General features: G+C 46.2%; 49 protein-coding genes and 1 other annotated feature (1 of these 50 running past the window's edge). Of the genes, 38 read left to right on the top strand and 11 right to left on the bottom strand.

Annotated elements, in window-relative coordinates; genetic code table 11:
- From A3KS_RS0111785 to A3KS_RS0111755, 7 genes are all read left to right on the top strand, one after another.
- On the top strand, window positions 1-1,651 hold the 3' portion of the coding sequence (locus A3KS_RS0111785; protein WP_035356115.1) for a heavy metal translocating P-type ATPase. Its footprint begins 563 nt before the window's first position; only the last 1,651 of its 2,214 coding nucleotides appear in the window; its start codon lies off the left edge, out of view; it ends in the stop codon at window positions 1,649-1,651.
- Between the two features lie 178 nt (window positions 1,652-1,829).
- Window positions 1,830-2,459 (top strand): cobalamin B12-binding domain-containing protein, encoded by a 630-nt coding sequence (locus tag A3KS_RS0111780; RefSeq protein ID WP_026395098.1) that lies wholly within the window; start codon window positions 1,830-1,832, stop codon window positions 2,457-2,459.
- 262 nt (window positions 2,460-2,721) lie between these two features.
- Entirely contained in the window at window positions 2,722-3,495 is a 774-nt protein-coding gene (locus A3KS_RS0111775; protein WP_026395097.1) for a formate/nitrite transporter family protein, read from the top strand.
- 255 nt (window positions 3,496-3,750) lie between these two features.
- Window positions 3,751-4,410, top strand: coding sequence for a cobalamin B12-binding domain-containing protein (locus A3KS_RS0111770; protein WP_026395096.1), 660 nt, complete (start codon window positions 3,751-3,753; stop codon window positions 4,408-4,410).
- 17 nt (window positions 4,411-4,427) lie between these two features.
- The gene (locus A3KS_RS0111765; protein WP_026395095.1) at window positions 4,428-5,132 is read left to right on the top strand and encodes a GntR family transcriptional regulator; all 705 of its coding nucleotides are present in this window, start codon (window positions 4,428-4,430) and stop codon (window positions 5,130-5,132) included.
- 22 nt (window positions 5,133-5,154) lie between these two features.
- Window positions 5,155-5,850, top strand: coding sequence for a DUF1638 domain-containing protein (locus A3KS_RS21040; protein ID WP_051355831.1), 696 nt, complete (start codon window positions 5,155-5,157; stop codon window positions 5,848-5,850).
- Window positions 5,851-6,026: 176 nt separating this feature from the next.
- Window positions 6,027-7,514 (top strand): UDP-N-acetylmuramoyl-L-alanyl-D-glutamate--2,6-diaminopimelate ligase, encoded by a 1,488-nt coding sequence (locus tag A3KS_RS0111755; protein ID WP_026395094.1) that lies wholly within the window; start codon window positions 6,027-6,029, stop codon window positions 7,512-7,514.
- Between the two features lie 37 nt (window positions 7,515-7,551).
- Here A3KS_RS0111755 and A3KS_RS0111750 read toward each other — a convergent pair whose 3' ends face one another.
- Window positions 7,552-8,313 carry an exodeoxyribonuclease III gene (locus tag A3KS_RS0111750; protein ID WP_026395093.1) on the bottom strand — a complete coding sequence of 254 codons (762 nt, stop codon included), beginning with the start codon at window positions 8,311-8,313 and terminating at the stop codon, window positions 7,552-7,554.
- A gap of 70 nt (window positions 8,314-8,383) precedes the next feature.
- Window positions 8,384-10,288, bottom strand: coding sequence for an ABC-F family ATP-binding cassette domain-containing protein (locus A3KS_RS0111745; protein ID WP_026395092.1), 1,905 nt, complete (start codon window positions 10,286-10,288; stop codon window positions 8,384-8,386).
- A gap of 140 nt (window positions 10,289-10,428) precedes the next feature.
- Here A3KS_RS0111745 and A3KS_RS0111740 point away from each other — a divergent pair, with 140 nt between their 5' ends.
- Complete coding sequence (locus A3KS_RS0111740; protein WP_084504983.1) at window positions 10,429-10,902, top strand: gamma carbonic anhydrase family protein; 474 nt, start codon at window positions 10,429-10,431, stop codon at window positions 10,900-10,902.
- 57 nt (window positions 10,903-10,959) lie between these two features.
- Here A3KS_RS0111740 and A3KS_RS0111735 read toward each other — a convergent pair whose 3' ends face one another.
- Together A3KS_RS0111735 and A3KS_RS0111730 are read right to left on the bottom strand one after the other, a co-directional pair.
- Window positions 10,960-11,454, bottom strand: coding sequence for an ECF transporter S component (locus A3KS_RS0111735; protein ID WP_026395090.1), 495 nt, complete (start codon window positions 11,452-11,454; stop codon window positions 10,960-10,962).
- Between the two features lie 130 nt (window positions 11,455-11,584).
- The gene (locus tag A3KS_RS0111730; RefSeq protein ID WP_156913251.1) at window positions 11,585-12,178 is read right to left on the bottom strand and encodes a hypothetical protein; all 594 of its coding nucleotides are present in this window, start codon (window positions 12,176-12,178) and stop codon (window positions 11,585-11,587) included.
- 239 nt (window positions 12,179-12,417) lie between these two features.
- Window positions 12,418-12,645, top strand: a binding site (T-box leader).
- Between the two features lie 207 nt (window positions 12,646-12,852).
- Between A3KS_RS0111730 and ileS the strand changes: the two genes are divergently transcribed.
- The gene (gene ileS, locus A3KS_RS0111725; protein WP_026395088.1) at window positions 12,853-15,951 is read left to right on the top strand and encodes an isoleucine--tRNA ligase; all 3,099 of its coding nucleotides are present in this window, start codon (window positions 12,853-12,855) and stop codon (window positions 15,949-15,951) included.
- A gap of 74 nt (window positions 15,952-16,025) precedes the next feature.
- Here ileS and pheA read toward each other — a convergent pair whose 3' ends face one another.
- On the bottom strand, window positions 16,026-16,934 hold the full coding sequence (gene pheA, locus A3KS_RS0111720; protein WP_242834762.1) for a prephenate dehydratase: 909 nt from the start codon (window positions 16,932-16,934) through the stop codon (window positions 16,026-16,028).
- Entirely contained in the window at window positions 16,924-17,559 is a 636-nt protein-coding gene (locus tag A3KS_RS0111715; protein ID WP_026395086.1) for a lactate utilization protein, read from the bottom strand. The genes pheA and A3KS_RS0111715 overlap by 11 nt, the downstream gene beginning before the upstream one ends.
- A gap of 121 nt (window positions 17,560-17,680) precedes the next feature.
- Here A3KS_RS0111715 and A3KS_RS0111710 point away from each other — a divergent pair, with 121 nt between their 5' ends.
- From A3KS_RS0111710 to A3KS_RS0111690, 5 genes are all read left to right on the top strand, one after another.
- Window positions 17,681-18,412: an HAD family hydrolase gene (locus A3KS_RS0111710; RefSeq protein WP_026395085.1), complete on the top strand. Its 732-nt coding sequence runs from the start codon at window positions 17,681-17,683 to the stop codon at window positions 18,410-18,412.
- A 192-nt stretch (window positions 18,413-18,604) separates the two neighbouring features.
- On the top strand, window positions 18,605-18,877 hold the full coding sequence (locus A3KS_RS0111705) for a Veg family protein (RefSeq protein WP_026395084.1): 273 nt from the start codon (window positions 18,605-18,607) through the stop codon (window positions 18,875-18,877).
- 141 nt (window positions 18,878-19,018) lie between these two features.
- Window positions 19,019-20,251: an arginine deiminase gene (locus A3KS_RS0111700; protein WP_026395083.1), complete on the top strand. Its 1,233-nt coding sequence runs from the start codon at window positions 19,019-19,021 to the stop codon at window positions 20,249-20,251.
- A 116-nt stretch (window positions 20,252-20,367) separates the two neighbouring features.
- Window positions 20,368-21,351, top strand: a complete 984-nt coding sequence (gene argF, locus A3KS_RS0111695; protein WP_026395082.1) for an ornithine carbamoyltransferase — start codon at window positions 20,368-20,370, stop codon at window positions 21,349-21,351.
- A 173-nt stretch (window positions 21,352-21,524) separates the two neighbouring features.
- Complete coding sequence (locus tag A3KS_RS0111690) at window positions 21,525-23,009, top strand: phosphohexomutase domain-containing protein (RefSeq protein WP_026395081.1); 1,485 nt, start codon at window positions 21,525-21,527, stop codon at window positions 23,007-23,009.
- Window positions 23,010-23,110: 101 nt separating this feature from the next.
- Here the strand turns inward: A3KS_RS0111690 and A3KS_RS0111685 are convergent, their stop codons facing one another.
- Both A3KS_RS0111685 and A3KS_RS0111680 read right to left on the bottom strand, forming a co-directional pair.
- On the bottom strand, window positions 23,111-23,494 hold the full coding sequence (locus A3KS_RS0111685; RefSeq protein ID WP_026395080.1) for a YbaN family protein: 384 nt from the start codon (window positions 23,492-23,494) through the stop codon (window positions 23,111-23,113).
- Window positions 23,484-24,194, bottom strand: a complete 711-nt coding sequence (locus tag A3KS_RS0111680) for a FadR/GntR family transcriptional regulator (RefSeq protein WP_026395079.1) — start codon at window positions 24,192-24,194, stop codon at window positions 23,484-23,486. The genes A3KS_RS0111685 and A3KS_RS0111680 overlap by 11 nt, the downstream gene beginning before the upstream one ends.
- Before the next feature lie 460 nt (window positions 24,195-24,654).
- Here A3KS_RS0111680 and lctB point away from each other — a divergent pair, with 460 nt between their 5' ends.
- The 5 genes from lctB to larA all read left to right on the top strand — a co-directional run bounded on the left by lctB (window position 24,655) and on the right by larA (window position 31,018).
- Window positions 24,655-25,449: a lactate dehydrogenase subunit LctB gene (gene lctB / locus A3KS_RS0111670; protein ID WP_026395078.1), complete on the top strand. Its 795-nt coding sequence runs from the start codon at window positions 24,655-24,657 to the stop codon at window positions 25,447-25,449.
- Window positions 25,450-25,462: 13 nt separating this feature from the next.
- Window positions 25,463-26,719, top strand: coding sequence for a lactate dehydrogenase subunit LctC (gene lctC, locus A3KS_RS0111665; RefSeq protein ID WP_026395077.1), 1,257 nt, complete (start codon window positions 25,463-25,465; stop codon window positions 26,717-26,719).
- Between the two features lies 1 nt (window position 26,720).
- On the top strand, window positions 26,721-28,121 hold the full coding sequence (gene lctD / locus A3KS_RS0111660) for a lactate dehydrogenase subunit LctD (RefSeq protein WP_026395076.1): 1,401 nt from the start codon (window positions 26,721-26,723) through the stop codon (window positions 28,119-28,121).
- Between the two features lie 8 nt (window positions 28,122-28,129).
- Window positions 28,130-29,671: an L-lactate permease gene (locus tag A3KS_RS0111655; RefSeq protein ID WP_026395075.1), complete on the top strand. Its 1,542-nt coding sequence runs from the start codon at window positions 28,130-28,132 to the stop codon at window positions 29,669-29,671.
- Window positions 29,672-29,746: 75 nt separating this feature from the next.
- Complete coding sequence (larA, locus tag A3KS_RS0111650) at window positions 29,747-31,018, top strand: nickel-dependent lactate racemase (RefSeq protein ID WP_026395074.1); 1,272 nt, start codon at window positions 29,747-29,749, stop codon at window positions 31,016-31,018.
- A 120-nt stretch (window positions 31,019-31,138) separates the two neighbouring features.
- Here larA and A3KS_RS0111645 read toward each other — a convergent pair whose 3' ends face one another.
- Window positions 31,139-31,570, bottom strand: a complete 432-nt coding sequence (locus A3KS_RS0111645; protein ID WP_026395073.1) for a pyridoxamine 5'-phosphate oxidase family protein — start codon at window positions 31,568-31,570, stop codon at window positions 31,139-31,141.
- 550 nt (window positions 31,571-32,120) lie between these two features.
- On the opposite strand from A3KS_RS0111645, the gene A3KS_RS0111640 reads away from it, so the two are divergent.
- The 5 genes from A3KS_RS0111640 to A3KS_RS0111620 all read left to right on the top strand — a co-directional run bounded on the left by A3KS_RS0111640 (window position 32,121) and on the right by A3KS_RS0111620 (window position 37,035).
- Window positions 32,121-32,720, top strand: a complete 600-nt coding sequence (locus A3KS_RS0111640) for an N-acetyltransferase (RefSeq protein WP_026395072.1) — start codon at window positions 32,121-32,123, stop codon at window positions 32,718-32,720.
- A 307-nt stretch (window positions 32,721-33,027) separates the two neighbouring features.
- Window positions 33,028-34,047 carry a DUF3089 domain-containing protein gene (locus A3KS_RS21035; RefSeq protein ID WP_035356110.1) on the top strand — a complete coding sequence of 340 codons (1,020 nt, stop codon included), beginning with the start codon at window positions 33,028-33,030 and terminating at the stop codon, window positions 34,045-34,047.
- A gap of 193 nt (window positions 34,048-34,240) precedes the next feature.
- Window positions 34,241-34,843 (top strand): hypothetical protein, encoded by a 603-nt coding sequence (locus A3KS_RS0111630; protein ID WP_026395071.1) that lies wholly within the window; start codon window positions 34,241-34,243, stop codon window positions 34,841-34,843.
- Window positions 34,844-34,993: 150 nt separating this feature from the next.
- Window positions 34,994-35,551 carry a 3'-5' exonuclease family protein gene (locus A3KS_RS0111625; RefSeq protein WP_026395070.1) on the top strand — a complete coding sequence of 186 codons (558 nt, stop codon included), beginning with the start codon at window positions 34,994-34,996 and terminating at the stop codon, window positions 35,549-35,551.
- Between the two features lie 98 nt (window positions 35,552-35,649).
- A complete protein-coding gene (locus A3KS_RS0111620) occupies window positions 35,650-37,035 on the top strand; it encodes a uridine kinase family protein (protein ID WP_026395069.1) in 1,386 nt (461 codons plus the stop codon).
- Window positions 37,036-37,110: 75 nt separating this feature from the next.
- Here the strand turns inward: A3KS_RS0111620 and A3KS_RS0111615 are convergent, their stop codons facing one another.
- Together A3KS_RS0111615 and A3KS_RS0111610 are read right to left on the bottom strand one after the other, a co-directional pair.
- Complete coding sequence (locus A3KS_RS0111615) at window positions 37,111-37,884, bottom strand: triose-phosphate isomerase (RefSeq protein ID WP_026395068.1); 774 nt, start codon at window positions 37,882-37,884, stop codon at window positions 37,111-37,113.
- A gap of 7 nt (window positions 37,885-37,891) precedes the next feature.
- Window positions 37,892-38,341, bottom strand: a complete 450-nt coding sequence (locus tag A3KS_RS0111610; RefSeq protein ID WP_207637755.1) for an RpiB/LacA/LacB family sugar-phosphate isomerase — start codon at window positions 38,339-38,341, stop codon at window positions 37,892-37,894.
- 211 nt (window positions 38,342-38,552) lie between these two features.
- Between A3KS_RS0111610 and A3KS_RS0111605 the strand changes: the two genes are divergently transcribed.
- From A3KS_RS0111605 to A3KS_RS0111540, 14 genes are all read left to right on the top strand, one after another.
- The gene (locus A3KS_RS0111605) at window positions 38,553-40,577 is read left to right on the top strand and encodes a sigma 54-interacting transcriptional regulator (protein ID WP_026395066.1); all 2,025 of its coding nucleotides are present in this window, start codon (window positions 38,553-38,555) and stop codon (window positions 40,575-40,577) included.
- A gap of 68 nt (window positions 40,578-40,645) precedes the next feature.
- Window positions 40,646-41,044: a dihydroxyacetone kinase phosphoryl donor subunit DhaM gene (gene dhaM, locus A3KS_RS0111600; RefSeq protein WP_026395065.1), complete on the top strand. Its 399-nt coding sequence runs from the start codon at window positions 40,646-40,648 to the stop codon at window positions 41,042-41,044.
- A 167-nt stretch (window positions 41,045-41,211) separates the two neighbouring features.
- Window positions 41,212-42,219: a dihydroxyacetone kinase subunit DhaK gene (locus A3KS_RS0111595; RefSeq protein ID WP_026395064.1), complete on the top strand. Its 1,008-nt coding sequence runs from the start codon at window positions 41,212-41,214 to the stop codon at window positions 42,217-42,219.
- A 73-nt stretch (window positions 42,220-42,292) separates the two neighbouring features.
- Window positions 42,293-42,934: a dihydroxyacetone kinase subunit DhaL gene (gene dhaL, locus A3KS_RS0111590; RefSeq protein WP_026395063.1), complete on the top strand. Its 642-nt coding sequence runs from the start codon at window positions 42,293-42,295 to the stop codon at window positions 42,932-42,934.
- Window positions 42,935-43,166: 232 nt separating this feature from the next.
- Window positions 43,167-43,970: an amino acid ABC transporter substrate-binding protein gene (locus A3KS_RS0111585; protein WP_026395062.1), complete on the top strand. Its 804-nt coding sequence runs from the start codon at window positions 43,167-43,169 to the stop codon at window positions 43,968-43,970.
- A 95-nt stretch (window positions 43,971-44,065) separates the two neighbouring features.
- Window positions 44,066-44,728, top strand: a complete 663-nt coding sequence (locus A3KS_RS0111580; RefSeq protein ID WP_026395061.1) for an amino acid ABC transporter permease — start codon at window positions 44,066-44,068, stop codon at window positions 44,726-44,728.
- Between the two features lie 9 nt (window positions 44,729-44,737).
- Window positions 44,738-45,529 carry an amino acid ABC transporter ATP-binding protein gene (locus A3KS_RS0111575; RefSeq protein WP_026395060.1) on the top strand — a complete coding sequence of 264 codons (792 nt, stop codon included), beginning with the start codon at window positions 44,738-44,740 and terminating at the stop codon, window positions 45,527-45,529.
- 410 nt (window positions 45,530-45,939) lie between these two features.
- Complete coding sequence (rpoB, locus tag A3KS_RS0111570) at window positions 45,940-49,599, top strand: DNA-directed RNA polymerase subunit beta (protein ID WP_051355834.1); 3,660 nt, start codon at window positions 45,940-45,942, stop codon at window positions 49,597-49,599.
- A gap of 36 nt (window positions 49,600-49,635) precedes the next feature.
- Window positions 49,636-53,307, top strand: a complete 3,672-nt coding sequence (gene rpoC / locus A3KS_RS0111565; RefSeq protein ID WP_051355833.1) for a DNA-directed RNA polymerase subunit beta' — start codon at window positions 49,636-49,638, stop codon at window positions 53,305-53,307.
- Window positions 53,308-53,387: 80 nt separating this feature from the next.
- On the top strand, window positions 53,388-53,627 hold the full coding sequence (locus A3KS_RS0111560) for a L7Ae/L30e/S12e/Gadd45 family ribosomal protein (protein ID WP_026395057.1): 240 nt from the start codon (window positions 53,388-53,390) through the stop codon (window positions 53,625-53,627).
- A 103-nt stretch (window positions 53,628-53,730) separates the two neighbouring features.
- Window positions 53,731-54,105, top strand: a complete 375-nt coding sequence (gene rpsL / locus A3KS_RS0111555) for a 30S ribosomal protein S12 (protein WP_026395056.1) — start codon at window positions 53,731-53,733, stop codon at window positions 54,103-54,105.
- 141 nt (window positions 54,106-54,246) lie between these two features.
- The gene (rpsG, locus tag A3KS_RS0111550) at window positions 54,247-54,717 is read left to right on the top strand and encodes a 30S ribosomal protein S7 (protein WP_026395055.1); all 471 of its coding nucleotides are present in this window, start codon (window positions 54,247-54,249) and stop codon (window positions 54,715-54,717) included.
- 38 nt (window positions 54,718-54,755) lie between these two features.
- The gene (gene fusA, locus A3KS_RS0111545) at window positions 54,756-56,828 is read left to right on the top strand and encodes an elongation factor G (RefSeq protein ID WP_026395054.1); all 2,073 of its coding nucleotides are present in this window, start codon (window positions 54,756-54,758) and stop codon (window positions 56,826-56,828) included.
- Between the two features lie 38 nt (window positions 56,829-56,866).
- Window positions 56,867-57,671 (top strand): elongation factor Tu (locus A3KS_RS0111540; RefSeq protein ID WP_026395053.1); only part of this gene is annotated, 805 nt, incomplete at its 3' end.

Genomic DNA, 57,671 nt, shown 5'->3' with positions numbered 1-57,671 from the left:
TGCCCTGGTTTTAACCGAATGGCCGGAAGCAGCTGGAGTCATGATCTTTTTCGGCATAGGTGAATATTTCCAGGACCGGGCCGTCGACAATGCCCGCCGATCGATTGCCGAAACCATCAGTTTTAATGCCATCACCGCCAACCGGATTGGCCCCGAGGGTGAGAGGCTTATCGATGCTAAGCAAGTTAAGGTGGGCGATGTGCTGGTGATCAAGCCCGGCGAAAAAATCCCCGCTGACGGGGTCATCCTACAAGGGGTTTCCCATTTGGATACCTCCCCGCTGACCGGGGAATCCTACCCCCGCAAAGTTGAAAAGGGCGATGAAATCCTTAGTGGAATGATTAATGGCAATGCGGTTCTGAAGGTGTTGGTTACTAAAGACTATGAGAATTCCACCGCCATGAAAATTATGCATCTGATTGAGGAAGCCAGTGATAAAAAAGGCAAAACGGAAAAGTTCATCACCAAGTTTTCGCACTACTATACCCCCATTGTGGTCTTTTCAGCTATTGCCATGGCCATCATTCCACCGTTACTGATCCCGGGGGCGTCCTGGGAAACCTGGTTTTACCAGAGTCTGATCTTTCTGGTAGTCTCCTGTCCCTGTGCCCTTGTTTTATCGATACCGATCAGTTATTTTGGTGGTATTGGCCGGGCCTCCAAGGAAGGGGTACTGATTAAAGGCGGAAATTATCTGGATGTCCTTTATCAAAGTAATGTCTTTGTTTTTGACAAAACCGGAACCCTGACCCAGGGTGAATTCAAGGTCATTAAAACCGCACCGGCAGCCGGGTTTACCGAAGCCGAGCTGTTGGCGGCTGCGGCCGCTGGGGAACACTATTCGAACCATCCTATCGGCAAAGCGATCACTGCTTATGCCCAGCAGGATGTGAATGAAACCCAGCTTAAAAATTACGCTGAAATTCCTGGCAAAGGCACCCGGGTCGAAGTTGATGATCAGGTGATCTTGGCTGGAAACAAGAGTCTGCTGACGGATCATCAGGTTGATCTGGCTGAAAATAACGAAGCGGGTACCATTGTGTATATCGCCATCGATAATCAATTGGCCGGATATCTGGTGCTGGGGGATATGGTCAAAGAAAATGCTTTTGCCGCTCTGCAGCAATTAAAGAAACTGGGCGTCAAAAAAACAGTGATGCTTAGTGGCGATAATTCACAAGTCGCCAACCAGATCGGCAAGCAGCTGCAGCTGGATGAAGTAGTGGGAGATTGTCTGCCGCAGGATAAGGTGGCCGCCTTTGAAAGAATCAAAGCGGATAATAAGGATGGTAAAACCATCTTTGTCGGCGATGGCATGAACGATGCCCCGGTTCTGGCTATGGCCGATGCTGGCATCGCCATGGGCGCTCTGGGTTCAGACGCTGCCATTGAAGCCGCCGATATCATTCTGATGAAAGATGATCCGATGGATATTGTTAAGTCGGTGGATATTGCTAAATATACCCGCCGGATCATGATTCAGAACATTGTTCTGGCATTGGGGATTAAGATCACGGTACTGACTATGACCTTCTTTGGCATGGGTGAAATGTACCTGGCTATTTTTGCCGATGTCGGCGCCGCCATCCTGACAATCTTAAACACCACCCGGATCCTCCGATACCGGGGCTTCTGGCAGAAAATCAAATAGAGATGAAAAAAGATCGCCTTTTTAGGTGATCTTTTTTTAGAGGGAAAATTTACCCGTTAAAATTGGAAGCGTTTACTTGACAATAAGCCACTAAAGGTGTATCATACGACTAAACATGTACACACATGTCACACAAGTTTTTATGAGATGATTTTTTTTCAAAAGGAAGGGTATTAAAATGCTGGATTTAAAGGTTTTGACGCAGGCAGTTGGAGATTTAGAAGAAGAAGATGTAATGGACCTACTCAATGATTTTGTTGCGACTAATCCCTCAGAAGCAGAAGCACAGGAAGCGGTAGCTGCCTGTCAGGGCGGGATGGCGATTGTTGGTGATCTTTTCGAAAAAGGTGAATATTTTGTGGGCGATCTGATCTTCGCCGGGGAATTGTTAACAGAAGCAATTAATGTCTTAAAACCTGTTTTAGGCAGCGAAGACTCGGCTGTTGCTGGAACCATCATTATCGGAACTGTCCATGGTGATTTACATGATATCGGCAAAAATATCTTTAAAAGTATGTCGGAAGCCGCTGGTTTTGAAGTGGTTGATTTGGGAATCGACGTGGCGCCAGAAATCTTTGTAGAAAAAGCGAAAGATTGCAAACCGGCAATTATCGGCATGAGCGGGGTCTTAACACTGGCGATCGACTCCATGAAAGAAACCGTGGATGCACTAAAAGCGGCTGGCATCGATGCCAAGGTGATCATCGGCGGAAATCCGGTAACCAAAGAATCCTGTGAGTATGTGGGTGCTGACCAGTTTACCACCAATGCGGCTGAAGGCGTAAAAATCTGCCAGAGCTGGGTATAAGCGACGGCATTGTCAATAATCCAATAATAGCCCCAGATAAAATAAAAAAGGATAAAAGGAAGCGTAAACGCTCATCTTTTTATCCTTTTTTTTGTTGTAAAGGTACAGAAAAGGTTAAACGCTATTGCTAAAAAAGACGTCTTTTTTAGCCCTAAAATTATAAGATTTGTAGATATTTGTATATACAGGTCGATATAAGTATGGTATAATTTCGACAAACGATTTCATGAAAATCGGAAAACTTTATTCTAAGGAGGAGAGGGTGAATAATTTTTTTAGTCCCGCGGAAATTTGCGAGAACATGGTGAATGGATGTAATAACAAAGCCAAGTTACCAATAAGTAAAATGCTCATACTGGGTATTTTTGCAGGTGTGTTTATTGGATTTGGTGCTTATGGTTTTACTGTTATTACTTCTGGAGCAGGCACTGGCTTTGAAGCCACGTTTGCCAAATACATCGGTGCTGGTGTTTTCCCGGTTGGTCTGATGCTTGTTGTGTTGTGCGGTGCGGAGTTATTTACAGGTAATAACCTGATGACCTTATCGGTCTTCAAAAAGGAAATTACTGTCGGTGCGATGCTACGTAATTGGGGTGTGGTTTGGGTTGCCAACTTAATCGGTTCGGTCTTATTGGCCTGGTTAATGTCACAAAGCGGTCTCTATGGCGAAGCCATGACAGCCAAAGCAATTGGTATTGCTGAAGCTAAGGTTGCGATTCCATTATTTCCTGTTATCATTCGTGCTATTTTCTGTAACATTCTAGTTGTTTTGGCAGTATGGATGCAATCTGGTGCTAAAGACGTCATCGGCAAGATTTTCGCAATCTGGTTCCCGATTATGCTCTTTGTATTATCTGGATTTGAACATAGTGTGGCCAATATGTTCTTCATCCCCATGGGAATTTTATGTGGCGCTGATATAACCTGGGCGCAAGCTTTCCTGAATAATATTATTCCGGTAACACTGGGAAATATAATTGGCGGTGCCATTATTATTCCGGTTTGTTATCATTTCTCTTATGCGAAAAAAGCATAGACATAAAAATTGACAGTTTAGTAACTTTTGCTCTTCTCTTTATGAAGAGCAAAGGCCTCTAAACTCAAAGATGTTAAAATTTGTAAGATTTATATCAATTATACCATTATCAAAAAAAATAATTTAGGTTATAATTAAGAGGATTTTGAAAATAATAAACTAGAAATTCCAGGTGTGATCATTTAAATAAAGCCAGGTCGCTAAAACATGGCAGTGGTATTCAATTTACACCTTTAAGGGAGTGGAACTTAAATTATGAAACATAGCATTGTAAGATCCATCGAAGGATTATATGAAGATCGAACCCTTGAGCTCGTGCGAATTGCTATTCGAAAAGGGTTTAAACCAATTGATATCTTCAATTGGCTGCAAACTGGAATGGAGCGGGTTGGTAAATTATACGAAACCAGCGATTATTTTATTGCGGATTTAATTTTTGCCGGGATCATTTTTCAGGAAGTGATGGAACTCGAAGAACTGAAGGAAGTTACTAAGGTAACTCCGAAAAACAAAATTGGCAGATTACTGCTTTTTTCGGTATTTGGTGATTGTCATGATATTGGTAAAAATATTTTTGGCTCATTTGCCAGAACCGCTGGTTTTGAACTGATAGATTTAGGAACAGACGTTTCTCTTTATCAGGTCATTGAAGCCATTGAAACTGTCAAACCAGATATTATTGGAATGAGCGGCATGCAGCAGGAAACCATTTATGAAATGCGGGCGGTTGTCTGCGAACTGGTTAACCGGGGAATCCGGGATGATTATCGGGTTATTATCGGTGGTGCTGTCATTGATGAAAAAGCGGCTCAGATTGTTGGTGCGGATTTTGCGACCAAAGATGTGATGACCGGTGTCGAAAAATGCAAATTATGGATGATCGAAAAAACCGGCAAAAAAAATAATGATAAATAGACCAAGGTGGTAGAAAAATGGGATCCCCCGAATATTTAAAAATAGTTGATGCAATAAAAAATAGAATAACCAGTGAAGAAATCAAACCGGGTGATGCCATACAGTCAGAAAACCTACTCTGTGAAGAATTTAATGTCAGTCGCATGACGGTCAGAAAAGGTTTGGCAGTACTTGTCAATGAGGGATACATTTATTCCATTCCGGGCAAAGGCAACTATGTTTGCGAGCCTAATCTTGACTCCTATACGCTTCACTTTGATGAAATGATGACAACGGAAAAAAAGGGTGAAGAAATTCGGTTGATTGAGGTCAATGTGGTGAAACCCAGCTATGAAGTTGGTTTTAATCTGGAAATCCCTGAAAATAAACATGTTATTGTAGTGAAACGAGTTTTTGTCAGTGATGGTATCGTCAAGGCTTTTGACGTCAAATATATTCCCTATTATCGCGGTATTCCGATTGTGGAAAAAGAGATTCGCTACGCCACCTTTCCGGAAATGGTGGCAAAAAAGAACTCTATTTTTGCGATGACCAAAAAGCTCAAAATCCGGGCTATGGCGGCAAAAGGGGAAGTAAGTCAGGTGCTGGATATTATGGAAGGCGATCCTGTTCTGGTTGTGGAGCAGAAGCTGATGGATGAAAAAGATCACCCCATTGGATGGGGTCTTATGTACTTTACCGGTGAGGATTCTGGGTTGGAGGCAATTGCTTCCTTCGATTAGTTATGAATAACTGAGGTATGGGATGAAAGAAAGTATCTTACTGATTGCGTGTGGAATGATTCAAGATGAGATGAGCTTAGCGATGAAGAATACCGGCATCAATTATGATACCATTTGGATGAGTGCAGAACTTCATAACAACCCGGACATGTTAAACCAGGAACTACAAAAAGAGATTGATAATCACCAGGAATATGACACGATTCTTTTGGGTTACGGTAACTGCGGAAAAGCATTGATCGGATTACGAAGTGATTATTCCAGACTGGCCCTGTTGCGTTCTGAAGATTGTATTCAGATCCTGCTTCATAATAAAGAGAAACTTAAATCCATCCGGGGTGAAACCTATTTTATTACCAAAGGTTGGATGTTGGGGAAGAAGTCCTTAAAAGAAGAATATCACTATGCCATTAATAAATATGGTCCCAAACGAGCAGAGATGATTATGGGGATTATGTTTAAAAATTACAAGTCCCTGATGATGATTGATTCTGGTGCTTATAATCTGGAAGATTGGATTCATTGTGCCCGGCATCTGAGCCAGGTTCTTAAATTGGATTTTATTATCACCCAGGGAGATGTGGAACTGCTGGAAATGTTTCTTTCACTGGAATGGGATCACCGGGTGGTGGTGATTGAACCGGGAACGGTAGTCACCAAGGATGATTTCGGGGTGGAATGTTTAGTAGCATCCTGTGCCAATATGTTTAAAATGTGATGAAAAATCAAGAGATGCTAAAAAGTGTCTCTTTTTTTATTATGGCAAGATAGTGTATAATGAACTGCGTCACATTTGGATTATGGCAGCTAAAGAGAGAGATAGACAGACAATTTGGAAAACAGTATAATAATAAAAGAGTTATATTGGAAGATGAACAAGTGAGAGGAAAACCTATGAAACTGGAAAAATTATTAGACGAATTAAAAATAATTGAAATCAGAAACAATCAGCCTGATTGTGATATAAAAAAGATTTGCTACAATTCTCGTGAAGTGGTGCCGGGCAGCTTGTTTGTGGCCATCCCCGGCTATGTTACTGATGGTCATCAATACATCGGCAAGGCTATCAGCCAGGGCGCTGCTGCCGTGGTTCATCAGGATGACCTGTCCGACTATCAAGCGGAGGTAGTCTATATCAAAGTCGCAGATTCTCGCTATGGCCTGGGGATATTGGGGAGTTGTTTTTACGGAAAACCCTCAGAGTCGATGTTGGTGACAGGGATTACCGGAACCAACGGTAAAACCTCGTTGACCTATATGCTTAAACATATTTTTGAAACTGAAGGCCAAAAATGTGGCCTGATTGGCACGATCCATAATCTGATTGGTGATCAGGTGGTTGATAATCGTGGCCGCACTACCCCGGAATCCTTGGAAGTCCAGGAGATTATCAAAGAAATGAAGGAGCGGGCCTGTTCCCACTTATTTATGGAAGTTTCCTCTCACGGATTGGCTCTGGATCGGGTCAATGGGGTGGATTTTGATTATGGTATCTTCACTAATCTGACCCAGGATCATCTGGATTATCACAAAACCTTTGAAAATTACTTTGACGCCAAAGCCAAGCTCTTTTTCCAGGTGAAAAAAGCCAGTATTGTTAATGGGGATGGCCCCTGGGGCCGGAGGCTGTGCGATATGCTAAGTGAAAAATCAAGCGTACCAGTGATCACCTATGGCTTAAAAGCGGGTCGTGACTATTGGGCTAAGGATCTGGTCTTTGGTGCTAGAGGAACGGAATTTACCTTAGTTACGGCTGAGCGGGAAGAAAGGCTATTCTTAAATATTCCTGGTGAGTTTATGGTTTATAATGCCATCGCTGCGATCATTGCTGCGCTGACCGAAAGGGTGCCGATGGCGGTGATCCGGGAGGCTCTGGCGACGATGCCGGGGGTTGAAGGGCGGATGGAAATTCTGGAGGTGGAGGCGCCTTTTGATGTGGTCATCGATTATGCCCATTCTCCGGATTCTCTGGAAAAGCTGCTCCAGTCAGTGCGAAAAATATTTACCGGCCGGATTATCCTGGTCTTTGGCTGCAATGGAGACCGCGATAAGGAAAAACGGCCGATCATGGGCCGGATCGCGGGAGAGTATGCCGATCTGGTGGTGGTGACATCGGACAATCCCGCCAGTGAAAACCCACTCGATATCATCAAAGCGGTGGCGGCCGGTGTTCGCGAGAAAACCGATCAGGTTGCTACGGTGGAACTTCGTCAGGAAGGCATCTATTATGGCGCCACCCTGTGCCGCCCGGGTGATGTGCTGGTGCTGGCCGGAAAAGGCCACGAAAAACAGGAAATCATGAAAGACGAAACCCTCTATTATAATGAATGGGACACGGCCCGAGAAGCCGTCGCCCGGCTAGAACTGAAGTCCGAGAATTAGAAAATAATAAGAAAAAAGCACCCGTCGGGTGCTTTTTTTATTTCAGGGTTAAGACAATCGGGCAATGATCCGAGCCCATCACCTCATCTAAGATATCAGTGCTGTCAACCTGGGACATGAAGTTTTCAGACACAAAGAAGGAGTCGATCCGCCACCCGGCGTTGTTGGCCCGGGCGTTGAAGCGGTAAGACCACCAGCTGTATTTGATTGCTTCGGGATGTTGCACCCGCCAGCTGTCGACCATGCCGATGCTGAGGAAATCATCAACCCAGGCTCGTTCTTCCGGCAAAAAACCGGAACGTTTGGCGTTTTCCTTGGGGTTTTTCAAATCAATTTCGCGATGAGCGATGTTGATATCTCCGCAGACAATCACGTTTTTACCAGCCGTCAGCAGTTCCTGGACATCATTTTGAATGCAGCGATTGAAGTCCATCTTGAAAGCAAGCCGTTCATCGTCTTTCTGGCCGTTGGGGAAATAGACATTGTAAAGGATAAAATCAGGGTATTCCATGATAATGGTGCGGCCCTCGTTATTGAATACCGGATTGGATAAACCGGTGCGGATAGCCAGGGGCTCGGTTTTATAATAAACGGCGGTACCGCTATAACCCTTTTTTTCGCCGGAGTGAAAATAGGCCGAATAGCCGGGGATGTTGAGTAAAGCATCTTCCAGCTGATGATCATGGGCCTTGGTTTCCTGAATGCAGAGAATATCCGGAGTGGCTGCTTCAATAAAGGGCAGAAAGCCTTTTTGGGAGGCCGCCCGAATGCCGTTGACGTTCCACGAGATAATTTTCATTGTACCTTCCTTATAATCAAATTTTATTAGGTTAATCGGTTCGTTTTGGGTCAGACTTAAATCGGCCAGATTAGTCGCCTTTTTCCAGGTTTTCCAGCTTTTCCAGGCGATCCATAATCTCCAGCAGTTCTTCTTCGAGAACTGCCTTTTCTTCAGCCAATTCCTGTAAGACGGTGTAGTCTTTGGTGATTTCCGTCAGTTTCTTAGTGACAAAATCCAGCCGCTGATCCTTGGCTTCCAGATCCAGCAGCAGGGCTTCCTGCTCCCGTTTTTCCTTGTAGGTCAGACCGGGCTTGCGGGTTTTGGGTTTTTCAATGGGTGGGGATGCGACTTTTTTTACCGGTTGCTCCGGGGTGTCCTCGCGGTGGCCCAGGCCGGTCAGCGGGTGTTTCTTGATATAATCCGAATAATTGCCGGTTTGGGTGGTGATCTGGCCCTTGCCGTTGAAGGAAAAAATCTGTTCACAGGTGCGGTCCAGAAAATAGCGGTCGTGGGAAACGGTCAGCACCGAACCCTGAAACTCGTCCAGGTAGGCTTCCAGAATGGTCAGGGTGTCAATGTCCAGATCGTTGGTGGGTTCATCAAACAGCAGCACGTTGGGGGCCATCATCAGGATTCCCAGTAGATAGAGCCGCCGCCGTTCGCCACCGGAGAGTTCGGAGATATAAACCCATTGGCTATTTTTGTCAAACAGAAACAGTTCCATCATCTGGGCGGCAGTGACCGTTTCGCCCCGGGAATTCTCCATCACTTCGGCTTTTTCGCGGATATAATCAATGGCCCGGAGGCTCAAATCCATATCCTCAGATTCCTGGGAAAAATAACCAAGTTTAACGGTATCACCCAGGGTGATGGTGCCACCATCCGGAGATAGTTTTCCGGCCAGCAGGTTCAGTAGGGTCGACTTGCCATAACCGTTTTTTCCGATGATCCCAATCCGTTCGCTGGGGCCGAGAATCATACTAAAATCGGCGATGATTTTCTGGGGACCGAAAGACTTACTTAAATGCTCAATTTCAATGACTTTTTTACCCAGCCGGGAAAAGCCTACTGAAATTTCCATCTGGTTTTCAGATAGATCAGTGGCCCGTTCTTTGATCTCGTCAAACCGCTGAATCCGGGCTTTCTGTTTGGTGGTCCGGGCCCGGGCGCCCCGGCGGATCCAGGCCAGCTCTCGGCGATAGAGGTTTTGACGCTTGGCTTCGATGGCGGTTTGGGCTTCCCGGCGATTGGCTTTCTGCTCTAAAAAGTCTGAATAATTGCCGGTATACTCATAGAGGTTACCCTTATCCAATTCGATCGTTTTGGTGACGACCCGATCCAGAAAATAGCGGTCATGGGTAACCATCAACAGGGCTCCTTTACGGTTTAGCAGGTAGTTTTCCAGCCAGGCAATGGTGTCATTGTCGAGGTGATTGGTCGGCTCATCGAGAATCAGCAGATCACAGGGGGTCAGCAGGGCCGAGGCCATCGCCACCCGTTTGCGCTGGCCCCCGGAAAGCTGACCAATCTGTTTATGATAGTCGTGAATGCCCAGCTGCGATAAGATCGTTTCCACCTGGGATTTCAGGTTCCAGAGGTTTTCATCATCGATGCGCTGAGACAGTGACATCAGTCGCTTTTGCAGGGTGGGATCCTCCGGGGAACCTTCCAGGGCGGCCAGGGTGGACTCATAATCCCGGACCAGGTTCATTTCTGGTGAGTTGGCCGAAAAGACCTGAGAAAGTACCGTGGTATTGGGGTCAAGATCGGGGTCCTGAGACAGAATTTCCACCCGTTTGGTACCGAAAAACTTAACCTCGCCAGCATCCGGGCTATCGAGGTTGCCAATAATCCGCAGCAGCGAGGTTTTTCCCGATCCATTAATGCCAATCACCCCGATCTTGTCCGTATCGGCGATGGAAAATGAGAGTTGATTAAAAAGAGTTTTCACCCCATAAGTTTTTTTAAGATTTTCAATACTGGCAATATTCATTGACTACGTCCTTTGTGTTTTCATTTTGCTGATATTTTACCATAAATGGGTGGGATCATGGAATAACTTTACAAAAAGTCCTGAAAATAGTATGATGTAGTCACGAATGATCAAAACGAAAAAAAGGTGGGGTGAACAAAATGATGTTGGGTAAAACCATTTTTATTGCAAAAAGTGCTGATGTGGTGGGAAAGGTAAAACTGGGTAATTTTATCTCAGTGTGGTTCCAGGCGGTCATCCGCGGAGATGTGGACAGCATCACCATTGGTGATCGCACCAATATTCAGGATGGGACGGTGGTACACGTGGCTCCGGGTTATCCGACGGTGATCGGTGCCGGGGTGAGTATCGGTCACAATGCCATTATTCATGGCTGTGAAATCGGCGATAATGTCCTGATCGGGATGGGGGCCATTATTCTCAACGGTGCCAAAATCGGTGACAACTCGATTGTTGGAGCCGGCTCGCTGGTGACCCAGGGAAAGGTCTTTCCGCCCAACTCATTGATCATGGGCAGCCCGGCCAAAGTTGCCCGAGAGTTGAAACCGGAAGAGATTCAGAGCATCCGGGACAATGCCGAAGAATATCTGGATACCATGAAGGGTTACATGTAAACCATCAGCGAAAGACGGGGCAAATAAAAAAAGACCCATGGGGTCTTTTTTTGATTCCTAAAACTTGACCGGTTTCAGGCGAAAGCGTTCCAGCGGTTTGTGCAGGATGGTTACCAGGACGATCCCGACCAGACCCTGAAGGGCACTGAAGGGGACGTTCACCAAAGGACCGGCAACGTTGCCGTACATGATCACTTCAGAAACGAAATAAACGGCGGTCATCGCAATGACGGCGGGGAAAGCAAAGTACAGCAGATTCTTTTCGGGAAAGCGCTTCATCAGATAGCCGAAAATAAAGGCCATCGAGCCTTTGGCGATGAAGGTGGGCAGCATATAAGCACTGTAGCCACCGAAGTAGTCGGCACTGGCCGAACCGATCCCGGCGGCAATCAGACCGCCCCAGGGTCCTAAAATATAAGCGGATAGCAGCACCGCTCCATCACCGGGATGAATATAACCCGTCGGCAGCGGGATCTTCACCAGCGATGTCATCACAAAGGTCAGGGCCATCAATAACGCCGTATAGGTGATTTTTTTGGTTTGATCATTCATTATAAGTCCTCGATTCTAAAAAAATACTAAGCCGACAATGAACTGTTGGCTTAGTATAAGATTAGCGCATATTTCTTTTCAAAACAAGGTCTTGAATTGAGTTATTTTTCTAAAAATCTGAACCCATCGATCAGACCTGTTCGATAAAAATACTGACAGCAGAGTTGCCTGGCAGGTCGGTTTTATCGGGGTTATTGGGAGAAATCGTGATGCTGATCGTATAGCCACTAACGGTTCCCTTCAGGCTGGTTGATTCAGAAACAGGTTCCTCACTATAATCAGGGGCACTGGCCAGCAGGTTCTGATAGAAAACCAGAATCTCATCGGTACTATAATCAGAAACATAGGTGGCTTTCCAGCCTGGTTTTCCCGAGGCATTGGTAATCTGGTTGGATTCGGAAACACTGGTTACCCCATAAAGTGGTACCAGTTGGCTGGGATAATTACCGGCCAACAGACCAGGTTCGTCGACATAGATTTCGGCAGTGTTTTCCTCGATCACCGTCTGCATTTCTGAGGGAACGACAATGGCAGTGGTGGCCGTTGTATCCGGGAGATTGTTTTTTATGGTTTCCGGCTCTTTGGTGACGGCAGTGGTAGTGCTGTTGCTGGCTTCATCGGTGGTGGTTGCTTCATCGCTGATCAGCTTGGGCATCACCAGGACGGCGCCGACAATAAGAACCCCAATGAGTACGATCGAAAGAACGACATAACGTATTTTCATAATAACTCCTTTGGATGCAATCAGCAGGTAATTGAGAAACGGCAGCTGCAATGCACAGTCACCTCCAATGAACTGAGCTGATCACGAATTGGGTGGTTAGTCTATTATAACCGAGATTCTTAATTATTTGAATAAAGATTTCAAAAAACTTGATTTTATTAAGGATATTGGATAGAATATAGAACAGACCTTTTTACTTTTAAATCGTTATAAATTATCGTCGTAACTCAACTAAAAATATAAATGTCAGGACAAGGACGCTGTGGGGAAGGCTTTAACAGAGAGATAATCATTTTGGTGAAAGATTGTCAAAAGACGCCTCAGAGAGATCACCTTTGAACAGGATTTCTGAAGACTGGATTAAGTCATCGCTTAAACCAGATTAGGAAACCCCGGGGAATCGTTAACTTCGTAGAGTGGGCAGTTTTCTGCCAACTTGGGTGGTACCGCGATTTTTCGTCCCTTGGATTTTTTCAGGGGGCGTTTTTTTGTTGATGCGGTTTTGTTCGGCGGCATCGTGTCGTACATTTATTTGGGAACAGTTCTGTAAAGCATTTAATTTATCCATGCGCGATGAGCGCATTCGGATCGTGCAATTAATTCAGCGCATTTACTTCAAACATTTAATTTAACTAAGAAAATTTAACTCAGAGAGACTTAATGGAGGTAGAAAATTGGCACAATTTAAAACATTAATAGAAGGAAAAATCGGCGACCGCGAAGATGCGATCTCACAACAATGGGAAGCCATGAATCTGTTGCAGCAGACCATCGACAATCGGGCGGGACAAGAAAACTTTGTCTTTTATGAAGGCCCTCCCACTGCCAACGGCCGTCCCGGGATCCATCATGTACTGGCCCGAACCTTGAAGGATACGGTCTGCAAGTACAAAGTTATGGACGGTTACCGGGTCCTTCGTAAAGGCGGCTGGGATACCCATGGACTGCCGGTCGAAATCGAAGTTGAAAAACAGCTGGGTCTGTCCAGTAAACCGGAAATTGAAGCCTATGGCATCGATAAGTTCAACGAAAAATGCAAGGAATCGGTCTTCAATTATGAAGGACAGTGGAAGGAAATGAGCCGCAAAATGGGTTATTTCATCGATATGGAAGATCCCTACATCACGTTGGATAATAATTATATTGAAACCGTCTGGTGGATTCTCGATAAGTTTAATAAAGAAGGCTTTCTATATGAAGGTCACAAGATCATGCCCTATTGCCCCCGCTGTGGCACCGGTCTGGCCTCCCATGAGGTGGCCCAGGGCTATCAGGAAATCAAAAGCAATACCGTCGTCGCCGCCTTTAAACGCCAGGATGCCGATGAATACTTTTTAGTCTGGACCACCACCCCATGGACTCTGGCCGCCAATGTGGCCCTGGCCGTTCATCCCGATGCCGATTACATCAAAGCCCGCAGCAACGATGAAGTCTATATCTGTGCCAAGGTGCTGGCACCCAAACTGCTGGGCGAAGACTATGAAATTCTCGAAGAAATGAAGGGGTCAGCCCTGGAATATGTTGAGTATGAACAGCTGATGCCGTTTGTGAAGCCGGATAAGAAAGCCTTTTTTGTCACTTGTGCCGATTACGTTACCACCGAAGACGGCACCGGGATTGTTCATATCGCTCCCGCTTTTGGGGAAGATGACTACAAGGTTGGCCGTCAGTACAATCTGCCGGTGTTGCAGCCAGTCGCCGAGGATGGAAAATATACCGACACCCCCTGGAAGGGACAGTTTGTTATCGATGCCGATCTCGATATCATCAAATGGTTAAAAGCTGAAGGCAAACTGTTCAAAAAAGAAAAGGTACTTCATAATTATCCCCATTGCTGGCGCTGTAAAACCCCGCTTCTATATTATGCCAAACCAAGCTGGTATCTGGAAATGACCAAGATCAAAGACACCCTGATCGAAAATAATAACGGCGTCGAATGGTACCCGGATTTTGTCGGCGAAAAACGCTTCGGCAACTGGCTGGAAAATTTGAATGATTGGGCAATCTCGCGCAGCCGCTACTGGGGAACACCACTGCCGGTGTGGCGCTGTGACGATTGCGGCAAGCTGGAAACCGTCGGTTCCCGTAAAGAACTGGTGGAACGCGCGATTGAGGATATCGATGAAAGCATTGAGCTGCATCGTCCTTATGTTGATGATGTCCATTTCACCTGTCCGGATTGCGGCAAAACGATGACCCGGGTTAAAGACGTTATCGACTGTTGGTTTGATTCCGGTTCGATGCCCTTTGCTCAACATCACTACCCGTTTGAAAATAAAGAACTGTGGGAAGAACAATTCCCGGCTGATTTCATCTGTGAAGGTATCGATCAGACCCGCGGCTGGTTCTATTCATTGCTGGCGATTTCTTCCTTTGTGACTGGCAAAGCACCGTACAAAAAGGTGTTGGTCAATGACCTGATTCTGGATGCCGATGGACAGAAAATGTCTAAAACCAAAGGTAACACCGTTAATCCGTTTGAAATGTTTGAAGAATATGGGGCCGATGCCCTGCGCTGGTATCTGCTCTATGTCTCACCAGCCTGGACCCCCACCCGTTTTGATGTCAAGGGGATCAAAGAAGTACAAAGTAAATTCTTTAACACCTTGAAGAACACCTATCATTTCTTTGCTCTTTATGCCAATACCGATAGCATCGATCCCCGGGAATTCTTTGTGCCCTATACCAAGCGGCCGGAAATCGATGCCTGGATCTTGTCTAAATACAACCGCCTGGTCAAAGATGTTAGAGAAGAAATGGAAGTTTTTGACTTAACTAAAGCGGTCAAGAAAATCCAGAACTTTGTCAACGAAGATTTATCCAACTGGTATATCCGCCGGAACCGTCGCCGTTTCTGGGGAACCGAGCTGACGGAAGATAAAAAAGCGGTTTACAACACCACCTGGGAAGTTTTGGAAGGGGTGGTCCGTCTGTGTGCTCCTTTTGCCCCTTACATCACCGAAGAACTGTATCAAAAACTGACCGACGGTGTTTCGGTCCATCTGGCCGATTATCCGATTGCCAATGAAGAATTGATTCAGGATGCCATCGAGGAACCGATGGATCTGGTCCGGGAACTGGTCAGTCTCGGCCGCGGGGCCCGGGAAGAAGCGCAGATCAAGGTTCGACAGCCACTGTCAAAGATTATTGTCGATGGTAAATACCGGGAAACCCTGGGCGATCTCTGTGTCCTGATTGAAGAAGAACTGAATATTAAAAAAGTCGTTTTTGAAGACAATCTTGGTGACTTTATGAACTATGCTCTGAAACCGGACTTCAAGGTGGCAGGACCGGTGCTGGGTAAAAACGTCAAACTGCTGGGCAAGGCCCTGGCCTCGGTTGAAGCCAGTGAAGTAGTGGCCAAGCTCGAAGATGGTGGCAGCTTTGTGATTGAATTGGATGGCGAAAGCCTCGAACTCCGCAAAGATTTCATCGACATCCGGATTTCGGCTAAAGAAGGCTTCAATGTCCAGATGTTTAATAACAAGTTTATCATCCTCGATACCAGCCTAAATCAGGATCTATTGGATGAAGGCTGTGCCCGGGAATTTGTTTCGCGGATTCAGCAGCTGCGAAAAGCCAACGGCTACGAAGTCATGGATCGCATTGATATCAGCTACAGCAGTGACGAAGCGATGGATCGGGCGATTGAAATCTATACCGATTTTATTAAAACCGAAACCCTGGCTGACACGATCACGATTAAAGCCGGTGTCGGCGAAATGTTTAATTTGAATGGTCATGATACCGGGATTGAACTGATGAAAAAATAGTAAAAAAATACACCGAAATAAAAACCCCTGATTAAGCAGGCATGCTTTATCAGGGGTTGCTTATGGTGAAGGATTTATTCGGCTTCAAACTGCGGATAATACCCCAGAAACTGAAAATACTCAGCCTTTTCCTGAATAATCGGCAGCAGGTTGACCAGGGTATTCTGGGAAATATTGCCGGTGAAGTCGATGAAAAACAGGTATTCCCAATTCTCTTTTAACAGCGGCCGGGATTCGATCTTGCATAAGTTGAGTGAAAAAACTGAAAAGATCCCGATGATTTCATACAGCGCCCCGGGACGATGAGGCAGACGAAAGGCAATACTGACCCGGGTGGGATTTTCAAATAATTCAATCTCCCGGGAAATAATCACAAATCGAGTCACATTGGTTTGCGAAAAGTTGATATTTTCAGCCAACACTTCCAGGTCATAGATTTCGCCGGCCCGCTTGCTGGCAATGGCAGCCATAGTCGGGTCATTTTGCTCAGCCACATATTCGGCGGCGATGGCGGTATTGAAGTAAGGAATACATTTCCAGTCTGGATAGTCATTTAGGAATTCCTCGGACTGGGAAAATCCCTGGGGATGTGAATAAACCTCGGTGATCGTCTCAATGCTGGCGCCTTTGGGTGCCAGCAGGCAGTGTCGGGCTTTGATCTCCTCTTCGCCGACAATATAGTACTGATACCGCGACAGTAGGTCATAAACGGCGGCAATGGACCCGGTGGATGAGTTTTCTATGGGAAGCACCCCATAATCAATAAAGCCCTGACTCAGGGCCACAAAAACATCCTCAAAGGTTTTATAAGCAAACAACTCACAATCCTGCTTGAAAAAAGCCAGGCTGGCGGCTTCGCCATAAGAACCCCGGGTGCCGGCATAAGCCACCCGAGGTTCTTTTTTGATCGTTTGAGGATAGGCCGAAAAGGCCTGATTTAACGCATTCAGGGTACTCGCTTCAGTGTTCATCTCAATAGCCAATATTTTCCCCCACCAGAATCACTTTGATCCGGCCAGGCGTGCGGCTGTGTCGGGTGACCACAATGTTTGCACACATACAGTCTTCCGAATGACACTGCGCACAGTTGCCGGTGTCATAGCAGGGGGTTTTAGCATTTAAGCGAATGGCATTAACTGGTGCCGCAATATTCTGGGCCCGATAAACCCCAGCATCGGCATTGGCAACTACCTTATTAATCCCGGCGATGACAATCACCTGCTCTGGACCAAAACACATCAGCGCCACCCGATTGCTCATTCCATCGACATTGACCAGCTCGCCATCCATGGTGATGGCATTGGTTCCGGTCAGAAAGGTGTGGGCCAGTACGCCCTGGGCAACCACTTCTCTTTTTTCCTGCTGGGTTTTAGCCAGACTGCGGTCAATATATTGATAATCACCATTTTTAACGGCATCAAGTAAGCCAATTTCCTTGATCGATTCAGAACCGCCATGGGTCACGCTGGCCCCGGCGGGAATCAGTGACAAGGCCAGTTCCAGCGCCTCCTGAGTGGTTTTACAAAAATAGCCCTTAAAATTTCGTTTTTCAAGTTTTTTTATTAAAGATTTACTGAGATTCAGATAATTATCTTCCTTATAACCCAAAATATTACCTCCAGAGAAAAGAATAATCTTATTATAATCCAAAGTAGTTAAAAAAACAAAATTTATTCAAAAAATGGGGTATAATAATAAAAAACATGCAATCGCAAAAGAGGAGGATGACATGCATAAATATAAGGGGATTATCTTTGATTTAGATGGCACATTGGTCAATTCACTGGAAGATCTGATCGATTCGGTCAATGGGATTATGAAATATCATCAATTTCCAATCCATTCCTATGAAGAGGGAAAAAAATTGATTGGCAGAGGACTGAGAAATCTGACCCGTGATGCACTACCGGAAAAATATCGGGAGGATGAAGCGTTTGTGGATCGATTGACGGAAATGGTTTCGGCCGAGTATGCCATTAATTATCGCAAGAAAACTAAACCCTATCCGGGGATAACAAAATTACTGGATTATTTAAAGGCCCACGATATTCCCTGGAGTGTCTGTACCAACAAACCGGATATTGCTGCAAAATCGCTGGTAAGTGCTTTGTTCAGCGATTATGATTATGTTGACGTGCGTGGCTTTACCAGCGATGAGTTGAGAAAACCAAATCCGGTCGTGACCCTGGAACTGGCTGCAGAAATGGGTGTAAAACCCCAGCAGTGTCTATATGTAGGGGATTCGACTGTTGATTATGAAACCGCTCTGAGAGCCGGAATGCTGCCGGTTTTATGCACCTGGGGATTTGAATCCTTTGAAGTACTGACCAAGCTGGATGATGCCATCTGGTTGCATAACCCGATGCGGATTGTGGAAGCGTTGCGCTATGGCATGGAAATGTATTCGCTGTTTAACGAGACACCGAATCCGGATCCCAATGCCCAAAAGAAAAAACACTGATTAGCGATGGCAAACAAGACTAAAGGAATCAAAAAGATAAATACTTAAGAAATGTAAACGTTAAACAAGATGTAAACGAAAATCAAAATTACATATTGACAAAAAAAGCAGGTCTTGTTATAATAAAAAATTTTACTTTTCCGCAAATCTGTGTTATACTAACCTAGAGAAAACCACAGAGAGGTGAAGTTCATGCCAAAAGCAACCATTATGGACATTAGACGCGAGGTGGAAAATTATTTGGGCAGACGAGTCAAACTTGAAGCACATAAAAGCAAGAAAAAACTCTACCAAAAAGAAGGGGTAATTGAAAGCACTTATCCCAGTATTTTTACTGTACGAGTTCAAGAGGATCAAAGAAAAGAACAGAAATTGTCTTTTAGTTATTCCGATCTCTTAACTCAAAGCGTAAAAATTGTATTACTAGATGAGAATGAAGCTGATGGTGCACTGTTAGTTTCATAACGACAAGATAAAAAGTTCCACATTAGGAGAAGAACTCGGGTTCTTCTTTTTTTGTTGCCTTAAATTGTTATCTTAATTATAGTAGGATTTTTATTAAACCGATGGTATAATAACCGGGTATTACAAAATTGGAGATAAAATATGAATGATAAGAACTTAAAAATAGAATCTGAAATTGGAACCTTGAAAAAGGTCCTGGTCCACCGGCCAGGCAAAGAACTGGAGCGGATTGTTCCGGATTCGCTTAAGGAATTATTGTTTGAGGATATTCCCTGGCTGGCTCGGATGCAGGAGGAGCACGATGCCTTTGCTGCGATCCTCAGAAAACGGGGGGCCGAGGTGCTGTACGTGGAGGATTTATTAAAAGACATTTTAAAAAATACGGCCGTCCGGGAGAGCATTATTGCTGAAGTCATCGACAAGAATCCCTCATCGGGCAACTACATCGATGGCTTCCTAAATGAGTATTTGATGTCGTTGGACAGCAATGCTCTGGGTGAGGCCTTGATTGCAGGGGTGTTGCAAAAAGAGTTAGGTCATATGGAACGACATCTGGTCCTGACCGATTATTTAAAAGGCCCGGAACCCTATGCTTTTTATTTAAACCCGTTGCCGAATTTATACTTTATGCGAGATCCAGCGGTAACCATTCATGACGGGATGTGTATTTCCGCCATGGCTACCCGCACCAGAAAACGGGAAAGTCGTTATATGTCCGCGATTTATGAACATCATCCGTTGTTTGCCAGTTGCAGCAATAAAACCTTTTACCAGGATACCAACTTCTTTTCAGTTGAAGGCGGCGATATCCTGATTTTAAGCCCCACCGTGGTGGCCGTGGGCTGCAGCGAACGGACCGAGGTTCAGGGGGTTGAGGAACTGGCTAAAAACCTCTTTAATGCCGAGTTGGGCATCGAAAAGGTACTGGCGGTAAAAATACCCAGCAACCGGGCCTTTATGCATCTGGATACCGTCTTTACAATGGTCGATGTGGATAAATTTATTGTCTACCCGGGGATTCTGGAACAAGTGGAAACCGTGATAATGACTCCTGGAAAAAAAGACTATCTACATTATGAACGTAAGGACAGTCTTAAAGAAGCCCTGAAATCAGTTCTCGGTTTGCCGGCCATTAACCTGATTGAAAGTGGTGGTGGTAACCCGGTTGCCGCGGCCCGGGAACAATGGAACGACAGCACCAACACCCTGGCGATTGCCCCGGGGGTTATCGTCGCCTATGCCCGAAATGAGAAGTCCAATGAGGTGCTTAGTCAAAACGGCATCGAAGTCATCGGCATCGAAGCATCCGAACTGGTTCGGGGTCGGGGTGGCCCCCGTTGCATGACCATGCCTCTGTATCGGGACGGATTTTAGATTGGATCATTTCGGTAATCACAGCAGATGATTATAATCAAAGAATATTTGCCTTGTGAAAGGTTAGGATAATCAGTTAAAATAAGCTTATAGAAGCAATAAACGGAGGAAGCATTATGAATTTAAAAGGACGTCATTTATTGACACTAAAGGATTTTACCCCAGAGGAAATACAGTATCTGATCGACTACGCAGCCGAACTGAAAGCCAAGAAAAAATCAGGGGTGGTGGGCGATCTGCTCAAAGGCAAGAACATTGTGCTGATTTTTGAAAAATCATCAACCCGAACCCGCTGTGCCTTTGAAGTAGCCGCTTTTGATGAAGGGGCCAACGTCACCTTTTTAACCAACAGTCAGATGGGCAAAAAAGAATCGATTGAGGATACCGCCATCGTTCTGGGGCGTTTTTATGACGGCATTGAGTTTCGCGGCTTTGAACAAACAACCGTTCAGATGCTGGCAGATTATTCCGGGGTACCGGTCTGGAATGGCTTAACTGATTTAGACCACCCCACCCAGGTATTGGCCGACATGCTGACGATTCAGGAAAATTTCGGCGCAGTTAAAGGTAAACGACTGGTTTATGTGGGGGATGCCCGTAACAATATGGGCAATGCCCTGATGATTGGCTGTGCCAAACTGGGGATGCATTTTGTGGCGGTAGCCCCGGAATCACTGTTCCCGGAAGAGGCCCTGGTGGCCGAAATGAAAGCCCTCTGTGAAACAACTGGGGGAACCATTACTCTGACCGCTGACATCAAAGCCGGGGTTAAAGGCGCCGATGCCATCTATACCGATGTCTGGGTATCGATGGGCGAAGAAGATCAGATGGCCGAGCGGATCAAGCTGTTGTCGCCATACCAGGTTAATATGGAAATGATTAAGGCCACCGGCAATGATGCGGTGATCTTCCTTCATTGTTTACCAGCCTTCCATGATCAGGAAACATCGGTAGCCCGGGAAGTCAAGGCGAAATTTGGGCTGGACGAAATGGAAGTTACCGACGAGGTTTTCCGTAGCAAACATTCCAAGGTCTTTGATGAGGCCGAGAATCGGATGCATACCATCAAAGCCGTAATGTGCTCATCTCTGGTTGGCTAAAATGCCCGATTACGTCGTTGGATCAATTTATTCAAATCCTTGTGTATTATTGATACGCGGCGGCCTTGAATAAATTAATCCGCCTAGTACTCGAGGTTTCGCTCAACCAGAACAGAATAGCCTAAATGGCCCGGATCTTAGTACGTGATTCATTACCAGGAGATTAACAATAAATGGAAATTAAAGATATCAGAAAATTACAAAATGGTTCCGACGTCCGGGGAGTTGCCCTGGCGGGGATTCCCGGTGAAGATGTCAATTTCACCCAGGATATGGCCATGAAAATTGCCTTTGCTTTTGCCACGTGGTTGGAGGAAAAGCTGGAGAAGACGCCGCTGACCTTTGCCATCGGCCAAGACAGCCGGCTGTCCGGACCCCATCTGGCGCAGGCGGTGGCTTTGGGTCTGGTCAGTAAAGGCAACCAGGTCTATCAATGCGGCATCAGTACCACCCCGGCGATGTTTATGACCACCATCGATCCGGTGCTGCAAGCAGATGGGGCGGTGATGGTAACCGCTAGTCATTTACCTTTTAACCGTAATGGGCTGAAATTTTTTACTAAAGACGGCGGTCTTAATAAAGAGGATATCAGCGCGATTCTGGAAATGGCCGAGACCATTGAAACCGGCTTTACCCCCGGAGGGCAGGCCCTGGACTATGATTTTTTGCCCAGCTATTCCCAGAACATTTTAAATATTATTCGCTCTAAAACTGGCACTGATCAGCCGCTGGCTGGCGCAAAAATTGTGGTAGATGCCGGTAACGGAGCCGGGGGCTTTTTTGTAGACCAGGTGTTGAGGCCGTTAGGAGCTGAAACAACCGGGAGTCAATATCTGGACCCCGACGGCAATTTTCCCAACCACGTGCCAAATCCGGAAGATGCAGTGGCCATTGAACATGTCACTAAAGCGGTGCGGGATAACCAGGCTGATCTGGGGATCATCTTTGATACCGATGTGGATCGGGCCGCGATTATCGACGAAAAAGGTAACGCCATCAATCGTAATGGCTTTATCGCCTTTATTGCCAGCATGCTGCTGGTCGAGTATCCCGGCTCGACGATTGTCACTGATTCGATTACGTCCACCGGGTTAACCGAGTATATTGAGAGCCGGGGCGGGAAACATCATCGCTTTAAACGGGGCTATAAAAACGTCATTAATGAGGCCATCCGTTTAAATAACGCGGGTATCGAAACCCACCTGGCCATGGAAACCAGCGGCCACGGGGCCATTAAAGCTAACTATTTTCTGGATGATGGCGCTTATCTGGTGACTATGGCGCTGATCAAATTCGCTGAACTGCATAAGGCCGGCAAGCCGATCAGTTCGTTTCTTGAAGGACTCAAGGAACCGGTCGAAGCCAAAGAAATCCGGTTAAAGATTGCCGCTGAGGACTTTAAGTCGTACGGTGAAAAGGTTTTGGCTGAATTTGAACAATTCGCCGCCAGTCAACCGGGCTGGACTGTCGTACGTCCCAACTATGAAGGCGTCAGGGTGAGCTGTGATGCCACCGCCGGAAACGGCTGGTGCCTGTTGCGGATGTCTCTCCATGACCCGATTATGCCACTGAATATCGAATCTGATACAGTGGGGGGTGGCGTAATCATCGAGACTGTATTAAAGCAATTTCTGACTCAATATCAGGGCCTTGAATAAATCGTTTATAATTTTTTCTGAAAAGATGAAATAAATTATTGGGTAAATAAAAAAGTCAGCCGCTTGTGAATTAAATCACAGTGGCTGGCTTTTTTTATCGTCTAAAGATCGTTTGCGGCAAGGGTTTTGACACCAAACACAAAGTAAAGCAGATGGCAGATCCAGATAATGCTTAAAACCACTCGCCCAATTGTCGTTGCCCGCATCATAATAAAACCTAACAGCATCGTAATGGTCACAATTGAGATGATTCGTAATTTGGCCTTTTTGGTCATTCCTCGGCCTTTAACCAGGGATTCCAGATTACTCTGATACAGCTTTGTTTGAATGAACCAGGTATGAAGGCGGTCAGAACTCTTAGTAAAGCAAAAGGTTGCTAGCAGTAAAAAGGGCGCGCAGGGCAGCATTGGCAAAAAGGTGCCAATTGTGCCAAGTGCCAGACTGATACATCCCAATATTAGATAAAAAATTTTTTTAGTGTTCATCAATTTCCAGCCCGGCCACAAATCCGTCAATCAGATCCATATGCTGGGACATGGCAAAGGCGGCGTTGAGGGGCTCTTTTGCTTTCAGGGCGTTTAAGATCTTGCGGTGCTGTTTGTCAATCACCGGTCCCCGTTGAGTATCATCGAGAATAGCAATCCGGATATCCTTGATCAGCGCTTCAATCAGGGTTGCCGACGATAGCAGGACGTTATGGATCATCTTGTTTTCCGAGGCCATGGCAATTTCATAGTGGAAGCGCTTGTCCAGTTCGGCCCGGACTGACTCGTCAGTTTCAGTTTCAATGGCATCACAGATTTTTTCCAGACTGGCAAACCGTTCCGGCGTCATTTTTTTGGCCGCCAGTTTAGCGGCTTCAGTTTCCAGCGCCCGCCGCAGTTCCTGAACCTCACTGAGCTGCCCATTGCTGAGCCAGAACATAATTGTCAGCGGCTGGGTCAGGGTATTTTCAAAATTTTCAGCAATAAAATTACCTTCGCCCTGCTGACAGACCACCAGGCCAATCATCTCCAGGGCCCGGATCGCCTCCCGGATCGTCGCTCGGGAAACCCCCAGCTGTTCCGCCCATTGCCGTTCCGAGGGCAGCCGGTCGCCGCTTTTTAAATTTCCCTTGATAATATTTTCTTTAATCTGCTCGAGGATCAGCAAATATATTTTTGTGTGCGTAATTTCTTTAAACATCTAAACACTTCACTTCATTTCATTCAATTTTTTATAAAAGTCATAATAAATCATTGTACCACAGCCGCTTTTAAAATTCAAAAAGATAAAATATCAGGAAATAAATAATTTCTGAAAACGTTATTTTACCACTTGACAAATATTTACGAAACACATATAATGGCAACAGGTTAGTGGTCTGACCACCAGACCAATAGTAGAATTTTATCAGAAATTTGTCAAGTGGTTTATGAATGGGTTTAAGAGGGTTTAACAGTTTTCGTCGATTGACCAGCTCAGTCGACAGCGGAATTTATGATGAAAGAACATTTTCCTTGCTGTCTGTTGCTGAAATGGACAGCAAAAGAAATTTCGCTCAGGTCTTAACCAAATGATTTGCATCGTTCGGCATTTGTGAAACGGAGCATAACGCTCATGGTAACTCGAAATGTCAATTTAATTTATTTTATGGAGGGTAAGTATGAAAATACTGGTATGTATCAAACAGGTTCCGGGAACGTCCAACGTGGAAGTGGATCCGGAAACAGGTGTCCTGATTCGGGATGGGGTTGAATCAAAATTGAATCCCTATGATTTATTTGGTCTGGAAACCGCATTTCGTTTAAAAGAACAATTAGGCGGCACCATTACCACCTTGTCGATGGGTCCGATGCAAAGTAAAGAAGTGCTGTTCGAATCTTTCTATATGGGCGCTGACGAGGGCTGTTTATTATCTGACCGAAAATTTGGCGGGGCTGATGTGGTCGCCACCAGTTATACGCTGGCCCAGGGGGCTAAAAGACTAGGTCATTTTGATCTGATCATCTGTGGCAAGCAGACCACCGATGGCGATACCGCCCAGGTTGGTCCGGAAATGGCTGAATTTTTGGGAATTCCCCACGTTACCAACGTCATCAAAATTCTGATGGCTGATGAAAAGGGTCTGACCTTGCAAATGAACATGGAAGAGTCGCTGGAAATCCAACGGGTGCCATACCCTTGCCTGATCACTGTCGATAAGGACATTTACACCCCGCGCTTACCTTCCTATAAACGAAAACTGGAAATTTCCGAAAATCCCGAAATTAAAGTTTTGACCCTGAAAGATATGTACGACACCGATGAAAAAAAATATGGCCTCAGCGGCTCGCCAACCCAGGTGGAACGAATCTTCCCGCCGGAAAGCAACGTCGAAAAAACCAGCTTTGAGGGCGATGGACCAGCTCTGGCACAGGCCCTGATGGGAATTTTAACTGAAAAAAAATATTTAGGCTAGGAAGGAAAAAATCATGGCAGGAATTAAAATAATCAAGGAAAACGTTGATCAAAAAACCTTTGAGGCACTGGCAGAAATTTGCCCCTTCGATGCCTTTTCTTATGTAAACGCTCGACTGGAAGTCACCGCCGCCTGTAAAATGTGCAAGATGTGTTTGAAAAACGGACCAGCCGGCGTGCTGGTACTGGAAGAAGATGAAAAGATCGCCATCGACAAAAGCCTGTACAAAGGCATTACCGTCTATGTCGATCACATTGAAGGCAAGATTCATCCGGTCACCTTTGAACTGATCGGTAAGGCCCGGGAACTGGCCGCAGTGATCGGTCATCCGGTTTACGCCCTGTTTATGGGGACCAATATCACCGCCGAAGCCAGCGAATTGCTTAGCTACGGGGTCGATAAGGTATTTGTCTACGATCAGCCGGAACTCAAACATTTTGTGATCGAACCCTATGCTAACGTCCTGGAAGATTTTATCGAAAAAGTAAAGCCATCTTCAATTTTAGTTGGTGCCACCAACGTCGGTCGTTCCCTGGCGCCACGCGTCGCTGCCCGTTACCGCACCGGTCTCACCGCCGACTGTACCATTCTGGAAATGAAAGACAATACCGATCTGGTTCAGATTCGACCAGCCTTTGGCGGGAATATTATGGCCCAGATTGTGACTGAAAACACCCGACCACAGTTCTGTACCGTCCGTTATAAAGTATTTTCCGCTCCGGAACTGGTTAAAGAACCCTGGGGCAGTGTGGAAATTATGGAAATCGGCAAAGAGAAACTGATTTCAGCCATTGAAGTGCTGGAAGTCATTAAAAAAGAAAAAGGCCTTGATCTTTCGGAAGCCGAAACCATTATAGCGGTTGGCCGGGGCGTAAAATGCGAAAAAGATCTGGAGATGATCCATGAGTTTGCTGAAAAAATCGGCGCTACCGTGGCCTGTACCCGACCCGGCATCGAAGCCGGCTGGTTTGATGCCCGCCTGCAGATTGGCCTCAGCGGCCGAACCGTTAAACCGAAACTGATCATTGCCCTGGGTATTTCCGGTGCGGTCCAGTTTGCCGCCGGGATGCAGAATTCCGAATATATTATTGCGGTCAATAATGACCCCAAAGCACCAATCTTTAATATTGCCCATTGCGGCATGGTCGGTGATTTATACGAAATCATCCCCGAACTGTTAAAAATGATTTCTGATCCGGAAAGCGCTGCCGTCGGGAAAACCCTGGCGATGCCTGAAGCCATTGAAACACCAGAAAGGATGGTTGGCTAAGATGAATTATAAAAAAGTGGAAGCAAAGGATATTGATTTTTTAAAGGACCTGATTCCTGCTGAACGGATCTTTGTCGGTGACCAAATTGGTGAAGATTTCAGCCATGATGAGCTGGGCAGCATCCATTCCTATCCGGAAGTGCTAATTAAGGTAACCACCACCGAAGAAGTATCAAAAATTATGAAATATTCCTATGATCATAATATTCCCGTTGTCGTCCGGGGTTCCGGCACCGGGCTGGTGGGAGCCTGTGTCCCACTGTTTGGCGGGATTATGTTAGAAACCACACTGATGAACAATATCCTCGAACTGGACACCGAAAACCTGACCGTTACCGTGGAACCCGGCGTCCTGTTGATGGAACTGTCCAAATTTGTCGAAGAAAATGATCTCTTTTATCCGCCCGATCCCGGTGAAAAATCGGCCACCATTGCCGGTAATATCAGCACCAATGCCGGCGGTATGCGGGCCGTGAAATACGGTGTGACCCGGGACTATGTCCGCGGTCTGACAGTGGTCTTATCTAACGGCGAAATCATCGAGCTGGGCGGCAAAATCGTTAAGAACAGCTCCGGTTACAGCTTAAAAGATCTGGTCGTCGGCTCCGAAGGAACCCTCTGTGTGATCACCAAAGCGATCCTCAAACTTTTGCCCTTACCAAAGATGACCCTGAGCCTGCTAATTCCCTTTGATAATATCAGTGATGCGGCCGGGATCGTTCCCAAGATTATTAAATCCAAGGCGATTCCCACCGCGATTGAATTTATGGAACGCCAGACGATTCTTTTTGCTGAAGATTTTCTCGGTAAAAAATTCCCGGATTCCAGCAGCAACGCCTATATCTTATTGACCTTTGACGGCAATTCCAAGGAACAGGTCGAAGCTGAATACGAAGTCGTCGCTAACCTCTGTCTGTCCGAAGGTGCCAAAGATGTTTATATTGTCGACACCGCCGAGCGTAAAGAATCGGTCTGGTCAGCCCGGGGTGCCTTCCTGGAGGCGATTAAAGCCTCGACCACCGAAATGGATGAGTGCGACGTCGTGGTACCACGAAACCGGATCGCCGAGTTTATTGAATTTACTCATGAGCTGGCCGCCGAAATGGATGTCCGGATCCCCAGCTTTGGTCATGCCGGCGATGGCAACCTTCATATCTATGTCTGTCGGGACAAACTTGACCAACAGGAATGGGAAGCCAAACTGGAAGAAGCGATGGACCGGATGTATGCTAAGGCCCTGACGTTTAGCGGACTGGTTTCCGGCGAACACGGCATCGGCTACGCCAAACGAAAATATCTGCTCAATGATTTTGGAACGGAACATCTGGCCCTGATGGCCGGGATCAAACAAACCTTTGATCCCAAGAATCTGCTGAATCCTAAAAAAGTCTGTCAGATGTAGGGTGAGAAATGGATAACTTGTTACTTTTCTTCGTCGCCCTGATCCCGGTGGCCTGGCTGATTGTTTCCCTGGGGGTCTTAAAGATCCCCGGGCAAAAAGCCTGTCCCATTGCCCTGGCACTGACCGTCGTGTTGAGTATTCTGGTCTGGAAGATGCCGGTCATCGATGGTTTGACTGCTGCTCTGGAAGGGGCTGCCATGGCGATCTGGCCGATCTTCCTGGTCATTGTCGCCGCCGTCTTTACCTATAATCTGGTTACTCACACCGGTGGCATGGAAACCATCAAAAAAATGATGAGTTCGGTTTCTACCGATCAACGGATTCTGGTATTAATCCTGGCCTGGGGTTTTGGCGGTTTTCTGGAAGCGATTGCCGGCTTTGGTACAGCCGTTGCCATTCCCGCCAGCATTTTAGCAGCGCTGGGCTTTAACCCGGTGTTTGCCGCCATTATTTGCCTGATTGCCAATACCACCCCCACTGCTTTTGGTGCCATTGGTTTGCCAGTCAGCACCTTGGCCTCAGTTACGGGCTTAAATGTAAACGATTTGTCTTTTACCATTGCGATTCAGTTGTTTGTGATGATTGTGATTATTCCCTTTATTCTAGTCAGTATTACCGGGAAAAGTGTCAAAGCGATCAAAGGGGTCTTCTTCATTACCTTGATGGCCGGTCTATCCTTTGGTTTGCCGCAGATTTTTGTGGCCAAGTACCTGGGCGCTGAACTGCCGGCAATTGTCGGCTCGGTTATCTGTATGGGCGTAGTGATTTTGATGGCCAAGGTGTTTTATAAGGATACCGCTGCTAAAAATGTGGAAAAAATCCCCTTCAAAACCGCCGTCAAGGCCTGGCTGCCCTTCATTCTGGTGTTTGCCATTATTATTCTCTGTTCATCGCTGTTCCCGATGATTAATGGGTTGTTGAAGCAGGTCAGTACCACGGTTCAGATCTACACCGGACCTCATGGCAAGCCGATGACCTTCTACTGGCTGGCTACCCCAGGAACCCTGATTATCATTGCCACCTATCTGGGCGGACTGATTCAGGGCGTCAAGTTTGGTGCGATCAGTACTATTCTTGGTAAAACGGTTAAGCAAATGTTTAAATCAGCGATTACCATCATGTCGATTGTGGCGCTGGCCAAGGTGATGGGTTATAGCGGTATGATCGGCGTCATTGCCCAGATTCTGGTTTTGATCACCGGCGATTTCTATCCGCTGATTGCGCCATTGATCGGAGCCCTGGGAACCTTTGTCACTGGTAGTGATACCTCTGCCAACGTGCTGTTCGGCGGGCTTCAGGTCGAGGCCGCCAACGCCATCGGCATGAGTCCTTACTGGCTGGCGGCTGCTAATACGGCTGGTGCTACCGCCGGTAAGATGATCTCACCCCAGAGTATTGCCGTCGCCACTGCCGCCACTGGTATTATTGGCAGCGAAGGAAAGATTCTCCAGGCAACTCTGAAGGTCTGTGCCATCTACGTTTTAATTATTGGGTTGGTGGTCTATTTTGGAGCACCATTGATGGAAGGGCTTTTGAGTACTTTTGGATAAAACAAACGTGTAAATCGAGACACTAGAAGAATAAAATTTTCTAGTGTCTTTCGTCTAATCAGAAAGGAACAGACTATGGAAATTAGAATACCTTATGGAAAAGAAAAACAACGGCTGGAGATTGAGGAGGCTTATCTTAATGGCGTCCTCGTCTCCCAGATTGAAGACTATCATCCCGATAAAAGCCAAAGCGAGCTGGTGGCCGCGGCACTTGAGCAGCCCGAGGGGTCGGCCAAGCTGTGCCAGCTGGCGATTGGTAAACAGAAGATTGTCGTTATTGCCAGTGACCATACCCGGCCGGTGCCCAGTAAAATTATTATGCCGTTGATGCTTAGCGAAATCCGCAAAGGTAATCCCGCCGCCGAGATCACCATTTTAATTGCCACCGGGTTTCACCGCTTGACGACCAGAGAGGAGCTGGTCGGTAAATTTGGTGAGGCCATCGTTGATCAGGAGCGGATTGTTGTTCATGATTCCGGGGATGACAACAGTCTGGTGAAAATCGGCACGTTGCCCTCCGGCGGGGAGCTGATCATCAACCGTTTGGCCGCCGAAGCCGATCTGCTGGTTTCCGAAGGCTTTATTGAGCCCCATTTCTTTGCCGGTTTTTCCGGCGGACGAAAAAGTGTACTGCCGGGCATCGCCAGCCGGGTCAGTGTGCTGGCCAATCATTGCGGCGAATTTATTGCCCACCCCAAAGCCCGCACCGGTGTGATTGAAGGGAACCCCCTCCATATTGATATGCTTTACGCTGCCAGAACAGCCAATCTGGCTTTTGTGGTCAATGTGGTGATCAATTCTGAAAAAGAAGTGATTTATGCCGTAGCCGGCGATTGCGACGCTGCCCATATCAAAGGCCGGACGTTTCTGGAAGGGCTCTGCAAGGTTCAGGCAACCCCCAGTGATATCGTCATCACCAGCAACGGCGGTTATCCCCTGGATCAGAACATTTACCAGGCGGTTAAAGGCATGACCGCTGCCGAAGCTGCGGTTAAACCCGGCGGCGTGATTATCATGCTGGCTAAGTCCAACGATGGTCACGGCGGCGCGACCTTTTTCAATACCTTCCGGGATGAGAAAAATCTCGACAAGATGCTGGCTGGTTTTGTCAACACCCCCCGGGACGAAACCATCCCCGATCAGTGGGAAGCCCAGATTCTGGCGCGGATCTTATTAAAGGCCAAGGTGATTTATATCTCGGCCGCCCCGGATGAAATGATCAAGGCGTTTCAAATGACCCCGGCTAAGGATGTCCAGGAAGCGCTGGCGATGGCCCGGGATTATCTGAATAATGAAGCTGCCACCGTGACGGTGATCCCTGATGGGGTTGCGGTAATTGTGGAATAAGACCAGCGATAAAAGTTGTAATAAAAGCTGTAATAAAAAAGATGACATTTCGGTGTCATCTTTTTTATTATTAGCAGGAGCTGTAAATTAATGCGCTATTTTGCGGCTGTATGCCGGGCTTTATAAATCACCCTGATCGGCATCCACCGGGCCATCCAACAGCAGATAGGACATTAATTTAATCGCAAAGATAACACTGTCGGGATGGGTGAGAATTTCTGTCAGTTCCGGATGTTCCCGGGTAAAAGCGGTCTTGACCCGCTCGGTTTCAGAATCCGCCAGTGGTTGAAAAAGACCGGAGAAGGTAACCGAGACGATATTTTCAGTTGCGGTGGGGCCGCGGTGCTGGCGACTATCCACCAGGACACTGACCCGGGGATTGGCCAGCAGATTCTTGAATTTTCGGGATTCCCGGGTGGAGACCAGATATAGAACACGGAGATCATCGCTTGAGAGATAGGTCATCAACGAGCAATAAGGGTTTCCTGCGGCTTCGGTACATAAAACACAAAGAGAATTTTCACGTAGGATCGTTTCTAATTTAGCTAACATAGTTACCACCTTTCATCAAACTGCAGGAAGAGGAAACCTTCCGGCGGTCTGGGTAAATAAATTTTAAAATGCGTTGAGTAGCGAACTTCTTTTTTTATTATATCAGATATAAAGGCATTGATTGCAAGTAGCGAAGAGAAAAATTTTAGTGTTATAAAAATAAACAGCGTGGCGAAAAACTGTGATTTCTGCTGGCAATTTAAGCGGTTGAGGCGTATAATTATGAAGATCGTGTCAGAATTAAAATGATTGATATATTTAACAATTGCTGAACTGATATTGGGAATGAGATGTGGATCCTTCGATCTTCGTGTGCAGGTGTCATCTGCTGTGAAAATAGTTACTGGAACCTCTGAAACTTCCGGAAAACGGCCATAATAAATACGATTTATTAAATCATCAATGATTTTTGCCCATATTGTTTGAGATATCGATACCGTTGTAATCCCTTGGTTCTGACCATTGTAGCAAAACGTTTTCTATTTCGTGATGCTTATTAAAATAGCAACACCTGAAAAGATCAATCCAAAGAAATTATGGAGGCTAGAAAATGCTAAAAGAAAGTGAATTAAAAACCTATGCAGAACTGATGAAAACGCGGTTTCTGGAAGATCCGGGCGTAATTTTTCAAGTCAAAGACCTGGACCGGGCCGAATTGCTGATTAAAGCACAGTTCGAAGGCCAGATTGAGGCCTTTATGGAAGAGAATGCAGTGCAAGTGCAGGCAGATGGCAAAGGTCTGCTGATTGGCTACTCAACCAGGGATTTGCCCGAAGACCGGCTGATGAACGTGATGCAGCAATCATCTCAAAAATTACTGGCGGTGGTGAATCAAGAAGAATTGCAGGTGCTTCAGGACCGGGCTGTCAGGCAGGCCCAGATCATTCCTCAAAACTGGCATACCGCTTATGTTGACGGTGCCGTATATCATTTGTTGATCATCGCCACTGACGAGTCTGTAAAAGGAACGGGAGTATTCAGAAAACTGATTACTCCCGTTCTTGAAAAATGTGAGGCCAATAAGGAGTCCATTGTGTTGGAGACCTTTAACCCCGATAATCTGCCGATTTATGAACACTTTGGTTTTAACTTAATGGAGTCTCATACTTCCGATGACATGGGTTTGACGTGTTACTGTATGATGCGCTAATAAGAAAGGAAGACGATATACCTATTGCTCTTACATTCTAACAGCTTAAGCAACAAGATGGATAAAGACCTAACTGGTTATTAGGTACTATAACCATAAATACATTGTAGTAGAAAGGATACCGTGTACAAGTGCGGTTATGGTTTCCCGGTCGCTGGTCTTATTCAGCTTAATTTATAAAAAAAACGATCGAAAGAGCTGCGTTTGGGCCAGGAATGAGATCGGTTATGAAATTGAAATGGAAGCCGGGAACCCTTGCCCACCAGTATTGCTCTTCTGGCAAATATAAAGTAAAAAGGGGGAAATCATGAAAACAAGAATGAATCGTTTGGCATCGGACACTATTTTGTCCATATTCCTCATCATAACGATGTTGCTGAGCGGATGCGCTCAACAACCGGTCGGGGTGGACTACACAAAATCGGAGAACTGGGCTTATCTACCGCTTGGTGAAACCGTGACTAAAAACTGCGATGTTTTTTTTGTGGCACCGACGGTTTATCTGGGCAGCGCTGAGTCCCATTCGATGGATCTCAGGGATGAACAAACAAAGGCCCAATTCCTGGGCGCGACCAATATGGAAAAAGGCCTTTATGATGGGGACGCCAATTTTTTTGCCCCTTATTACCGGCAGGCGGCACTGAACGCCTACACCATGGATGGATCCCAATCGGATCAGTATTTTGATCTAGCCTATGAGGATGTTTCAAAGGCATTTGATCAGTACATGAAAGATTACAATCAGGGGCGGCCCTTTATTCTGGCCGGTTTCAGCCAGGGTTCGGAAATGCTGTTGCGGCTGCTGGCAGACAAGTTCGCTGATCCGGCGTTAAGTGACCAGTTGGTCGCCGCCTATCTCATTGGCTGGCGCGTTGCACCGGAAGATTTAAGCAACTATCCCTTTTTAAAAATGGCCCAGAATTCCGGGGATACCGGCGTGATTATTTCCTTTAACTCGGAGGCCGAGGGGATTCAAACTTCGTTGATTGTTCCGGATAAAACATTGGGGATCAATCCCCTGAACTGGAGAACTGATAGCACCCCCGCTGCTGCCAGCGAAAATAACGGCGCGGTATTTACGGATTACGCTGGTGGGATTGTCAAAGAGGTACCAAACCTGACTGGAGCTTATTTGGATCCTACTCGGGGAACCCTGCGGGTAACGGATGTTACCGCGGCTGATTTTCCGCCAGTGCTCGATATTTTTCAGTATGGGGTATATCATCTCTATGATTACCAGTTTTTTTACCGTAACCTGCAACAGAATGTCAAAGAACGGATCAGTAATTTTCTGAGCAGCTCTGTGTTGGTGGAACCGGTCATTTAATATGATAGACGAGAAAGGCCCCTTTGACATGGCGCCCCGGTGTCGGGCACTTAATTTATCAAAAGTGGCCTTCTCAAACTAACCATGCTTGACAAACCGACCAGTCCCAGGACTCACTTAACTTTGCTCAGGCGAAGATTTGCGCAGGAACATGCAAATAAATTTTTTATGGATTTAAAAGATCGGAGCACACGTGACAGATAAAAATAAAAAATCAATACGAATGGACTATCAAGCCATTTTTAAAAAAGCCTATCATTTGATGGATGAAGCGATCATCGCGGGTAATTGTGGTGAACGATGTGGCTATCATTGTTGCCGCCGTAACGACGGCGACGGTAAGCGATTGGGCATGTATTTATTACCCCTTGAATATGAATATATGCAAAGTGAGGTTGTTACCGATTACGATCTGCACCGTCATCAGGACTACAATATGCCCCCTAAAATCAAAAAATATTATTACATCTATTGCCATCTGGCTAACGGTTGCCTGAGAAACCATCGTCCCATTCAATGCCGGACCTACCCCTTTGAACCCCATCTCCAAAATGGTGTCTTCTCACTGGTGATTGAAAAAGAGCAGATTCATGGCTGTGTAATGATTAGAGGCCTCTCAGAGTGGCGCCAGGCCTTTATTGATGGTGTTTATAATGGCTGGCTTGAACTGCTGAAAATCCCTGTCATTAAGTATCACATTGAGTATTTGTCAAAAGAGCGAATCGTGGCCAATAATATTATGATTCGCTATACTTCAAATGGATATGATCATCCGATTAAAAAAGATATTGGCTGATAATGAACTTATTGAAAATGCAGTTATCCGGAATTTTCGGATAGAATTGTCAGTGAATTTGCCGTCAGCGCTGATATGATGGATGATGAAATTAAAAAACCTTGAGTTGACGGAAAGCAGTACGAACATTGCAAAAAAAAGGAGAAAAAAATGAGTAAATTCGCTGTAATTGACACCGAGACGACCTGGGGTGATGCGGTTATGTCGGTGGGAATTGTCATTGCCGATACGGTGACCTTCGAGTTGCTCGACAAACGCTATTACATTCTCACGCCGTTTAAGGATCATGGCGGGATGTACACGGACGCCCTGTATACCAACGGCATCAAGCCGGACCTTGAGTGTTCCCGGGAAAAGGCAATGGCCGAACTGCGGCATTTTCTTTCAGATTATCAGGCTACGGCAATGTTTGCTTACAACGCTGCGTTTGACTACCGGCATCTGCCCGAGTTAAGACATCTTGACTGGTATGACATTATGAAGGTGGCGGCGTATCGACAGCATAATCACAGCATCCCGGATTGCGCCGAATGCTATGGCACCGGCAGATTGAAGCGCGGCTACGGTGTGGAGAGTGCCTACCGGATGCTGAGTGCCGAGCTGGAATACTGCGAGTTACACAACGCGCTGACTGACGCGATCGACGAGTTGACGATCATGAAGTTGCTTAACCACAAAATGGATAAATACGCCTTGGCGAGGATATAAACAAGCAAGAAAACAATCAAACCAGGGTCTGATCGAAAATATGCACGAATAAATTATTTAAATTAATAAAACAAATTAAATCGAAAGAAGGTGTAGCTATGCGAGAAACGCATCTGATTAAAAGCCGGCAGACTTGTAAGCTCGGATTGATCATTGTTATTCGGCAGCTTTTCCCCCAAGAATCCCTTAAAACCGCTTATTCAATTATGGAGGGCGTATTTTGCCGGTTTGCCGATTCGGCAATTTCAATCAGAGAAGTCGATCAGATTGAAAAGAAACTAAACGAGTGGGTTTTAAGTACTCCGGAGATTGACTTTTTGAAACATGAGGGTGGCTACTACTTTTATCAGGTCGATGGCGATGTTGTTAAAATGATCTATCCCTGCGAAACAAATGTTAAAAATATGGATCCTTTTTGTGTGATTCCTTATGCTGGCGGTTTTATTGTTGACTTTGGCGACATTGACCGCGATTGCAACACCGCGTTGATTCCGCCAGATAAACTCTCGGCCATGTATGATAAGACCCAGAAATGGTTGAAAAATATTAATATCGAGTTGCTCAATGATGTTAACGACTTTGTCAAAAGCAGTGCCAGCCTGAAGCTGCTGGGGATGGCTGAAGCCCTGCATGAAAAGGAGATCTCCGATATTGCCGTGATGATTCTGCTGCAGCAGCGGGCGCTGCGGGTGTTGCTGATTTCCGGACCCTCTTCTTCCGGCAAGACGACCTTTGCGCAACGGTTATCGACCCAGTTGAGTGTGAACGGATTAAAGCCGGTTACCCTGTCAATGGATGATTATTTTGTCAACCGCGAAAAGACACCGCTCACTGAAGACGGCAAGCCGGATTTCGACTGCCTGGAAGCGTTGGATCTTCCTTATTTGCAACAACAGCTCAAAGAACTGATCGATGGAAAAATAATTGAAACACCGATCTATGATTTTAAAACCGGTCGTCGTTCCGCCCAAACAAGAAGACTGCAAGTAGGACACGATGAAATCCTGGTCGTCGAAGGGATTCACGCCTTGAATCCGGTATTGTTTATGGGGATCAACCGGAACATGCTGTTTAAGGTCTACCTCAGCTCGCTTTTTCAATTAAATTTCGACCTGGAAAACAGGGTGCCGAGTTCGGAAGTGCGGCTGATCAGACGCATTGTCAGAGGCGACCAATTCCGCGGGACGCATCCCGAGGATACCCTCGATCAGTGGGAAAATGTCCGCCGCGGAGAGTATCAAAACGTCTTTAAATTCCAGGAAGAATCGGACGTGATGTTCAATTCGAGCTTGCTATACGAATTAAATGCGATGAGAACTTTTGCCGAAGCTTCCCTTAATAAAATCGCGGATCACAGCCCCTATGCGAAGACCCGCGACCGCCTGCTTAATATTCTTTCCTTCTGTGAGCCGATGAATATCGAGAAAGTCCCTTTTAATTCAATATTGCGTGAATTCATCGGCGGTAGTATCTATTTTGACTAAGAACAAAAAATCTGAATCAGGCATGGGGATATCATCTGGTTCCATTGCGTTTGCCGCAAGGATCATGTCATATAGTTACTTGGTGATAGTTCCAAGCGCCACCATAATCGCTTCAAACAGCTCCGGCTCCCAGGCACTGCGGCCGATAAATAAGCCGTCGACGTTGGCAAGCCGGGCATAATCCCGGGCGTTATCAATGTTGACGCTGCCGCCAAACAGCAGCGGCACCGCCGCCCCGCTGGGTCCGTAGCGGTCGATCAGAACCCGCCGCAGGAAGTCGTGGATTTCCTCAACATAGGCGGCAGCAGCCGGGGTGCCAGCAACGCCAATGGCCCAGACCGGTTCATAGGCGATCCAGAATTGGCCGATGGCTGCCGCCGGGACATCGGTTAAGGCGATCTTTAACTGTTTGGCCAGCATTTCTTTGGAAACGCCGTAGTCTTTATCGGCCTGCTGTTCGCCGATGCAAATCAGCGGGGTAAAGCCGTGTTTGAGGGCGGCCCGGGCTTTGCGATTGACGGCTTCGTCGCTTTCGTTAAAATACTGGCGCCGTTCGCTGTGGCCCAACTCAATGATATCGACCCCGATTTCGGCCAGCATCAGCGGCGAAATTTCGCCGGTAAACTGCCCAGAGTCCTGCTCGTGCATATTCTGGGCGCCCAGCTTCAAGGGGCTTTTTTGAGCAGCAAGCGCTTCTTTTATTTTCCACAGGTGGGTATAAGGGGGAATGATGAAAAACTCAAATTGGGGATATTTACCAATGATTGTCATCAGGGCCGCGCTGTAGGCCAGACCCTCGGCCAGGGTTTTATTCATCTTCCAGTTGGTTCCCAGTAAGAACTTTTTCATTGATGGCCTACTTTAGATAGGTTTTTTCCAGAGTTCGCATTTTTTCAACTTTTTTGGTTGAGCCGCCGCCCTGGAAATCACTTTTTAACCATGCTTCGGCGATCATTTTGGCCAGTTCGGTGCCGATCACCCGAGCCCCCATGGTCAGGACATTGGCATCGTTGCTTTTGGCCAGTCGTTCGGCCGAATAGACATCGTGGCAGGTGCCGGCAAAAACCCCGGGCACCTTGTTGGCCATCATCGCCACCCCCAGCCCGGTGCCGCAAAAGATAAAGCCGCGGTCATATTCCTTATTTTTGATGGTTTCGGCCAGGTTAAAGGCAATTTCAGGATAGTCACAATCGTGGCTGGCGGAATATTGCAAATCGGTGATGTCGTAACCGGCTTTCTGTAAATAATTAAAAATCTCGTCCTTAAAATCAATGGCAGCATCGTCACAATCAACGGCAATTTTCATCATCTTCCTCCTGGTATCTGAATTTGCACAGTTATTTTCCCTTGTGTAAAAATAGCCTGTTCTTTAAGGTATTTAACCTCGGGATACGCTATCATTATGGCATAGATGCAGGGATTTGTAAAGAAACGAAGCGCTTAAAGGGCTTTGAAATAAAGTAAAAATAACCGGGTCAGTACCCCTGACGGTGGCCTGGTCAGGACAGGGAGACAGGATGGAGAAGACACAACGGGTAGTCATCAAAAATAAAAACGGGGTCCATACCCGGGTGGCAGCGATGGTGGCCCGGCAGGCCCAAAAAATCGAAAAAATCTGGGACTGTCAGCTATACCTGCGGCGGCCCAGTTCGGCGGATGGGGTGGCCTGCAACTCGGTGCTGCCACTGGTGTCCTTGAAAATCCGCCATGGAGAGCTGGTGGAGGTCTACAGCCCCAATCCCGGCAGTGCCGAAGCGGTGTTTAAGCTGGCTTCTTTTTTAAGCCAGACAGCAGAGCTGGAGGCGCCGGATACCGAAGCGATCGACAGCATCCTCCAGGAGAATACCCTGGCCAGTGAAAAGATTTTTGAAAGCATCAACAATGGCCTGATTGCCATGGACAGCCATGGCATTATTAATATTTTCAATCGTGCGGCGGAAGAAATCACCGGCGTCAAAGCCACTGATATCATCGGCAAAAAGGCGGATGAATGGGTGCCCAATTTTAATTTGCATGATTTGCTGGCATCAAAAAGAGAAAATCTCGGTTTGAAGCATAAGATTGGTAAAAAATGGGTAATAACTAATAAGAGTCCGATTATCGTCGCTGACGAGGTCATCGGTGGGGTGGTGGTTTTTCAGGATATCTCCCAGATTGAAGAATTATCCGGGGAACTGCATTCGGTCAAGGAACTGAAAGAAAAGCTCAATAATATCCTCGAAACCGTCGATGACGGCATCTGTATGATCAATCATGCCCGGGAAGTAACCTATGTCAATCATCCCTTTGTCAAGATGTTTAAAAAGGAAGGTACCCAGGTGCTGTCCCGCAAAATTCAGGATCTGTTTGCTACCGAAAAGTTCGCCGAAACTTTTTTCACTGGTCAGGGCGAGCTGATCATCACCAACAGCGACAACCGCCAATTTATTATGACCGCCCGGCCGATTATTATTGAACAGAAGTTTCGCGGCAATGTGATTGTCGCCCGGGAGCTGACCGAAATCGCCCAGCTGGCTGACCGGATTGAGCTGCTTTCCGAAAAGGCTCGCTTTCTTCAGGACGAGCTGGCCAAAAAAGAAGACCTGAATCCCTCCTTTAATAGTATCATTGGCAAGAGCGGCGCCTTGATTGAAAGCTTGACGGTGGCCTCAAAGGCGGCCCGAACCGATGCGGCGGTGCTGATCCGGGGCGAAAGTGGCACCGGCAAAGAGCTGGTGGCCCGGGCCATTCACCGGGCCGGAGCCCGCCACAAAAAGCCCTTTGTTGGTATGAATTGCGCCGCGATCCCCTCCAATCTGCTGGAAAGCGAACTGTTTGGCTATGAAAAAGGGGCTTTTACCGGGGCTTACAAGGAAAAACGGGGCAAATTCGAAATCGCCAGCGGCGGGACGATTTTTCTCGACGAAATCGGCGACATGGACAAGGCCATGCAGGCCAAACTGCTGCGGGTGTTGCAGGAACAGGAGATTGAACGGATTGGCGGGGCCCACCCGATTAAGATTGATGTCCGGGTGATTGCCGCCACCAACAGTCCCCTGGAAACGATGATGAAAGAGGGCAGTTTCCGGCGCGATCTGTATTACCGCCTGAATGTCATTACCGTGATGCTGCCACCACTGCGCCAGCGCAAGGGCGATATCCCACTGCTGGTGGAATACTTCACCGAGAAAATCAGCAAAAAATATGACCTGCCCCGCTGTGCCATGACCAAAACGGCCTTGAGTGCCCTGGAGCAATATCATTTCCCCGGCAATGTCAGAGAACTGGAAAATATGATTGAGGGCGGCATGACCCTGTCCAATAGCGACTGGATTACTCTGGCGGACTTACCGGGTTATCTATGTGATGAAATCGGGGTCGAGCCGGCCGAAAAAAGTCCCCGCTGGGGCGATGGGGATAATCTCCCCACCTTTGCTGAGATGGAGCGGGAACTGATTGCCCGGGCGCTGACCAAACACGGTAGCTTCCGTCAGGCTGGTTTGGCCCTGGGGCTGGATCACAAGACCATTGCCGCCAAGGCCCGGAAATATCAGCTGGACTAGACTGCGATTGGCACAAAAATTGCGATTACATTCTATTCAGATAACACATAACGAGTTGGAGGAAGAAAATGACCGGTGTAATTATCGTATCGCATAGTGAAAAGTTGGCCGAAGGGCTGCGCGACATTGTCATGGAAATGAATGATGGCAGCGTCGCGGTGATTGCCGCCGGCGGGGCTGCCGACGGTCGGATTGGTACCAATACCACCAGGATCAAAAAGGCCATCGAGAGCCTGGCCGAACGGGAGCATATCCTGATCTTTGTCGATCTGGGCTCGGCGGTGATCTGCAGTGAAACCGCCATCGAAATGCTGGAGGATGAAGTGCTCCAGGCTAAGGTCCACATCGTTGATGCACCGTTGGTTGAAGGGGTGATCGGCGGGGTGATTCAGGCCACTATCTGCAATGAGCTGGAAAAAATTATTGCCACTGCCAAAGAAGGGGCGACTCTGAGAAAGGTTCACTAAATGGTCTGTTGATTGGGAAAATTTCCCCATTCGGGGAAATAACGCCCATAACATAGAAAGCGCAAGCTCGTCATTGGCTTTATGAGTGGGTTTCACTCTGGCATGGTTCTTGCGTTAAGAAAACGTATACAAAGACTTATTCAAACAAATAATTTTAGGAGGAAGAAATGAAACGATTAATCAATGATCCCTATGATGTAGTAGAAGAAATGCTGGCCGGTTATGTAACTGCCCACAAAGATCATGTGGTCTTAGATCAGGCATCTGAAGCTCAGGGCCGGGTGGTGGTCAGCAAAACTGCCAAGCAAAAAGACAAGGTCGGCGTGATCATCGGCGGTGGCTCTGGACATGAACCCTTGTTCTTGGGCTATGTCGGTAAAGGCTTTGCTGATGCCGCGGTTATTGGTAACATCAATACCTCGCCATCCCCAGATCCCTGTTATGCCTCGGTCAAAGCTATCGATACTGGTAAAGGTTGTATCTACCTTTACGGTAACTACGCTGGCGATGTGATGAACTTTGACATGGGCGCTGAAAAAGCTGATGAAGAAGATGGTATCCGGGTTGAAACCGTGCTGGTTACTGACGATGTTATTTCTTCTGAAAATATTGAAGACCGTCGCGGGATTGCCGGAGATTTTTTTGTCTTCAAAGCCGCCGGAGCCAAGGCGGAAATGGGCGGCGATCTCGATGCCGTCGTGGCAGCGGCAAAAAAATGTAACGATGTCACCCGGACCATGGGTGTGGCGATGTCTTCGGCCACCTTACCATCAAAAGGCGGCCCAATTTTTGAAATGGAAGACGGCGATATGGAAATCGGTATGGGTATCCATGGCGAACCTGGGGTCCGTCGTGGTAAAATCGAACCTGCTGACAAAGTCATCGACCAGATTATGGAACCGATTCTGGCCGATCTGCCTTATCAAAGTGGCGACGAGGTTTATGTTCTGGTCAACAGCCTGGGTGCCACGCCACTGATGGATCTGCACATCTGCTTCCGTCGGGTTGCTGAAATCCTGGCCGACAAAGGCATTACTATTTACAAATCCCTGATTGGCTCATTTGCGTCATCCATGGATATGGCCGGGATGTCCGTCACTCTGGTAAAACTGGACGACGAAATGAAAGAATTATTGGATTATCCCTGCGACACCCCCTATTTTAAACAGTTCTAAATAGCAACGAGAATAATAACAAAGCGGGTTGATGGGAAACCATCAACCCGAAATCATTGTCAGGAGAAGAATTATGAGCGATTATATTTTAAATAAAGACTACTTTCTTGGGGTGATTGATGACCTCATTGTGTTGGCCGAAGAGAAAAAGGATTATTTTTCGGAACTGGATTCAGCCATTGGCGACGGTGACCACGGCATGAATATGAGTATCGGTTTTCGCGAAGTCAGCAAAAACCTGGACGGCTGGAAAGACGAAGATATCAATACTTTGTTCAAAAATGTTGGTACCGCTCTGCTTGATAAGGTTGGCGGCGCTTCCGGCCCGCTTTATGGCGGCTTCTTCAGCAAGTTTGGAGTGCCGGCCAAAGGTAAGGAGGAAGTGAACTTTGACGAATTCATCGAAATGATGGAAGCCGGCGTGGCGATCATCGAAAAACGGGGCAAGGCAGTAGTTGGCGATAAAACCATGGTCGATACCCTCAGACCGGCCATTGACGCCTTAAACACTGCTTATCATCAAGATGGGCTGGCACCGAAAGAAGCGATGAAAAAAGCGCTTGAAGTGGGTGAAGCCGGTTCCGATTCAACCATCCCGATTATCGCCAAAAAAGGCCGGGCGATGCGGCTGGGCGAACGGGCCATTGGTCATCGTGATCCGGGCTCGGCCTCCAGCGCCGCGATTCTGGCAATTTTATATAAGCGCATGCCGTAGAAATTTGAAAAAAGAATACGCAATCAGGAGCTGTCCGTATGATACAGAGTGCAGGTCGCACCAGGGGTGTTGACGTTGCCTCTGCGAATACGGGCTTTTTTTAGATTGTCCGGCCGAAAAACGGCGAAACGGATTGTATTTGAAATAAATTTTTGCTGTAAAGGGCTAGCAATGCACAGTGATAAAGTGTATAATAGCCTCAGATTATATTAGGAAAAGAGGACAAAAAGGAATGAAAAAAAGAAGTATATTTGGCCTGATGCTGGTTGTCGTTCTGGTCGCTGGTTTATTTGCAGGATGCAGTAGCAACACCGCAAAAACAGAAGATAATGCCAATAATGACGATAAGACCTTTGTGGTCGGTTTGGATGATTCCTTCCCGCCAATGGGTTTCAGAGATGACAAAAATGAAATTGTTGGTTTCGATGTGGATCTGGCCAAAGAAGTTGGTAAACGGATGGGAATGGAAGTTGTACTTCAACCAATCAACTGGGACACCAAAGAACTGGAACTGGATTCCGGCAATATTGACGTCATTTGGAACGGTTTAACGATCACCGATGAACGAAAAAATGCCATGGATTTCACCGCCCCTTATCTGGAAAATGACCAGGTCATCGTCGTTAAAAAAGATTCCCCAATCAAAACAAAAGCTGATTTAGCTGGTAAAAATGTTGGCGTCCAAAAAGGTTCTTCAGCCTATGATGCGTTCACTGCTGATCCCATCAGCAAAGAGGCAACATTGACTGAATATCCGGAAAACGTCTCAGCCCTCAGTGATCTGGGAATTGGCCGAATCGATGCCGTTGTAGTTGACTCCATCGTCGCCCGCTACTACATCACCTCGGAAAGTGCTGAATTTGTAATTTTAAGTGAAAGCTTATCGCCAGAATTATACGGTGTGGGGATCAAAAAAGGTAATACCGAGTTACTGACTCAGGTTCAGGATGCCATGGATGCCATGGTTGCCGATGGAACAGCCGCTACCATTTCAACCAAATGGTTTGGCGAAGACATCATCTACAAAGCTAACTAAAAAGAAAACAATCAGTTTTTAGAAATCGGATAGTTTCTATCCGATTTTTTTATGACGTTTACCACTAATATTATTTCGTTCCTCAGGAGAATAAAATGTCAGATTTTTATATCTATTTATCGAATATCACCTTACCGATGCTGCAGGGAATGGTTATTACTCTCAGTGTTTTTGCCGTCACCATTGTCTGCTCCCTGCCGCTGGGTTTTATGTTTACCTTGATGGCTCGGAGTCGCCTCAAGCCCGTTAAATCACTGGCCAAAGGCTATATCTATGTGGTCCGGGGGACCCCACTGCTGCTGCAGATTATGTTTGTCTATTTTGGTCTGCCATTGTTGCCGGTGGTGGGAGACTATCTGATTTTTGGTCGCTTTACCGCTGCCTGTATTGCTTTTTGTATGAACTATGCCGCTTATTTTGCCGAAATCTTCCGGGGCGGCTTGCTAGCCATTGACAAAGGACAGTATGAAGCGGCCAAAGTTTTAGGGCTGACAAAAATAGAAACGATGATCCGGGTGGTGATTCCCCAGATGATTCGGGTCTGTTTACCAGCCATCAGCAATGAAACCATTACGCTGGTCAAAGACACCGCACTGGTCACGGTGATTGGGGTGGCCGAGATTCTCCATTATGCTAAAACAGCTGTTAATCGGGATGGGGATACCTTTGCTTTTCTGGTTGCGGCGGCCTTATACTTGCTGATCAACTTTGTGATCACGATGGTATTTAAAAAGCTTGAAACCAAATACGAGTTCTAGGGGAAAATGATGGAAATTATAAAAGTCAATCAGCTCAATAAAAGTTTTGGAAAAAATCATGTCTTGAAGGACATCTCATTTACCGTCAATAAGGGCGACGTGATGGCTATCATTGGGTCATCGGGGTCGGGGAAATCGACCTTGCTGCGCTGCCTCATCGACTTGGAAAAGGCCGACAGCGGTGACATCATCATGGAAGGTAAACCGTTGCTGAAAGATGGCGTGTACCCTAGCCCGCCGGAGATCCGAGCGATTATTATGAAAATGGGGATGGTTTTTCAGCACTTTAACCTTTTTCCTCATCTCACCGTTCGTCAGAATCTGGAATTGGCCCCGAAGGTGGTAAAGAAAGAAGAAACGGCGGCCATGAACCAACGCTGCGAAGCCTATCTCAACAAGGTCGGCTTACTGGAACGGATTGATGCGATGCCCTCAACCCTGTCCGGGGGCGAAAAACAGCGAGTCGCCATCGCCCGGGCACTGATGATGAATCCTGATATTTTGCTTTTTGATGAGCCTACCTCAGCCCTGGACCCCGAGCTCACCGGGGAGGTTCTCAACGTTATGCAAAGCCTGGCCAATGAGCACATGACCATGGTGGTGGTGACCCACGAAATGAGTTTTGCCCGGGAAGTAGCTAACAAGGTGGTTTTTATGGACTCGGGAACGATTCTTGAAGAAGGCAGTCCGGAAGATATTTTCATTCATCCTCAGGAAAAAAGAACCCAGGAGTTTTTAAGCAGTATTTTACGGGAGCAGAAGAAAACAAGTAAGAAATACCGACTGAAAAAATATTGCTGAGAAAATTAAGGAACAAAAATAGTGGTTCAGGTTTAAAAAATCAAAACATAAAATAAAGAAAGCCTTCCCGCATCGAGCGGGAAGGCTTTTAAAATACAAGATAGGCTTGACAAAGAGAAAGTCTTGTGATAGCATATAAAATTGCATTGGTATCTTTTAAAATAAGAGTAGAATGCATTCTTGTCGTCAATTTTTGGGCGGTCAATGAAGCGTTTGCGACTCAGTCATGAACAACTGATCAAAGGGGAAGCATGTCGGAGCCAGCAGCTATGAAATTGATTACGGTCTAATAATAACACAAGGCGAGACGAAACACAACAGGCAAATTTGGGATACCCACAGGCCGAACACGAGTCGGTGAGGGGTAGTCCGTTGCTGAGTATTTTTGCGAGGGGTGATATTGGATGGTAATGTTGCATCCTGAAAAAGATGGTTTAAGAACACGCCAAAGCTTTTCTAAAATCAAAGAAGTTATTGAAATGCCGAACCTGATTGAGGTTCAGAAAGATTCATACAACTGGTTTATTGAAAAAGGACTCCAAGAGGTTTTTGATGATATTGATAAAATCGAAGACTACACTGGAAATCTGGTTTTAGAATTTGTGGATTATTCCATAGAGGGAAAACCAAAGTATTCAGTGGAGGAGTGTAAAGAGAGGGATCAAACCTACTTTATACCATTAAAAGTAACAGTTCGTTTAATAAATAAGGAAAAGAACGAAGTTAAAGAGCAAAAGGTCTATATGGCCGACTTGCATAAAATGACCGAAACCGGAACCTTCATTGTCAATGGAGCGGAACGGGTTATCGTCAGCCAGCTGGTCAGATCACCAGGGGCATATTTTTCCTTGAGCCGCGATAAACTGGGCAAGAAATTATTTTCAGCTCAGGTTATTCCTAACCGTGGGGCCTGGTTGGAATATGAAACAGATTCCAACGACATCATGTACGTTAAAATTGACCGGACCCGTAAATTACCAATCACAGCGCTGATTCGCGCCCTGGGATTGGGAACCAATCAGGAAATTCTTGATTTCTACGGTGATGATTACCGACTCATCGAAACGATCAAAAAAGATGAAAATAACAATATGAAATCAACCCGGGATGGTCTGATCGAGATTTATAAACGCTTAAGACCCGGCGAGCCACCTACTGTGGAAAGCGCCCAATCGTTGCTTAATTCGATGTTTTTTGACGATCGTCGCTATGATCTGGCCAAGGTTGGCCGTCATAAATATAACAAAAAATTATCTCTGGCAACCCGGATTTCCGGCCAGCGAGCCGCGAATACCGTGGTCAATCCGGAAACTGGTGAAGTCTACGTTGAAGAGAATGAAATCATCTCCATCAATGTGGCCACCGATATTCAGAACACTGGAATCAATGTGGTTGACGTCAAAGTGGATGATAAAATCGTCCGCGTCATCGGAAACGGTTTTGTTGACATCAATGCCCAGGATCTACCCTTTGACATCAGTGATTTGGACATCAAAGAAAATGTCTGTTATGAAGTACTAAAAGAGATTTTAGAATCAGACATGACCGATGAAGAAAAGAAAAAATCAATCAAGAAGCGAATGGATGAGCTGGTCCCCAAGCATGTGCTGATTTCTGATCTGCATGCCTCGATCTCTTATATTATCGGTCTTGACTACGATATCGGCGCCATTGATGATATTGACCATTTGGGCAATCGTCGTCTGCGCTCGGTGGGCGAGCTGTTACAAAATCAGTTCCGGATCGGGTTATCCCGAATGGAACGGGTGGTTCGGGAACGAATGTCAGTTCAGGACGATGAAATTTTAACCCCTCAGGGTTTAATCAATACCCGTCCGGTCAACGCCGCCTTAAAAGAATTTTTCGGTAGCTCCCAGCTGTCTCAGTTTATGGATCAGACCAACCCATTGGCGGAACTGACGCATAAGCGACGTTTATCAGCCTTGGGACCTGGTGGGTTAAGCCGTGAGCGGGCCGGGTTTGAGGTTCGAGATGTTCACCATAGCCATTATGGCCGGATGTGTCCAATTGAAACCCCTGAAGGTCCGAACATCGGACTGATCGGATCGCTCAGTACCTATGCCCGGGTTAATGAATATGGCTTTATTGAAGCCCCTTACCGGAAGGTTTATGATGGGGTCGTAACGGATGAAATACATTATCTGGCAGCCGATGAAGAAGGTCGTTATACCATTGCTCAGGCTAACGAGCCATTGGACGATGATAACCGCTTTGCCCGTAAACAGGTAACCGGCCGTGCTGGTAGCAAACGGGATTTCGTTCTGATTGCCCCAGACCGCGTGGATTATATGGATATTTCGCCAAAACAGATCGTTTCGGTTGCGACATCACTGATTCCCTTCCTCGAAAATGATGATGCCAACCGGGCTCTGATGGGTGCCAACATGCAACGTCAGGCTGTGCCACTGTTGATTCCCAAAGCACCGGTTATCGGTACTGGGATGGAACACAAGGCCGCCAAGGATTCCGGCGTCTGTGTCATTGCCAGAAATGCCGGCACCATCGAACGGGTGGAGGCCTCAGCCATTCACATCCGCACCGATAACGGCGAGCTGGATAAGTACACCTTACTTAAATTTAAACGCTCTAACCAGGGTACCTGTATGAACCATAAACCGTTGGTCAACAAAGGTCAATATGTTCAGGCCGGCGAGATCATTGCCGATGGTCCGTCCACCGAAATGGGTGAACTGGCACTGGGTCGAAATATTCTGATGGGCTTTATGACCTGGGAAGGTTACAACTACGAGGATGCCATCCTCATTAATGAAAAACTATTAAAAGAAGATGTCTTTACATCGATCCATATTGAAGAATTTGAAGCCGAAGCCCGGGAAACCAAACTGGGACCAGAAGAAATCACCCGAGATATCCCCAATGTCAGTGAAGATGCGCTGAAGAACCTCGATGAACGGGGTATTATCTTTGTCGGTGCCGAGGTTAAATCGGACGATATTCTGGTTGGAAAAGTAACACCAAAGGGTGAAACGGATCTGTCTGCTGAAGAAAAATTGCTTCGTGCCATCTTTGGCGAAAAAGCCCGGGAAATCCGGGATACATCATTGAAGGTTCCCCATGGAGAATCTGGGATTGTTCTGGATGTTAAGGTCTTCTCGCGCGAAAACAAAGATGAAGACTTAAAACCTGGGGTTAATACCCTGGTGCGGGTTCTGATCGCGGTTAAACGTAAGATTTCCGTTGGAGATAAAATGGCTGGTCGTCATGGAAACAAAGGGGTAATTTCCCGAATCCTGCCGGAAGAAGATATGCCGTTTATGCCAGACGGAACAGCCCTGGAGATTGTGCTTAACCCGCTGGGGGTTCCTTCGCGAATGAACATCGGTCAGGTTTTGGAAGTCCATCTGGGACTGGCGATGCGATCCATCGGCTGGCATATTGCCACGCCGGTTTTTGACCCGGCTGATGAACAGGACATTATGGATCTGTTAAAACAGGCCGATTTGCCTGAAGATGGTAAGATCCAACTTTATGATGGCCGCAGCGGCGAGCCTTTTGATAATAAGGTTACCGTTGGTTACATGTATATTCTTAAACTTCACCATTTGGTTGATGATAAAATGCATGCCCGTTCGACCGGACCATACTCCTTAGTTACCCAGCAACCTTTGGGCGGTAAAGCTCAATTTGGGGGACAGCGTTTTGGAGAAATGGAAGTTTGGGCCCTGGAAGCCTATGGCGCCGCCCATACCCTGCAGGAAATCTTGACGATCAAGTCGGATGACGTCGTCGGCCGGGTTAAAGCCTATGAAGCGATTGTCAAAGGCGAAAATATTCCTAAACCAGGCATTCCTGAGTCTTTCAAGGTACTGATGAAAGAATTCCAGAGTTTAGGTCTGGATGTCAACATCCTCAATGATCAGGAAATGATTAAGCTGCTTGATGATGAGATGGATGAACGGGATCCTTTGGAAGAACTGGCCATTGAAATTGGTAGCACCGAACTTTCCGAAGCCGGAGATGACGTGAAATTGGAAGACAGCTTCCAGATTAAGAGCATTGATGATGACGAAGACGACGACTTATTATAACAATAAATTTATTAAAGAAGGGAGCGAAGCCATTTGTTGAACGAGGAATTCACCTTCAAATCCTTACAAATCGGATTGGCCTCACCTGAAAAAATCAGAGAGTGGTCACGTGGAGAAGTAAAAAAACCGGAAACCATTAATTATAGAACCCTGAAACCAGAAAAAGAGGGGTTGTTTTGTGAGAAGATTTTTGGACCGCAGAAAGACTGGGAATGTAACTGTGGTAAATACAAGCGTATTCGCCATAAAGGCATTGTCTGTGAAAACTGCGGGGTTGAAGTAACTAAGGCTAAGGTCAGACGTGAGCGGATGGGGCATATTGAACTGGCCTCTCCAGTTTCGCATATCTGGTATTTCAAAGGAATTCCCAGTCGAATGGGACTGATTCTGGAAATGTCTCCCAGAAATCTGGAAAAAATTATATATTTTGCGGCTTATGTGGTCACCGATCCGGGCGAAAGCAATTTTGATTTCAAACAGATCCTCACCGAAGCGGAGTATAAAGAAGCTAAGAGTCAGTTTGGCAATAAGTTTACCGCCAGCATTGGTGCCGAAGCGATTCAGGAATTACTGAAACTGGTCGACCTGGATCAGGAATCGGCTGTGCTTAAGGAAGAACTAAAAGGCGCGTCCGGTCAGAAAAAGATCCGGGTCGCCCGTCGTCTGGAAGCGGTTGAAGCCTTCAGAAATTCCACCAACCGTCCGGAATGGATGATTCTGGAAACCATTCCGGTTATTCCGCCGGAATTGCGGCCAATGGTCCAATTGGATGGCGGCCGTTTTGCCACCTCGGATCTTAATGACCTGTACCGTCGAGTGATTAACCGAAACAACCGGCTGTTAAAACTGCTGGAACTGGATGCTCCGGATATCATTGTTCAAAATGAAAAACGGATGCTTCAGGAAGCCGTTGATGCTCTAATTGACAATGGTCGACGTGGCCGGGCCGTCACTGGTCCGGGTAACCGTCCCTTTAAATCCCTTAGTGATATGCTTAAGGGTAAACAGGGTCGTTTCCGTCAGAACCTTTTGGGGAAACGGGTTGACTACTCGGGCCGTTCGGTTATCGTCGTCGGGCCAGATCTGAAAATGTTCCAATGTGGACTCCCCAAAGAGATGGCAATTGAATTATTCAAGCCATTTGTAATGCGGGAACTGGTTGGCCGTAACCTGTCACAAAACATCAAAAGTGCCAAGAAAATGGTCGAAAAACTGGATCCAATGGTCTGGGATGTTTTAGAAGATGTTATTCAGGAACATCCGGTTCTGTTAAACCGGGCGCCAACCCTTCATCGCCTGGGGATTCAGGCCTTTGAACCAATTCTGGTTGAAGGAAAAGCGATTAAACTCCATCCGTTGGTTTGTACTGCCTACAATGCCGACTTTGACGGCGATCAGATGGCGGTCCATGTGCCCTTATCAGTCGAAGCTCAGGCCGAAGCCCGCTTCCTGATGCTGGCATCCAATAATATTCTTAAGCCACAGGATGGTACGCCAGTTGTCGCACCAACCCAGGATATGATTTTGGGTACCTATTATATGACCATCTATAAGAAAGATGGCAAAGGCACCAATAGTGTCTTCCGAGACCTGGATGAAATGGAAATGGCTTACTTCAATAAAGATGTCGAGCTTCATGCCCAGGTCAAGGTCCGGATCACCAAAGAAATTGATGGCGAAACGATGACCCGCCTTGTTGATGGAACCGTCGGTCGATTCATTTTCAACACCATTATTCCCCAGGAACTTGGTTTTGTTAAACGCGATACCATCGAAGAAAAATTTGCCCTGGAAATAGACCGACAGGTTAATAAAAAAGTATTGTCGGAAATTGTCGAGCGCTGCTATAAAACATATGGACCCACCAAAACATCTGAAGTACTGGATGAAATTAAACGCTTAGGTTTTAAATTCTCAACCCGAGGTGCCATCACCGTTGGGGTCAGCGATATGGAAGTTCCTAAGAACAAAGAAGAAATTCTATCCCGGGCCGACGATAAGATCACCGAAAATATGACCCTCTATCGTCAAGGTTTTATCAGTGATGAAGAACGTTATAATAATGTTGTTGAAATTTGGAACAAAGCTACTGACGAAGTTACCGATGCGTTGCTGGATCACCTTGAAGATCTGAATCCAATTAACATGATGGCGGATTCCGGGGCCCGAGGTAGTAAGAACCAGATCCGACAGTTAGCCGGGATGCGTGGTCTGATGGCCAACCCAAGTGGTCGAATCATCGAGCTGCCAATCCGGTCCAACTTCCGTGAAGGGTTAAATGTTCTGGAGTTTTTCTCCTCCACCCATGGGGCCCGAAAAGGTCTCGCGGATACCGCCCTACGAACTGCCGATTCCGGTTACCTGACCCGGCGTCTGGTTGATGTCAGCCAGGATGTAATTGTCCGTGAGGATGATTGCGGCACCACCCGGGGTTATGAGGTTTCCACAATTAACGATCACGGCGAAATTATCGAAACCCTGCATGAACGATTGGTCGGCCGATATGCCTTTGAAGATGTAGTTCATCCGGAAACAGGCGAAGTCCTGGCACCGGCGGGCGAGATCATCTCAACTGAAATGGCTGACAGTATTGATAAAGCGGGGATTGAAAAAGTATTGATTCGCGCCGCCTTTAATTGTCAGTCCAAATATGGGGTCTGTAAAAAATGCTATGGGGTTGATTTAACCACCTGGCGACCCGTTGAAATCGGCGAAGCCGTTGGTATCATTGCCGCCCAGTCAATTGGTGAGCCGGGTACCCAGCTGACCATGCGTACCTTCCATACTGGTGGGGTTGCTTCAGCTGATGATATCACCCAGGGTCTGCCCCGTATCGAAGAGCTTTTCGAAGCCCGAAAACCGAAAGGCCAGGCGATTATTTCAGAAATTGACGGTCGCGTGGAAATTCAGGATACGCAGAAGAAAACTGAAGCCGTTGTTACCGGTGCTGATGGGGATATGAAGGTTTACCTGATTCCTTACGGCTCACGACTGCGGGTTCATACCGGCGATCAGGTCATTGCCGGAGATGAGATCACCGAAGGTTCCATTAACCCCAGTGATATTCTTCGTATTCAGGGGATTGACCATGTGCAGCAATATCTGCTGCAGGAAGTGCAAAAAGTTTACCGAATGCAAGGGGTACACATCGGCGACAAGCATCTGGAAGTTATTATCCGTCAAATGCTTAGAAAAGTTAAGATTGAAAACCCTGGCGATACTGCTTTACTGGCGGGCAGCTTAGTTGATATCTTCAATTTTGAAGAAGAAAACCGTGCCGCCCGGGAAGCCGGTGGCGAAGAAGCGACAGCCAGCCGGGAACTACTGGGTATCACCAAAGCTTCGCTGGCAACTGATTCATTCCTATCAGCCGCATCCTTCCAGGAAACCACTCGGGTCCTGACCGACGCCGCCATTAAAGGCAAGGTCGATCCGTTGATTGGACTGAAAGAAAATGTTATTATCGGACAATTGGTGCCAGCCGGTACCGGTGTCAAGATGTATGGTGACATTGATCTGGTTTATGAACGGGAAGAGGAAGATATTTACGAGGATATGATCGAAGAAGACTCGGTTACTGAATCACTGGATATAGTTTTCGATGATGATATTTTAAACGCCTATGTTGAAGAAGAACAGGATGAAACGGAAGATGCCATTATCACCGATCTGGACATCTTCGACCTGGATTTCTTAACAAAAGAATAATTCTTGACATTTAAGACTCAAACATGTATAGTTATTAGGTGTGTTTAGCGAAACGCACGAACAGCAAGAAGGAGGAACCGATGAATCAATTTGTTGATGTTTCAAAAGTGATTGGAATGAAACAAACTCTTAAGGCTGTGAAAGAAGGCAAAGCACTGAAAGTCATTTTAGCAGAAGATACCGATGAAAGTATCAAAAAAAGCATTGTCGAATGCTGTGATAACCATCAGATCACGGTAGAACGAGTTGAAACGAAAGTTGGACTCGGAAAAGCCAGTGGGATTGATCGGGCCGCAGCCGTCATTGCCATTATCAAATAACTCGAACCAGGGTTGCCTTTAAAGTGATCCTGGTTCCCAAAAAAGTCATTAATAATCGTTTCGATTATTGATATATTAATATTAAAAGGAGGTGCAGGACTAAATGCCTACAATTAATCAGCTTGTAAAAAAAGGAAGAAAACGCATGGTAGATAAAACAAAAACTCCAGCGTTGAAAGCAAACCCTCAAAAAAGAGGCGTATGTACAGCAGTTAGAACATCCACACCAAAGAAACCAAACTCGGCGCTTCGAAAAATCGCCAGAGTTCGTCTCGTTAACGGAATGGAAGTAACAGCCTATATTCCTGGTGTTGGCCACAATTTACAGGAACATAGTATTGTTCTTATTAAGGGTGGACGTGTCAAGGATTTACCAGGGGTTCGTTATAAAATTATCCGTGGTGCGCTTGATACCGCTGGTGTTGACGCTCGTAGACAAGCTCGATCCAAATACGGGGCTAAAAAGCCTAAAAAGTAGTAGTGCATAGTGCTGCATATTCAAGCGCTCGTTATTTAAATTGATCGAGACCAAATATATGTTAGAGACGCTATACGCACAACAACGAAACGTTGGATGTCGAGTACCGATGAACATAAAAATGTTAAGGAGGGAAGTAAAGTGCCTAGAAAAGGACCTGTTCCAAAAAGAGAAGTTTTACCTGATCCTATTTACGGAGATATTGTTGTAACAAAGTTAGTTAACAATATCATGTTAGATGGGAAAAAAGGTGTTGCCCAAAGAATCGTTTACGATGCATTTGAAAAAGTTACTGAAAAAACTGGCAAAGATGCCCTGGAAGCATTCCGGGAAGCGCTGGCTAATATCACACCTGTTTTAGAAGTAAAAGCTCGCCGAGTTGGTGGTGCAACCTACCAGGTGCCAATGGAAATCAGAACTGAGCGTAAACAAGCTTTAGGGTTACGTTGGTTAGTTAATTACTCAAGAAAAAGATCTGAAAAAACAATGAAGGATCGTTTAGCTGGAGAAATTATGGATGCACTCAATAATAGTGGTGCAGCTGTTAAGAAAAAAGATGATACTCACGCCATGGCTGAAGCCAATAAAGCTTTTGCACATTATCGTTGGTAATCGTTGTTTAGATTTAGAAATAAGAGAGGAAAGCATCTGTGTCAAGAGAGTATAGTTTAGATAAAACAAGAAATATAGGTATTATGGCACATATTGATGCAGGAAAAACCACTACCACAGAAAGAATCCTGTTCTATTCCGGAAAAATCCATAAAATTGGAGAAACCCATGATGGGGTTTCCCAAATGGACTGGATGGAACAGGAACAAGAAAGAGGTATTACTATTACCTCGGCAGCAACCACGTGTTTTTGGAATAAAAACCGTATCAATATCATTGATACACCAGGCCACGTTGATTTTACCGTAGAAGTAGAACGATCTTTGAGAGTTCTTGATGGAGCGGTAGCTGTTTTTTGTGCAAAAGGTGGCGTTGAGCCTCAATCAGAAACAGTATGGCGACAAGCCGATAAATATCATGTTCCCAGAATGGCTTATATCAATAAGATGGACATTACCGGAGCCGATTTTTATAATGTACTGAAGATGATGGAGGATCGTTTAAGCACGAATCCTGTTCCAATTCAATTACCTATTGGCAAAGAAAGTGACTTTGTGGGGATTATTGATCTCCTGATCATGAAAGCTATGATCTATAAAGATGATTTAGGCGAAGAAATTGAAATCGTCGATATTCCTGAAGACATGCGTGAGCTGGCTGACGAATACCGCGAAAAATTAATTGAGTCTATTTCTGATTATGATGAAGCGATCATGGAAAAATTCCTTGAAGGCGAAGAAATTGGTCTTGACGAACTGAAGGCAGCCATTCGACTGGCAACATTGAATGTTGATATTATTCCAGTTGTTTGTGGTTCATCATATAAAAATAAAGGTGTTCAATTAGTATTGGATGCAATTGTTGACTATATGCCCTGCCCACTGGATGTTCCTGCGATCACCGGAATCAATCCTGATACTGAAGAAGAAGATAGCCGAAAAGCAAGTGATGATGAACCATTCTCAGCATTGGCATTTAAGATCATGACTGATCCATTTGTTGGAAAGCTGGCATTCTTCCGGGTATATTCGGGAAGTATTGAATCCGGTTCATATGTTTTCAATTCATCTAAAGGAAAAAGAGAACGTTTGGGGCGTATCCTGCAAATGCATGCCAACCATCGTGAAGAGATTACCACTGTTTATACCGGGGATATCGCTGCCGCAGTTGGTTTAAAAGATACCTCAACAGGGGATACCCTGTGTTCAGACAAGGCGCCTATTATTCTTGAGTCCATGGAATTCCCGGAACCGGTAATCCATGTTGCCATTGAACCAAAAACAAAGGCTGGCCAGGAAAAAATGAGTACTGCTTTAGCAAAACTTGCTGAAGAAGATCCTACTTTCAGAACCCGTACCGATGAAGAAACCGGACAAACGATCATCTCAGGAATGGGTGAACTTCACCTTGACATCATCGTTGACCGTATGTTACGAGAATTTAAAGTAGAAGCCAATGTCGGCGCACCACAGGTAGCGTATAAAGAATCCATTACCAAAGCAGTTGATGCTGAGGGTAAATTTGCTCGTCAATCGGGTGGTCGTGGTCAATATGGTCATTGTCTCATCCGGATGGAGCCAGTTGAACCTGGAACCGGATATATCTTCGAAAACAAGACGGTTGGGGGATCGATTCCAAAAGAATTCATCAACCCAATTAATCAGGGGATTGAAGAAGCAATGCGTAATGGTGTTCTAGCCGGATATCCAGTATTGGATCTTAAGGTTATCGTTTATGACGGTTCATACCATGATGTGGATTCATCAGAAATGGCCTTTAAAGTGGCCGGATCGATGGCGTTTAAAAATGGTATGAGAAAAGCAGATCCGGTTATCTTAGAACCAGTATTCAAACTTGAAGTCGTAATTCCAGAAGAATACATGGGCGACGTAATGGGCGATATCAGCTCACGACGTGGTCGTGTCGAAGGTATGGAAATGCGTGGTGGTGCACAGATCATTAAAGGAATGGTGCCACTGTCGGAAATGTTTGGTTATGCAACAACTCTAAGAAGTAAAACTCAGGGTCGTGGCGTTTACACCATGCAGTTCTCGCACTATGAAGCTGTACCTAAATTTATTTCAGAAGAAATAATTGAAGGCCGTAAATAATAGCATAGCTATAAAATAATTTTTAAGGAGAAGAACAAATGGCAAAGTCAAAATTTGAAAGAAATAAGCCCCATGTAAATGTTGGAACAATTGGTCATGTCGATCATGGTAAAACCACATTAACAGCGGCGATCACATCTGTATTAAACAAGCGATTTGGAACAGGGGAAGCCGTAGCATTCGAAAATATCGATAAAGCCCCAGAAGAAAGAGAACGTGGAATCACCATTTCAACCGCTCACGTTGAATATGAAACTGCAGCGCGTCACTATGCACACGTTGACTGCCCAGGCCATGCCGATTATGTTAAGAACATGATCACCGGTGCTGCTCAAATGGACGGTGCTATCCTGGTTGTTAGTGCGGCTGATGGCCCCATGCCACAGACACGTGAACATATCCTGTTAAGCCGTCAGGTAGGCGTACCATACATCGTTGTTTTCTTAAACAAAGTTGATATGGTCGACGACGAAGAATTACTGGAATTAGTTGAAATGGAAGTTCGTGAACTGCTTGACGAATATGATTTCCCAGGCGATGATACACCAATCATCCCAGGATCTGCGTTAAGAGCCTTAGAAGATCCAGACGGCCCATGGGGAGACAAAATTGTTGAACTGATGACCGCAGTTGATACCTGGGTTCCCGATCCAGTTCGTGATACNGACAAACCATTCCTGATGCCAGTCGAAGATGTCTTCTCAATCACTGGTCGTGGTACCGTAGCAACCGGACGTATCGAACGTGGGATTGTTAAAGTCGGCGAAGAAGTTGAAATCGTCGGGATTCATGACGTTCGAAAAACAGTTGTAACCGGAATCGAAATGTTCCGTAAATTACTGG

Origin of the sequence: Acetobacterium malicum subsp. dehalogenans DSM 11527 (genome assembly GCF_000472665.1) — a bacterium.
Classification (GTDB): domain Bacteria; phylum Bacillota; class Clostridia; order Eubacteriales; family Eubacteriaceae; genus Acetobacterium; species Acetobacterium malicum.
This window is presented reverse-complemented; position numbering and strand designations above follow the sequence as displayed.

Bases quoted from the DNA above. Each gene is read 5' to 3' on its own strand.
- A3KS_RS0111685 (WP_026395080.1), bottom strand. From the start codon at position 23,494: ATGAACACTAAAAAAATTTTTTATCTAATATTGGGATGTATCAGTCTG.
- A3KS_RS0111615 (WP_026395068.1), bottom strand. From the start codon at position 37,884: ATGAAAAAGTTCTTACTGGGAACCAACTGGAAGATGAATAAAACCCTG.
- A3KS_RS0111585 (WP_026395062.1), top strand. From the start codon at position 43,167: ATGAAAAAAAGAAGTATATTTGGCCTGATGCTGGTTGTCGTTCTGGTC.
- larA (WP_026395074.1), top strand. From the start codon at position 29,747: ATGGAAATTAGAATACCTTATGGAAAAGAAAAACAACGGCTGGAGATT.
- dhaL (WP_026395063.1), top strand. From the start codon at position 42,293: ATGAGCGATTATATTTTAAATAAAGACTACTTTCTTGGGGTGATTGAT.
- A3KS_RS0111640 (WP_026395072.1), top strand. From the start codon at position 32,121: ATGCTAAAAGAAAGTGAATTAAAAACCTATGCAGAACTGATGAAAACG.
- A3KS_RS0111700 (WP_026395083.1), top strand. From the start codon at position 19,019: ATGAATGATAAGAACTTAAAAATAGAATCTGAAATTGGAACCTTGAAA.
- A3KS_RS0111595 (WP_026395064.1), top strand. From the start codon at position 41,212: ATGAAACGATTAATCAATGATCCCTATGATGTAGTAGAAGAAATGCTG.
- A3KS_RS0111560 (WP_026395057.1), top strand. From the start codon at position 53,388: ATGAATCAATTTGTTGATGTTTCAAAAGTGATTGGAATGAAACAAACT.
- A3KS_RS0111605 (WP_026395066.1), top strand. From the start codon at position 38,553: ATGGAGAAGACACAACGGGTAGTCATCAAAAATAAAAACGGGGTCCAT.
- A3KS_RS0111770 (WP_026395096.1), top strand. From the start codon at position 3,751: ATGAAACATAGCATTGTAAGATCCATCGAAGGATTATATGAAGATCGA.
- A3KS_RS0111620 (WP_026395069.1), top strand. From the start codon at position 35,650: ATGCGAGAAACGCATCTGATTAAAAGCCGGCAGACTTGTAAGCTCGGA.
- A3KS_RS0111610 (WP_207637755.1), bottom strand. From the start codon at position 38,341: ATGAAAATTGCCGTTGATTGTGACGATGCTGCCATTGATTTTAAGGAC.
- dhaM (WP_026395065.1), top strand. From the start codon at position 40,646: ATGACCGGTGTAATTATCGTATCGCATAGTGAAAAGTTGGCCGAAGGG.
- A3KS_RS0111625 (WP_026395070.1), top strand. From the start codon at position 34,994: ATGAGTAAATTCGCTGTAATTGACACCGAGACGACCTGGGGTGATGCG.
- A3KS_RS0111645 (WP_026395073.1), bottom strand. From the start codon at position 31,570: ATGTTAGCTAAATTAGAAACGATCCTACGTGAAAATTCTCTTTGTGTT.
- lctB (WP_026395078.1), top strand. From the start codon at position 24,655: ATGAAAATACTGGTATGTATCAAACAGGTTCCGGGAACGTCCAACGTG.
- A3KS_RS0111710 (WP_026395085.1), top strand. From the start codon at position 17,681: ATGCATAAATATAAGGGGATTATCTTTGATTTAGATGGCACATTGGTC.
- A3KS_RS0111730 (WP_156913251.1), bottom strand. From the start codon at position 12,178: ATGAAAATACGTTATGTCGTTCTTTCGATCGTACTCATTGGGGTTCTT.
- A3KS_RS0111745 (WP_026395092.1), bottom strand. From the start codon at position 10,288: ATGAATATTGCCAGTATTGAAAATCTTAAAAAAACTTATGGGGTGAAA.
- A3KS_RS0111655 (WP_026395075.1), top strand. From the start codon at position 28,130: ATGGATAACTTGTTACTTTTCTTCGTCGCCCTGATCCCGGTGGCCTGG.
- A3KS_RS0111705 (WP_026395084.1), top strand. From the start codon at position 18,605: ATGCCAAAAGCAACCATTATGGACATTAGACGCGAGGTGGAAAATTAT.
- A3KS_RS0111755 (WP_026395094.1), top strand. From the start codon at position 6,027: ATGAAACTGGAAAAATTATTAGACGAATTAAAAATAATTGAAATCAGA.
- rpoB (WP_051355834.1), top strand. From the start codon at position 45,940: ATGTTGCATCCTGAAAAAGATGGTTTAAGAACACGCCAAAGCTTTTCT.
- lctD (WP_026395076.1), top strand. From the start codon at position 26,721: ATGAATTATAAAAAAGTGGAAGCAAAGGATATTGATTTTTTAAAGGAC.
- A3KS_RS0111735 (WP_026395090.1), bottom strand. From the start codon at position 11,454: ATGAATGATCAAACCAAAAAAATCACCTATACGGCGTTATTGATGGCC.
- A3KS_RS21040 (WP_051355831.1), top strand. From the start codon at position 5,155: ATGAAAGAAAGTATCTTACTGATTGCGTGTGGAATGATTCAAGATGAG.
- A3KS_RS0111580 (WP_026395061.1), top strand. From the start codon at position 44,066: ATGTCAGATTTTTATATCTATTTATCGAATATCACCTTACCGATGCTG.
- A3KS_RS0111740 (WP_084504983.1), top strand. From the start codon at position 10,429: ATGATGTTGGGTAAAACCATTTTTATTGCAAAAAGTGCTGATGTGGTG.
- A3KS_RS0111680 (WP_026395079.1), bottom strand. From the start codon at position 24,194: ATGTTTAAAGAAATTACGCACACAAAAATATATTTGCTGATCCTCGAG.
- A3KS_RS0111780 (WP_026395098.1), top strand. From the start codon at position 1,830: ATGCTGGATTTAAAGGTTTTGACGCAGGCAGTTGGAGATTTAGAAGAA.
- A3KS_RS21035 (WP_035356110.1), top strand. From the start codon at position 33,028: ATGAAAACAAGAATGAATCGTTTGGCATCGGACACTATTTTGTCCATA.
- argF (WP_026395082.1), top strand. From the start codon at position 20,368: ATGAATTTAAAAGGACGTCATTTATTGACACTAAAGGATTTTACCCCA.
- lctC (WP_026395077.1), top strand. From the start codon at position 25,463: ATGGCAGGAATTAAAATAATCAAGGAAAACGTTGATCAAAAAACCTTT.
- A3KS_RS0111690 (WP_026395081.1), top strand. From the start codon at position 21,525: ATGGAAATTAAAGATATCAGAAAATTACAAAATGGTTCCGACGTCCGG.
- A3KS_RS0111765 (WP_026395095.1), top strand. From the start codon at position 4,428: ATGGGATCCCCCGAATATTTAAAAATAGTTGATGCAATAAAAAATAGA.
- A3KS_RS0111575 (WP_026395060.1), top strand. From the start codon at position 44,738: ATGGAAATTATAAAAGTCAATCAGCTCAATAAAAGTTTTGGAAAAAAT.
- rpsL (WP_026395056.1), top strand. From the start codon at position 53,731: ATGCCTACAATTAATCAGCTTGTAAAAAAAGGAAGAAAACGCATGGTA.
- A3KS_RS0111750 (WP_026395093.1), bottom strand. From the start codon at position 8,313: ATGAAAATTATCTCGTGGAACGTCAACGGCATTCGGGCGGCCTCCCAA.